Source organism: Sphaerotilus mobilis (assembly GCF_004216565.1).
Lineage (GTDB): Bacteria > Pseudomonadota > Gammaproteobacteria > Burkholderiales > Burkholderiaceae_C > Sphaerotilus > Sphaerotilus mobilis.
On record NZ_SGWV01000011.1, the window covers coordinates 395418 to 452321 of the forward strand.

The following is a 56904-nucleotide window of genomic DNA, read 5'->3' on the forward strand; positions in this document are numbered from 1 at the left end:
CAGCGGACAGCTGCAGCGCCTGGGTGCGTTCGGCATCGCTCAGGTAGCCGTTGCGCGAGGACAGCGCCAGGCCCTGTTCGCTGCGGCGGGTCTCGCCGGCGATCACCTCGATGGGCAGCGCGAACTGCTCGACCATCCGGCGCAGCACCATCAGCTGCTGGTAGTCCTTCTTGCCAAAGATCGCCAGCTGCGGCTGCACGATGGTGAAGAGCTTCATGACGATGGTGCAGACCCCCGTGAAGAAGCCGGGCCGGAAACGGCCTTCGAGCAACTCGGCCAGGGCCGGATCGGGCAGGACCTGGTAGGTCTGCGGCTGCGGGTACATCTCGCGTTCGTCAGGCGCGAAGACCAGGTCGCAGCCCACGCCAGCCAGCAACTCGGCATCGCGCGCCAGCGTGCGCGGGTAGCGGTCGAAGTCCTCGTGCGGCGCGAACTGCAGCCGGTTGACGAAGATGCTCGCGGCCACCGTGCCGGCCGCGCCGACCCGCTCGCGGGCCTGACGGACCAGCGCCAGGTGGCCGTCGTGCAAGTTGCCCATGGTGGGGACCAGCGCCACGTCGTTGGGCAGCGCCCGGGCCTTCAGGACTTGCCGCAACTCGGCGATGGTGTGGACGATCTGCATGGGGTACTTCTGGACGGATGAGGCCGGGCGCTCAGGCCGCGCTGCCGTAGGCATGGGCGACCGGATCGGGGAACTGGCCCGCCTTGACCGCCGCCACATAGGCCGCGAGGGCCACGTCGGTGGCCACCGCCGCGCCGGTCTGCTCGTCGCGGGCGAAGTTGCGCACGAAGCGGGGCAGCTTGCCGCGTGTCAGACCCAGCATGTCGTGCAGCACCAGCACCTGCCCGGCGGTGCCGGGGCCAGCGCCGATGCCGATGGTCATCATCTGCGGGTTGTCGGACTGCACCGCGCTGGCGACGTCCGAGGGCATCAGCTCCAGCACCATCATCGCGGCGCCGGCTTCGGCCAGTTCGCGGGCATGGGCCCGCAGCGTGGTGGCGCTGGCGGCGTCACGGCCCTGGATGCGGTAGCCGCCCAGCGCGTGCACGCTCTGCGGCGTCAGGCCGAGGTGGGCGCAGACCGGCACGCCGCGTTCGACCAGGAAGCGCACCGTCTCGGGCGTCCAGCCACCGCCTTCGAGCTTGACCATCTGCGCGCCGGCCTGCATCAGCGCGGCGCTGGCGGCCATGGCCTGGGCCGTGCCCTGCTGGTAGCTGGCAAACGGCAGATCGGCGATCAGCCAGGCGGCGCCACCCTGCAGGCCGCGGGCGACGCAACGCGTGTGGTAAGCCATCTCGTCGAGCGTGGTTGGCAGCGTGCTGGTGTGGCCCTGCACCACCATGCCCAGCGAATCGCCCACCAGCACGGCGTCGACGCCGGCCTCGTCGGCCAGCCGCGCATAGGTCGCGTCATAGGCCGTCAGCATGGCGATCTTCTCGCTGCGGGCCTGCATCGCGCGCAGGCTGTGCAAGGTCATCGGCTTGCGCGAACCCGCGTTGGCGGTGGGGAGGGCGTGGACGCTCATGGTGTTCTCCTGCCGGCGGTGCGGGACCGCGCGGGGGCTCCTCGGTCGGTGGGTGCCCTCTCTTGGGGCGTCGGGCGCGGCGGATTCTAGCCATCGCCCGGGTTCATGTTGCAGTGCGGAAACCCCGCCGGTCGGCGTCTGCGGCAACGCCTTCGAGACGGCCTTCAGCGACCCGCTTCGACACCCAGATCGTGCAGGAGTTCAAGCACCGTCTGCGCAGTCTCAAGCGGTTTTTCCATCGGATAGAGGTGGCTTCCCTCGATCCAGCGCAGGCGCTCGTGGACCAGCGCGCGGGTGGCGCTCAGGCCGACCTGGCGCACCTCGGTCGACTGGGTGCCGGCGATGAAGGCCGCCGGGCAGCGCAGCGGGTGGCGCCGCAGCATCGTCGCGAACTGGTGCGGCAGGGTGTCGTAGATGCGGGTCTCGACCCGCCGGTCGAAACGCAGCACGACGCCCGGTCCGTGCGGATCGCCGGCCGGCGCGGGCTCGGTGCCGGCGTCGACGTAGTCCTGCAGCACACCCGGCGCCCAGCGGGCGAAGGTGTGCTTGGCGGCGAAGTGTTCGAGGCACGCCTCGCTCGACGGCCAGTGCTGGCGCCGCCGGGCCGAGACCTTGCCTGGCGACACCCGCGAGATCAGCCGCGTTGCCTTGGCCACCTGCACGCTGTGGGCGCGCCAGCCGGTCAGCAGCGGCGAGTCCAGCAGCACCAGCGCCCGCACCAGCTCGGGCCGGCGCGAGGCCGCCATCAGGCTGACGAAGCCGCCCAGTGAATGGCCGACCAGCACGACCGGCGCGCGCTCGGCCTTGGGTCGGGCCGCCTGCAGCGCCGCGATGTGCTCGATCAGCTGATCGCGCAGGTGCGGCCAGTTGCTGGTGACCGGGTGACGCGGGTCGTGGCCGTAGCGGTCGACCGCATCGACCTGCCAGCCAGCCGCCCGCCATGGGCCGAACAAGGCGCGGTAGGTGCCTCCGGGAAAGCCGTTGCCGTGGCTGAAGACCAGCGTGTCGACCGGCGTGTCCATCTCAGACGATCTTCTCGCCCGCGTGGCCGATCTTCTTCATCGGCTCGTGGCGGTCGGAGCCAACCATCAGCGGGTGGTTGGCGTCACCACCATCCCAGACCGGGTCGTCGATGCCCTCGAACACCTCGCGCAGGCGCTGGCCCCAGGTCTCGTGGATCATCTTGAAATAGGGGTTGCGCTCGTCGATGCAGACGACCTGATCGGCCTGCAGGCTGTTGGCGCGGTAGACCAGCAGGTCCAGCGGCAGGCCCACGCTGAGGTTGGACTTGAGCGTCGAATCCATCGACACCAGCGCGCACTTGGCCGCCTCGTCCAGCGGCGTGTGCGGCGTCAGCACGCGGTCCAGGATGGGCTTGCCGTATTTGCTCTCGCCGATCTGGAAGAAGCAGGTCTCGCGCGTGGCCTCGATGAAGTTGCCGGCCGAATAGACCAGGAACAGCCGCATCGCTTCGTCGCCGATCTGGCCGCCCAGGATGAAGCTGGCCACGAAGTCGATGCCAGCTTGCTTGAGCGACGGGCCGTCCTGCTGGTAGACCCGCCGCACGGCCGAGCCGAGCACACGGGCGACGTCGAACATGCTCTTGGCGTTCCAGATGCTGATGGGCTCCTCGCCCTCGGCGCCGGGGATCTTCTCGACCTGCAGGATCTCGCGCACCGACTGCGAGATGCTCAGGTTGCCCGCCGACAGCAGGCACATGAAGCGGTCGCCCGGCTTCTCGTAGACGATCATCTTGCGGAAGGTGGAGATCGCGTCCAGGCCCGCGTTGGTGCGCGAGTCCGACAGGAAGACGAGGCCGGCGTTGAGCCGGAGTCCGATGCAATAGGTCATGGCGTCAGTGTGGCTGAGGTTCGGTGATCAGGGGTGCGTGGTGGCCCGTGCATCGGCACGCAGCTGGCGCAGCTCGTAGAGACGGGCCAGCGCCTCGCGCGGGCTCATCTGGTCGGGGTCGGTCTGGTCCAGCGCGGCCAGCAGCCGGGCCAGCGGTGGGTCCAGGGGCGGATCGGATCGGGCGGGTGCGGCATCCACGTCCTCGTCGATGTCGTCGACCTCATCGGGCGCCGCTGCGACGGGTGCGGTGAACAGGTCGATCTGGGCCTCCCCGGCCTGCTGCTGCGATTCGAGCTGCTCCAGCGCCGCGCGCGCCTGCCGCAGCACCGCGCCGGGCATGCCGGCCAGGCGCGCGACCTGCACGCCGTAGCTGCGGCTGGCCGGGCCGGCCTCGATGGCGTGCAGGAAGACGATGTCCTCGCCGCTCTCGACCGCCGAGACGTGGCAGTTCAGCGCGTGGCGGTGCCGGGTCGGGAACTCGGTCAGCTCGAAGTAGTGGGTCGCAAACAGCGTGAAGGAGCGGTTGCGGTCATGCAGGTGGCTGGCGATCGCGCCGGCCAGTGCGAGGCCGTCGAAGGTTGACGTGCCGCGGCCGATCTCGTCCATCAGCACGAGCGAGTGTTCGGTGGCGGCATGCAGGATGGCGCTGGCCTCGGTCATCTCCAGCATGAAGGTCGACTGGGCATTGGCCAGGTCGTCGGCCGCGCCGATGCGGGTGTGGATCGCATCGATCGGCCCGAGCCGGCAACGCGAGGCCGGCACATGCGAGCCGATCGCCGCGAGCAGCGCGATCACCGCGACCTGGCGCATGAAGGTGCTCTTGCCGCCCATGTTCGGGCCGGTCACGACCAGCATGCGCCGGCTGCTGTCGAGCCGGCAGTCGTTGGCGATGAAGTTGCCGCCACCGGTCTGCGCCAGCCGCGCCTCGACCACCGGATGGCGGCCTTGCGTGATCTCGATGCAAGGGTGCGTGACGAACTCCGGCGCGCACCAGCCCAGCGTCGTGGAGCGCTCGGCCAGCGCGGCCAGCACGTCCAGCGTCGCCAGCGCCCGACCCAGCTCGGACAGCGCCACCAGATGCGGCATCAGCTGATCGAGCAGTTGCTCGTAGAGCCACTTCTCGCGCGCCAGCGCCCGTTCCTGGGCCGACAGCGCCTTGTCCTCGAAGGCCTTCAGCTCGGGCGTGATGTAGCGCTCGGCGTTCTTCAGCGTCTGGCGGCGCTGGTAGCGCGTGGGCACCTTGTCGATCTGGCCTTGCGTGACCTCGATGTAGAAGCCATGCACCTTGTTGAACTGCACCCGCAGGTTGCCGATACCGGTGGCGGCGCGCTCGCGCACCTCCAGGTCGATCAGGAAGGCGTCGCAGTTGGTGCTGATGGCGCGCAGCTCGTCCAGATCGGCATCGAGGCCGGGCGCGATCACGCCCCCGTCGCGCAGCAGCACGGCAGGCTCCTCGGCGATGGCGGCGGCCAGCTGCGCGGCGATCGCCGCATCCGGTTGCAATGCCTCGTGCAGGGCGGCCAGCAGCGGAGCCCCATCGGGCACCACCGCGCGCAGGGCGGGCAGGCGCTGCAGCGTCTCGCGCAGGCCGGCGAGCTCGCGCGGGCGGATCTGGCGCAAGGCCAGCCGGGCGGCGATGCGCTGCACATCGCTGACCTCGCGCAGGGCATCGCGCAGCGGCTCGGCGGCGCGCGCCTCGATCAGCACGGCCAGCGCGGCCAGGCGCTCGCGCGCGTCGCGCCGGTCGCGCTTCGGGTGGGTCAGCCACTCGCGCAGCAGCCGGCTGCCCATGCCGGTGTGACAGCTGTCCAGCAAGGACAAGAGCGTCGGCGCGCGCTCGCCGCGCAGCGTCTCGGTCAGCTCCAGGTTGCGGTGCGTGGCCGGCGGCAGTTCCAGCAGCTCGCTGGCCCGTTCGACCACCAGCCGGTTGACGTGGGCCAGCGCGCGTCCTTGCGTGTGCTCGGCAAAGCTCAGCAGCGCGGCGGCGGCGGCGTGGGCATGGTCCAGGTCCTGCGCGTTGACACCGGCCAGGTGCGCGACCTTGAGCTGCTCGCGCAGCTTGCGCGCGCCCAGGGCCGTGTCGAACTGCCAGCCCGGCCGGCGCGTCAGCGGCACGCCCGCGTTCAGCAGCGCGGCCGGCAGCTTGCCGCCGTCGGATTCCGCGTCGCGGTCGGCGCTCACCAGCACCTCGGCCGGCCGCAGCCGCGCCAGCCAGGCGGGCAACTCGGCCGCACTGCATTCGGTCAGGCCCAGTTGCCCACTGGCGAGCGCCAGCCAGGCCAGGCCGTAGACCGCTTGTCCGCCCGTGCCCTTGGCAGGCGCCAGCGCCAGCAGCCGGTTCTCCTCGCGTTCGGCCAGCAACTCCGTGTCGGTGACGGTGCCCGGCGTGACCACCCGTACCACCTTGCGCTCGACCGGCCCCTTGGCCGCGCCGACCTCGCCAACCTGCTCGGCGATCGCCACCGACACGCCCAGCCGGATCAGCTTGGCGAGATAGCTCTCCAGCGCATGCACCGGCACACCGGCCATGACCACCGGCTCGCCATTGCTCTGCCCGCGCGTCGTCAGCGTGATGTCCAGCAGGCGGTGCGCGCTGCGGGCGTCCTCGTAGAACACCTCGTAGAAATCGCCCATCCGGTAGAGCACCAGCGTGTCCGGGAACTCGGCCTTGATGCGCAGGTACTGCGCCATCATGGGCGTGTGGCCGGAGAAGTCCGTCGTAACAGCACCCGTGGCGGGTGGGCTGACGGCAGAAGGTGGACGGGAATCGGCGGACATCGGCGGGCCGTGGCGGGGAAAGCCCGCTATTAGACAGGACCGCCTTCCTAGAATCGCCGCCCATGACGGTCACCCCCGCCCTCGACCTGTTGCGCTCGCGCCGCTCCATCCGCGCTTTCTTGCCCACCGCCGTCCCCGACGAGACCCTGCATGCCTTGCTGCGGCTGGCCCGTCAGGCGCCCAGTGGCGCCAACCTGCAGCCGGGCGAGTTCATCGCGGTGCGCGGGGCGGTGCGAGAGCGCTTGAGCGAGCGCCTGACCCAGGCTTGGCGAGACGCTGAGCCGGCGCGGGAGGACTACAGCTATTTCCCGCAGCCCATGCCCAAGGCCTTGCGCCGTCGCCAGGTTGCTGCGGCGCAGGCGCTCTATGGCGCGATCGGCGTCGGTCGTGAGGACCGGGTCGGGCGCGATGCCCAGTTCGGTCGCAACTTCCGCTTCTTCGACGCGCCGGTGGCGCTCATCGTCACGATCGAGCGCGGTCTTGGCACCGGCTGCTACATGGATCTCGGCATGGCCCTGCACGCGCTGATGCAGGCCGCGCAGGCTTACGGTCTGGCCAGCTGCGCCATCGGCGCCATGGCCTCATGGCCGGACCTGATCCGTGCCGAGCTGGACCTGCCGGCGTCCTGCGCCATCGTCTGCGGCATGGCCATCGGCCACGCCGACCCGGACGCGGCGGTGAACCGGACGGTGACGGTGCGCGAGCCGCTGGAGAGCTACTTCCGCAGCATCGGCTGAATCGGCTGAGCCGGCTCAGACCCGCTCGACCAGCGCCGCCGCGCCCAGCCCGCCCGCCGCCGCGATCACGGCCAGACCAGTCGATCCCACGCGACCGTCGCGGCGCAGGTCCGCCAGGACACGCACCAGCGCGATCGCGCCCGAGGCGCCGATGGGATGACCTCGGGCGAGGCCACCGCCGTGGCGGTTCAAGGCCAGGGGATCGAGGCCCAGCGTTTGCGCCGTGGCGATCGCTTGCACGGCGAAGGCGTCGTGCAGCTCGATGACGTCGACGTGGCCGATGTCGGCGATGCCGGCCTGCGCCAGGGCCGCGCGTGCGGCGGGCGCGGCGCTGCGCATGGGGCATTCGGGCGCGCCGCCGGTCATGACACCCGCGCGCCAGCGGGCTTGTGGGGTCAGGCCGAGGCGGGCACAGGCCGTGTCGCTCGCCAGCAGAACCAGTGCGGCGCCATCGGCCCGGGGGGCGACGCCGAGCAGGCCGGGGGCGTGTTCGAGGTCTGTGTCGGGCGTCGTGGTGGCCGCCGTGCCCAGCCCGGTGGCGCTGCGCCAGGCGGGTGGCATGCGGCCGGCGCGGGCCGCGTTGGTGGCGCGGGGGCAGGCATCGTGGGCCAGACCGGCGACGGGCACGATCTCATCGGCCAGGTCGGCGCGGCAGGCCAGGGCACGGCGGTGGCTTTCGGCGGCCCAGGCGTCCTGCCTGACGCGGTTGATGCGGGCCTCGCGTGCCCAGGCCGTGGCGGCGGCCAGCAGGTCGGGGTCGCGTTCGGGATCGGGCGCGAAGGCGGGGCGTTCGTAGGGCTGCGGTGCGGCATCCGGCCTGATCGGGCGGTGTGCGCGCATCGGCGCGCGGCTCCAGGCTTCGACGCCCCCGGTGATGACGACCTCGGCCTGACCGCTGGCGATCAGGCTGGCGCCGAGCGTGATGGCATCCAGCCCGGCGTTGCACTGGCTGTCGAGGCTGAGGGCGCCGACCCGGTCGGGCAGGCCGGCGGCCAACGCCAGCAGTCGAGCCGGGTTGCCGCCAGCACCCAGCGCGTTGCCGATCAGCACCTGGTCGATGGCAGCGGCGTCGACACCCGCCTGCGCGAGCAAGGCGCGCAGCACCGGTGCGCCGAGTTCATGGGCCGACAGCGCCGCAAAGGCGCCGCCAACCGGCGCGACGGCGCTGCGGCAGGCCGCGACGATCAGGACGTCGCGTGCAGCCACGGCGGCTCCGATCCTTCGGCCACATCGAGTGCGCGGGTCAGCGCGGCGTGGTCGGTCTTGCCGCTGCGGGTCTGCGGCCAGTGCGGCGCATCGGCGATCCACCAGCGGCGCGGTCGCTTGTAGCCTTCGAGCGTGTCGCGGCAGGCGGCGCTCAGGCGGGCGATCAGCGCGGCGCGGTCGCTCGCGCCGCGCGTCTCGTCGAGCATCAGCACGGCGACGACACGCTTGCCGCGCACGGCATCAGGCAGGCCCAGCACGGACGCGGCGGCGACGCCGGGCTGGGCCTCCAGCACGGCTTCAACCTCTTCGGGAAAGAGGTTCTTGCCTTGGGTGACGAGCATGCGGTTCTCGCGGCCGTGCAGCCAGAGTCGCCCGTGTTCATCGAGCCTGCCTTGATCGCGCACCGACAGCCAGTCGCCGCCCGCATCCGTCGTGCGCACCGCTGCAGTGACCGGATCGGGCGTGCCGACGTAGTCGCTGAACAGCATCGCGCTGCGCACATGGATGCGGCCCGGCGAGGTCGGGTCGTCAGCTTGCAGGCGGTCGCGGATCTCGATCTCGACGCCGTCGAAGGGCCGGCCGACCACGGCGGCGGGCACGGCCACATCGGCCACCTGCCAGGCGATGAAGCTGGTTTCGGAGGCGCCGTAGAACTCGATCAGGCGGGCATTTGGGAACAGCGCCTGCAAGGCCGGCGTGTGGGAACGGGCCCAGGGCGCGCCGCTGATCAGCACCATCCGGGTGGCGGTGATCGGCGCGAGGGCGCGGCGCTGCGCCAGGTTCAACAGCATCAGCAACTGGCTGGGCACGGCGACCAGCACGGTGGCCGCGCCGTCGGCCAAGGACGCCAGCGTGCGGGCCGCTGAATGGCGCTGCTGCACGAGGCTGCCGGCGCCGGTCCACAGGCCCAGCAACATGCCGAACAGGAACAGCGAATGCGAGACGCGCCCGGGCGCCAGCACGGTGCCGCAGACGTCGGGCCCGAAGGTGTCGACGCAGGCACGGAAGCTCTCGGTCCAGGACCGGTGGTGGCGCCGGAAGCCCTTGGGCTGGCCGGTGCTGCCGGAGGTGTAGCCGATGTAGAAGGGCGAGAAGGCGCCGTCCCCGGATGGCGCGGCGGGCAGGGCGGCGAGCTGTTGCACGACGGCATCGCGCACGGCGGTCGGCCAGTCCGGGTCGCCGACGGCGGCACAGCGTCCGCTGGCGATCGTGGCAAGCACGTCGACCAGCTGCTCGCGCGTCGAGGCGTCCGGGTTGATCAGGCGATGGCCGGGAGCGCCGATGGCATCGAGCATCGCGGCGCCGTCGCGGACGCGGGCCTGCAGCGTCGCGAAGTCGAGCGCACCGTGTTCATCGGCCAGCGCGAGCGCCTGCGGGCGTTGCGCGGCCCAGTGGGTCAGCGGGGCGTGGACCCGCTCGAAGGCCGGCAGTGGCGGCATGACGGCGGGTGCGCGCGCGCTTGTCAGTGCTCGCGCCGTCCCAGCTGCCAGTCCGGCAGGCCGCGTGCAACGGTGTGCACGACGCCAGCGGTCACCACCGCCTTGATCAGGTCACCCGGCACGAACAGCAGCGTGCCCAGCAGCGCCTTGGCGGCCGGCAGCTGCGCGATCAGCATGAGGCCCAGCACGCCGCACGCATGCACCATCAGCAGGCCGCCGACGACGGCGGCGCAGAAGGCGCTGACGGCGGCGCGGCGGGGCGTCGCGGTCGGCAAGGCCTGCATCACCAGCGCGGTGACCCAGGCACCCAGCGGCCAGCCGATCAGGTAGCCGGCGGAGGGCGCGAAGAACACGGCAGGACCGCCCCGGCCGCCCGAAAGCAGGGGCATGCCCAGCGCGACCGCCGCCAGCAGCAGGGCCACCGACAGAAAGGCCAGGCGCGGCCGCAACAGCGCACCGGCCAGCATCACGCCCAGGGTCTGCAGCGTGATGGGCACGCCCAGTGGCAGGTCGATCTTGGGGATCAGGCCGAAGACGGCGATCAGCGCGGCGAACAGCGAGACGGTGGCGATCTGGCGGGAGGACGTGTTCATGTGGGACAGCTTGTGTGGGGGGCGATCAACGGCTGTTCATCGACCCAGGCGGACGTGCAAAGTATCGGCCACGCGTCGCGCGGCCAGCAGCATCTGGATCGTCAGCGGGGCCAGCAGCCGCAGCCGGCCCGGCCGGCCGGTGCGCAGGCGGTGGGCCTCGTCGAGCTGTTGCCAGCGGGCGAAGAAATGTTCGGTGTAGCGCAGCATCAGGGCGATGTGCAGCGCGAAGCGGGATGGGTCCAGGCCCAGCCGGCGCAGTGGCGACAGGGCCCGCTCGATCACGTCGACCAGGTCGGCCGGCCGGGTGGTGAGTGTCAGTGCCAGGCCCAGCGCGGTGGTGCAGACCAACCGCAGCGCAGCGACCAGTCCCAGCGCGGTCGTGCCCAGCAGGGCATGCAGGCCGACCAGCAGCAGCGCGACGACCGCCGTGACCGCCATCGGCCGGCGCGCGCCGAGCCCGGCTTGGCGCAGCGACAGCAGCAGGGCCAAGGCCAGCAGCATGGCAGCGGTCAGCAGGGGCAGCGTGGTCGTCAGGGCCAGCGCGACGCCGGCCGTCGCCAGCGCCAGCAGCTTGGCGCCAGCGGGCACGCGGTGCAGCCAGCTGGGTGTGTCGGCGTAGAGGCTCAGCATGGCGGGCGATCGGCGATGCGCCGGGCCACGTCGGCCTCGTAGGCCGCGCAGACCTCGGCGCCAGCGCCGTCGGCGCGCACGGCGCCACGTTCGAGCCAGATCACCCGGTCGAAGTCGCGCAGGGGGCCGAGCAGGTGGCTGGAGACCAGCACCTGGGCCGGCGCGCGGCGGATCTCCTCGCGCAGCCAGGCTTGTCCGGGCAGGTCGAGGCTGGCGTAGGGCTCGTCGAGCAGGCGCACCCGCGGGGCGGCCAGGTCGAGCGCCAGCCAGCAGACGAACTGGCGCTGGCCGTGGCTCAGGCTGGCGATGGCGCGGGGCGCCCAGTCGGCCAGACCGCGTCGGCGCAGGGCCTCGTGGGCGGCAGCCTTCGCGTCGCGGCGGCTGGCACCGGCGGCCTGCGGGCCGAGCGCGAGCTCTTCCTCGACGGTCGGGAAGATGATCTGCTCGTCGGGGTTCTGGAACATCAGCCCGATGCGGCCAGGCGGTGGCGGCGTGCCGTCGACCACCGTGCCGTCGACCTCGACCCGTCCGCCTTGCGGTTGCTCCAGGCCGCACAACAGGCGCAGCAGGCTGCTCTTGCCGGCGCCGTTGTCGCCGATCAGGCCGACACGCGGTTCGGTCAGCGCCAGGTCCAGGCGTTCGAAGACGGTGGTCTGGCCGCGTCGCAGCGTCAGGTCGGTCAGGCGCAGGCCGGCCTTCATCGGGATGGGGGCGCAGGCCCGATCAGAACGGGGCGTCGTCGTTGCGCTTGCGGCCACGCGGCGGGCCACCGGCGCGGTTGCCGCCAGGGCCGCTGTGGCCGCCACTCGGGCCGCCGGACGATTCCGGGCTGGCGCGCATGCCCGGGCGCTTGGGCGCCGGGCCGCCGGCGCGGGCACGCGGGGCGGCGTCCGGGGCGGCCGGGGGCGGCGGCGGCAGGTCTTCCTTGCGGATGCGGGTGGCCTTGCGCACGGTCACGACCGGGGCGGGTGCATCGGTCACGGGCGTGGGTTCGAAGGCGGCGGCGAGCGCCTGGGCCGGCGACAGCTTGGGCTCGTAGGGGCGCGAGGCGGCGGTGCTGGAGGTCGCGAAGGCGTACGGCAGTTCCTCGGCGGCCGGTGCGTCGTCCGCTGCCGTGGCGTCGTCGGCCGGCGCCGCCGTTTCCGTCGTCGCATCGGCACCCTGGTAGGCGCCAGGGGGCACGCCGGCGGTGGCGATGAAGGTCTCGGTCGCGTCGGTCTCGATGCCGCCCACGCCGGTGTAGGGCTTGCCGGACGTGGCGGCGCCGACCTCGGGCTTCTCGTCGGCGATCACGCGGGTGTAGGGCTTGAGGATCTGCACCAGCTGGGCGTAGATCTTGGGCGAGCCGCAGACCAGTTCCTTCTGGTACAGGAAGTCGGCCTCACCGGTGAAGTTGCCGACCAGTCCCCCGGCCTCGGTGATGATCAGCGAGCCGGCGGCGACGTCCCAGGGGCTCAGGCCGGTCTCGAAGAAGCCGTCCAGCCAGCCGGCCGCGACGTAGCACAGGTCCAGCGCGGCAGCGCCCGGGCGGCGCAGGCCGGCGCAGGAGGTCATGACGTCCTCGAACATCCGCATGTAGCGCTTGAAGTTGTCGCCCTTGCGGAAGGGGAAGCCGGTGCCGATCAGCGCTTCCATCATGCGGATGCGCTTGGACACGCGCAGGCGCTTGTCGTTGAGGAAGGCGCCGCGGCCCTTGGTGGCGTAGAAGAGGTCGTTGCGGTTCGGGTCATAGACCACCGCCTGCTCGACCTTGCCCTTGTAGGCCAGCGCGATCGACACGGCGTACTGCGGGTAGCCGTGGATGAAGTTGGTCGTGCCGTCCAGCGGATCGATGATCCAGGTGTAGTCGCTGTGCTTGGAGCCGTGCTCGCGGCCCGATTCCTCGGCCAGGATGGCGTGGTTCGGGTAGGCCTGCAGGATGACGTCGATGACCGCTGCCTCGGCCGCCTGGTCGACCTCGGTGACGAAGTCGTTGTGCCCCTTGCTGGTGACGGTGAGCCGGTCGACGTCCTGGCTGGCCCTGCTGATCACCGCGCCTCCGGCGCGTGCCGCCTTGACGGCAATGTTGAGCATCGGGTGCAGGTTCGTTTGCGACATGGCGGCGGGCGTCTCGGGTGGGATGGCTGCCGCGGACGCAGAAAGCGTGGCGGCGGGCGACAAGGGGCTGGCGGGGACAAAGAGCGGGTGGTCTGCGGGTGGACGGCAAAGCGGCCCACCTAAGATCAAGCCCGCGATTCTAGCCAAGCGGCTAAGGGTTCGCACCCACGTCCGGTCTTCCTTGCACTTGAATCAGCCCATGTCCGTTGCCGATCCCGATCCTGTCCCCTGCGACCCGACCCGCATCGTGCTGATCCGCACCAGCCACCCAGGCAACGTGGGCGCCGCCGCGCGGGCGATGAAGGTGATGGGCCTGCGCGAGCTGGTGCTGGTGCAACCGCGTTTCCCGGATGTGCTGGTGCAGGAGGACACCGTCGCGATGGCCAGCGGCGCGGCCGATATCCTGGTGCGCGCCCGCATCGTCGACAGCCTCGACGCTGCGCTCGAGGGTGTGCACACTGCTTGCGCCACGGCGATGACGCCGCGCGACTTTGGCCCGCCGACCGCCGCGCCGCGCGAGCACCTGCCCCTGCTGGCACCCGCCGCCGCTGCGGGTCAGCGCGTCGCGTTTGTGTTCGGCAGCGAGCGTTTCGGCATGAGCAACGACGAGGTCCGGCGCTGCCAGGTCTGCCTGTCCATCCCGACCCAGCCGGACTACGGCTCGCTCAATCTTGCGCAGGCGGTCCAGCTGATCGCCTACGAATGGCGCCTCGCGCTGGGCGGCTACCCGGTGGTCGAGCGCACGAAGGCGCCGGAGCGGGCCACGCTCGACGAGGTCCATGGCGCGCTCGAGCACTGGCGCGGCGTGCTCGAACAGATCGGCTACCTCGATCCGGCCGCGCCGAAGAAGCTGATGCCGCGCCTGCAATTGCTGCTCGACCGCGCCGGGCTGACGCGCGAGGAGGTCCACATCCTGCGCGGCATCGCCCGAGCCGTCGCCGGCCGCACCCCGTCCGCTCCGATGTGACGCAGTCGCGCCGGGTGTGGGGTCGTTCTCATCCTGGCTGAAAACCGGCGGGAATCCTGACCCTACACTCGTTGACGCCCAGCAGAAGGACGCGAGACCCCCATGTTCAGCCGGCTCCGAGAAGACATCGAATGCATCCTGGAACGTGACCCAGCGGCCAAGTCGCGCTTCGAGGTCCTGACCTGCTATCCCGGCCTGCATGCGCTGTGGATGCACCACATGGCCCACGCCTGCTGGAAGCGCGGCCTGCGTTGGCTGGGGCGCTTCATCTCGCACCTGGGCCGCTGGTTCACCGGCATCGAGATCCACCCGGGCGCCACCTTCGGGCGACGCGTCTTCATCGACCACGGCATGGGCGTCGTGATCGGCGAAATGGCCGAGGTTGGTGACGACGTCACGATCTACCAGGGCGTGACCCTGGGCGGCACCTCGCTGGTCAAGGGCGCCAAGCGCCATCCGACGCTGGAGTCGGGCGTGATCGTCGGCGCGCACGCCTGCGTGCTGGGCGGCTTCACGGTCGGGCAGGGCGCGCGCATCGGCTCCGGCGCGGTCGTCACCAAGCCGGTGCCGGCCGGCGCGACGGCGGTCGGCAACCCGGCCCGCATCATCGCGGCCAGCGCCGACGCCCAACGCGAGGAAGCGGCCGCCAAGATGGGCTTCTCGGCCTATGGCGTGACCCAGGGCGATGACCCGGTGGCGCAGGCGATGAAGGGATTGATCGACAACGCCTCCGGGCAGGAGCACCAGATCGCGCTGCTGTGGCAGGCCATCGAGAAGCTGTCGAGCCGGGCCCGTGAACTGCCCGCCGAGGCCTGTGTGCCGGCGGACGCACACACGACCGAGGACTTCGACGCGGAGCGTCTGAACCGGCTGGTGCGCTGATGGGCCATGTCGCAGGTGAAGGCGCCCGGATGCGGGATCTGCCAGCCGCTGCTGCGTTGTTCGACCAGATGGCCGATGCGGTCTACCTGCTCGACCCGCAGTCATCCCACGTGGTCTGGGCCAATCGGGCCGCCTGGGAGGTCCTGGGACTGACGGCCGAGCAGGTGCTCGACCACTCGGTGCTGAGTCTGCAGATGGACGTGATCGGCATGCCGCAGTGGACCGAGATCGCCGAGGTGATCCGCCGTCAGCCACCCTACGTGTTCATCGGCCGGCACCGCCACCGCGAGGGCCATGAGGTGCCGGTGGAGGTCGTCACGACCTGCTTCATGCTCGACGGCCGCGAGTACTTCCTGTCGGTCGCCCGCGACGTGACCCTGCGGCTGTCGCTCGAACGCGAGGTGCGTGAACGCCAACACCAGCTGTCCTTCGCGCTCAACGAGGCGATCGACGGCCTGTGGGACTGGGACATGGCCAGCGGCGAGCTCTACTTCAGCCCGCAGCTCAAACGCATGCTGGGCTACGGGCCGGATGAGATGGCGCCGGTGCTGTCGACCTGGTCGGGCAACGTCCACCCGGACGACGCGGCCCAGGTCATGCGCGTGCTGACCGATCACCTCGAAGGCCGGCGGTCCCGCTACGAGGCCGAATACCGGCTTCGCAACCGCAACGGCCATTACCTGTGGGTGAGCGACCGCGGTCGGGTTTGCGAGCGCGATGTGTCGGGTGCACCGACCCGCGTCGTCGGCATGGTGCAGGACATCACCGACCAGAAGATGCTCCAGTTCAAGCTGGAGGAACTCGCTGCCAACGACACGTTGACCGGGCTGTCCAACCGCCGCCACGGTGAGGCCTTCCTCGACAGTCAGCTGGCGCTGTGTGCCCGGGTTGGCATGCCGCTGGGACTGTGCCTGGTCGACATCGATCACTTCAAGGTCGTCAACGACCTGCACGGCCACCTGCTGGGCGACCGCGTGTTGCGGGCCGTGGCGCAGGCCATGGCCGGCGAGCTGCGGCGCTCGGATCTGGCCTACCGCTGGGGCGGCGACGAGTTTGTGGTGGTCTGTCCGGACACCGGTCTGCCCGAGCTGCGGCAGGTGGCCGAGAAGGTGCGTGCCGCGCTGCTCGCCATCGACGGTGCGGCGCTGGGCTTGTCGACCATCTCGGCCAGCATCGGCGTGGCGGTCTATCCGGACCATGGCGAGGACGTGCCCACGCTGATGGCCTCGGCCGATGCGGCGCTCTACCTTGCCAAGGCGGCCGGGCGTGACCGCATCGAGGTCGCCCGGCCGATGGACAGCGCCTGAGCCGTCCCGCTCAGCCCCGCGAGGGTCGCCGGGCGGTCTTGGGTCGGAAGGCCGCGATGACCGCCTCGCGCGTTTCCAGGTAGGGCCCGCCGATCAGGTCGACGCAGTAGGGCACGGCCGCGAAGATGCCGGGGCAGGGCGGCGTCGCGCCGGGCAGGCCTTCGAGCGTCTCGGCGATCGCCTTGGGCTGACCCGGCAAGTTGATGATCAGGGCTCGGCCGCGGATCACCGCTTCCTGGCGCGACAGGATCGCGGTCGGCACAAAGCGCAGGCTGATCTGGCGCATCTGCTCGCCAAAGCCGGGCATGACCTTGTCGGCCACCGCCAGCGTCGCCTCTGGGGTGACATCACGCGGTGCCGGGCCGGTGCCGCCGGTGGTCAGCACCAGGTCGCAGCGCTCGATGTCCACCAGCTCGCGCAAGGTGGCGCTGATGCCGTCCTGCTCGTCGGGGATCAGCCGTGTGACCCAGTCGACCGGGTTGTGCAGCGCCCGTTCGAGCCAACCACGCAGGGCCGGGATGCCTTGGTCCTCGTAGACGCCGCTGCTGGCGCGGTCGCTGATCGAGACCAGGCCGATGCGCACCGGCTCGGGCGGCGGCAGGTCGGCGGTGATGGGCGCGTCAGACATCGTGGGTCGAGGCCAGGCCGTCGTCGTCGTCGCGGGCGGCCCGTTCGGCGCCGGCCAGGGCCTCGCGCACGAGCTGGAAGATGTCGCGGTAGGAGCGGCCCTTGCGTTCGACCGCGCCGTCGTGGGCCTGCGCGGCGGCGGCGGCCTGCACGTCCTTGCGGGCGCTGCGGATCAGGCTGCGCAGGGCTTGTGCGTCGGTGTCCGGATGGGCGGCCATCCAGCGGGTCAGCGCGTCGTCCGAGGCGATCAGCTGATCGCGCCAGGCTTCGGCTTCATGCAGCGCCAGCGTGTCGCGCGCCGAGGGCACGCGCTGGGCGGCGACCGCCTCGCGCAGTGGCTCCGGGTCGATGCCGCGCATCAGCTTGCCGACGTATTGCCACTGGCGCCGTTTGCCTTCGAAGGAGCGCGTGCGGGCCAGTTCGTCGAGCGCATCCCGCAGGCCTTCGGGCAGGTCTAGCGCATCGAGCTTGGCGCGGGGAAGCGCCAGCAGCGCCTCGCCCAGCTCCTGGAGGTCGTGCGACTCCTTCTTCATCTGGGTCTTGCTGGGCCGGGCCGAACGCGGCAGGCGCAGCTCGGGGTTGAGCGCGACGGCCGCGATCTGGGCCGCGTCACGGGCTTGGCGGATCGCCTCGGCCTCGATCTCCGCAGCGTTGGGCGGGCTGAACTTGAAGGGTTTGCGGGGTGCCATGGAAAGGGGCTGAAAGAGCGGCCGCTATGATAGTTCCGCGCCTTCCGAGGCCCTTCGAAGTCCCCCATAGAAGATGGATCCCATGACCGACTCCCAAGCTGCCGACGCCCGCGCCACCCACGGTTTTGCCTACACCCGCGAGCAGTTCCGTCAGCTGGTCGAGGACACCCTGCAGATGGCCCGCGACGTGGGTGCCAGCGATGCAGGGGTCGAGGTGTCCGAAGGCGCCGGCCTGTCGGTCTCGGTGCGCAAGGGCGAGATCGAGAACGTCGAGCGCAACCGCGACAAGTCGATCGGCGTGAGCGTCTACCTCGGCCAGCGGCGCGGCAATGCCAGCACCTCCGACTTCTCGCCGACCGCCTTGCGCCAGACCGTGCAGGCGGCCTACGACATCGCCCGCTTCACCGCCGAGGACGCCATGGCCGGCCTGCCCGACGAGGCCGACCTCGCACTCGGTGCCGCCGCCGAGCTGGACCTGGGCCTGTGCCACCCCTGGCCGATCGACGCCGAGACGGCGGCGGCCATCGCACTGCGTTGCGAAGGCGCGGCCCTGTCGGTCGACAAGCGCATCACCAACTCCGAAGGCGCGGCAGTGTCGGCTCAGCAGTCGCACTTCTTCGCCGGCAACAGCCGAGGCTTTCGCGGCGGCTATGCGAGCTCGCGCCACTCGATGTCGGTCTCGCCGATCGCTGGCCGGGGCCGCGACATGCAGCGCGACTCCTGGTACAGCTCCATGCGCGATGCCGCCGACCTGGCCGAGCCGGAAGCGGTGGGCCGCTACGCCGCCGAGCGGGCGCTGTCGCGGCTGAAGTCCCGCAAGATCAAGACCTGCGAGGTGCCCGTGCTGTTCGAGGCCCCGATCGCCGGTGGCCTGCTGGGGGCCTACGTGCACGCCACCAGCGGCGGCTCGCTCTACCGCAAGGCCAGCTTCCTGATGGACAGCCTGGGCCAGGCGATCTTCCCGGAGCACATCGACGTGCGCGAGGACCCGCACCTGCCCAAGGGCAAGGCCAGCGCGCCCTTTGACGACGAGGGTGTGCGCACGGCAGCCCGCACGGTGGTGTCGGCCGGCATCACGCAGGGCTACTTCCTGTCGAGCTATTCGGCCCGCAAGCTCGGCATGCGCACGACCGGCCATGCCGGCGGCCCGCAGAACATGACACTGAGCAGCCGCCTGACCCGTCGCGGGGATGACCTCGCCGCCATGGTCCGCAAGCTGCATCGCGGCCTGCTGGTGGTCGAACTGATGGGCCAGGGCGTCAACTACGTGACCGGCGACTACTCGCGCGGCGCGGCCGGTTTCTGGGTCGAGAACGGCGAGATCGCCTACCCGGTCGACGAAATCACCATCGCCGGCAACCTGCGCGACATGCTCAAGGGCATCGTCGCGGTCGGCGCCGATGTCTACAACGGCGGCAACAAGACCCTCGGATCGGTCCTGGTCGAGCGCATGACGATCGCCGGACACTGAGTCCGCAGCGGTCCACTACGCAATCTTGCGCAGGGGAAAGCCCCCGGCGATGTGGCGAGGCGGCTTCCTAGAATCCACCGACCCTTTACCCATCCCTCGACACGATCAGGAGATCCCGCATGGAACGTCGTTCCTTTGTCCGTCAAGCCGGTCTGGCCGGCATCCTGGCTGCTGGCGCCGCCCCTGCGGTGGTGAATGCCCAGGCCAACATCCGCTGGCGCTTGGCCTCGAGCTTCCCGAAGTCGCTCGACACCATCTACGGCGCGGCCGACGTCTTCGCCAAGAAGGTCGGCGAGATGTCCGGTGGCAAGTTCCAGATCTCGGTCCACTCGGCCGGTGAACTGCTGCCGGCCTTCGGCGTGGTCGACGGCGTGCAGAACGGCACCGTCGAGGTGGCCCACACGGCGCCCTACTACTTCTTCGGCAAGGACGAGACCTTCGCGCTCGGCTGTGCGATTCCCTTCGGCCTGAACAGCCGCCAGATGACGGCCTGGATGATCGAAGGCAACGGCCTGAAACTGATGCGCGAGTTCTACGCGAACTTCAACATCATCAACTTCATGGGTGGCAACACCGGTGCCCAGATGGGCGGCTGGTACCGCAAGCCGATCAACTCGATGGCCGACATGAAGGGCCTGAAGTTCCGCGTCGGCGGCTTCGCCGGCAAGGTCGTCGAACGCATGGGCGGCGTGCCCCAGAACATCCCCGGCGGCGAGATCTACCAGTCGCTGGAAAAGGGCACGATCGACGCGGCTGAATGGGTCGGTCCTTACGACGACCAGAAGCTCGGCTTCAACAAGGTCGCGCCGAACTACGCCTTCCCCGGCTGGTGGGAAGGTGGTCCGCAGCTGGACTTCTTCATCGGCACGAAGGCCTTCGCGGCCCTGACGCCCGAGTACAAGGCCATCGTCGAAGCCGCTGCCGCCGTGGCCCACGTCGACATGCAGGCCAAGTATGACGCCCGCAACCCGCTGGCGCTCAAGCAGCTGGTGGCCGGTGGCACCAAGCTGTTCCGCTTCCCCAAGGACGTCATGGAGACGGCCTTCAAGGAATCGATGGCGCTGTACGAGGACATCTCGGCCAAGAACCCGAACTGGAAGAAGGTCTACGCCGACTACGCCAAGTTCCGCGCCGACGAAACCCTGTGGTTCCGCTTCGCCGAAGCCGGCTTTGACGACTTCATGCAATCGCAGAAGTTCTGATGCTGGCGGGCTGAACCCACCGGTCTGACCCGACAAGGGCCGCCGTCGCGAGACGGCGGCCCTTTTTCCTGTGCCCTGCGCCGGGGACCTCACTGCCTAGAATCGACCGCATGCAGACGACCCCCGGCGCGCTCAGTGCCCCGCCGCTTCCCCGCCCGGTCGTGCGCCTCTGGCCAGGCCTGGCCTTCGCGTTGATCGGCTCGATCGCGTTCTCCGGCAAGGCCATCATCGTCAAGCTGGCCTACCGGCATGGCGTCGACGCGGTCACCTTGCTGATGCTGCGCATGCTGTTCGCGCTGCCGCTGTTCCTCGGTCTGGCCTGGTGGGCCGGGCGGGGCAAGCCGGCCCTCACCGCGCGCGACTGGCGCGTCGTTGTCGGCCTGGGCTTCTCGGGCTACTACCTCGCCAGTTACCTCGATTTCGCCGGACTGGCCTACATCAGCGCCAGCCTGGAGCGGCTGATCCTCTACCTCAATCCGACCCTCGTGCTGCTGCTCGGCCTGGTCCTGCACGGCAGACGCCCTAAGGGCCGCCAATGGTTGGCGCTGGCGGTCAGCTATGCCGGCGTGCTGTGTGTCTTCGGCAGCGAACTGAACCTCCAAGGCGACCATGTGGCGCTTGGCGCCGCGCTGGTCTTTGGCAGTGCGGTGAGCTATGCCTGCTACATGTTCTTCAGCGGCGAGGAAGTCCGCCGGCTCGGCCCGCTGCGGCTGACCGGTCTGGCCTCGACGGTGGCCTGCGGTCTGTGCATCGGCCAGTTCCTGCTTCTGCGACCGCTCGACAGCGTCGCCACGATCGCGCCTGAGGTCATCAGCCTGTCGCTGCTCAATGCCACCGCCTGCACCTTTGCGCCGGTCATCCTGGTGATGCTGGGCATCGAGCGGCTCGGCGCCGCCCTGGCGGCCCAGTGCGGCCTGGTCGGGCCAATGAGCACGATCCTGATGGGCATCGTGCTGCTGGGCGAACCCTTCACGCCGATGCTGGCGGTGGGCACCGTGCTGGTGCTGGTGGGTGTCTGGCTGCTGGCCCGCGCCCGCTGAAACCGCAACGACCTTCAACGATCTCTTTCGACCTTCAACGACCTTCAACGACCTTCAAGGACAACACGACGATGGATCTCGGCATCTCGGGCAAGTGGGCGCTGGTGTGCGGCGCCAGCAAGGGACTTGGACTCGGCTGCGCGCAGGCGCTGGCCGCCGAGGGCGTGCATGTGGTGATCACCGCGCGCGGCGAGGCCAACTTGCTCGCGGCGGCGGCCGAGTTGCGTGCGCGTCATCCAGGCGTCGAGGTGCGCACGGTGGTCGGCGACATCGGCACAGCCGAAGGCCGCGCGGCAGCGCTGGCGGCGGCGCCCCAGGTTGACATCCTGGTCAACAACGCGGGCGGACCGCCGACCGGCGACTTCCGTGACTGGGACCGCGAGACCTGGCTGCGCGCCATCGACGCCAACATGCTGACCCCCATCGAGCTGATGAAGGCCACCGTCGATGCCATGGCCGCGCGCGGCTACGGCCGGGTGCTCAACATCACCTCCGGTGCGGTCAAGGCGCCGATCGACATCCTGGGCCTGTCCAACGGTGCCCGCAGTGGCCTGACCGGCTTCGTCGCCGGACTGGCTCGGCAGAAGGCCTTGGCCGGACGGGGCGTGACGCTCAACAACCTGCTGCCGGGCGCCTTCGACACCGACCGGCTGCAGCTCACGCTGGCAAAGGCGGCCGCCCAAAGCGGTCGCGACGTCGAGGCCGTGGCCGGCGCCCGCCGCGCCGGCATCCCCGCCGGTCGCTTCGGCGTGCCGGCCGAGTTCGGCGCCCTGTGCGCCTTCCTGTGCAGCCCGCTGGCGGGCTACATCAACGGCCAGAACCTGCTGATCGACGGCGGCGCCTACCCGGGCACCTTCTAGTCGCCCAGGCCGGCGACGCGGGCGATCACACGCGGTGTGCCGGCGCCGTCTTGGCCCAGCAGCACGCCGTCGCCGACGTTGCTGCTCTCGCCCAGGAAGGCGCTGAAGACGAAGTTGTGGGTGACCCAGACCTCGAAGCCGCGGCCCTGCCGGACGACGTCGACCAGACCGGCGCGCAAAGCCGCGAGGGCCTGCGCCTGGGCTTGCGTGTCGCTGCCATGTGGTGAGCCGAGGGCGGGCCAGGCTTCAACTGGGTCGCTGGCCGACGCCGACCCCGCGAACGCGAGCCGGGCCGTCTCCAGGCAGCGACACCAGGGGCTGCTGCGCACCCGAGACGGCCGCAAGTCGCGGGCCGCGAACCAGGCACCGAGCTGGCGGGACTGGCGGCGTCCTTCATCGCTCAGGTTGCGTTGCGTCGAACAGTCGCCCAGACGGAAGCCGGGCGGGTCGAAGGTGCCGGGCGCCAGCGCGTGTCGCAGCATCAGCACGACCCCGGCACCGCGCTCGCCGGACATGGCGCGTCGCAAGGCGGGTTCCAGATCGTTGCCCGGAGCGGCCCTGAGCGGCAGGGCCCAGACCGCCGCAGCACCTAACAGCAGCCGGCGTCGCAGCGGGCCGATCGTTGGTGCGCCCTTCATGCTGGCGACGAACGCATGCCGTAGGCCTTGCCGGCGGCGAACAGGTACTCGACCCGCAGAATCGCCTGCCCCTTCTCTCCGGCGAAGGTGAAGCCGAGCATCGCCAGCGCGTCGCCGGCCTTGATCTCGGGCAGACCCCAGGCCTGCACCCGCGACAGCGGCGCCAGCTCGATCTCCCAGCGCCGGTCCTTGCGGGTGGGCAGCTGCGCGGCCTTGAGCAGGGCCGGGCCGTCGACCGGGGCGGACTGCGCCGGCAGGCTGCGCGTGGCGAGGTCGGCCGGCATCGTCAGGCCGTCGACCGGCAGTTCCAGCGTCAGCTCGACATGCGGGTTGCGCCAGGCGACCTGGGCGACCTTGCCCTCCAGGTAGATCGGGCGGTTCTGGTCGAAGCTGCTCCAGCCGTGGTGGGCCCCGGCGGGCAGGGCCAACAGGAGTGGCGAGGTGATGAAAAGACGTCGATGCATCGTGGGAGCCTCCGAGGATCAAAGGTAGGCGATCCATCGACCGCTGGCGATGGCGGCCAGCCATAGCCCCGTCGACAGCACGGTCTGCGCGCGGGCCAGACCGTCGCAGCGGTCGAGACTGTCCCGGCCATGGAACCAGACCGCGTTCAGCCCGGCCAGCTGCACCAGGCCCAGCTTGATCAGAAAGGCCCGGTTGGCCAACAACTCGGCGGGCTGGCTGGCAAACATCAGCAGGCCGCTGGCGACGATCAGGCCGAAGCCGGCGAGCGTGACCGGCAGGGCCAGCCGGGCCAGCGGGCACAGCGGCAGGTCGCGGGCCAGGCCCCAGACCCGCAGCTCCAGCAGCACCAGACTGCCCAGCAGCAGCGCGATGCCCACGATGTGCAGCACCTCCAGCGCCGGGTAGGCATAGGGGTGCGATGTCAGGCCTTGCACGTTGGCTCCTTCACGCGTGGCGCTCTCTTGATCGGGGAAGCTGCAGTTTGCATCGGCCTGCGCGCAGAATGGGTTCTGCGGGGCCCGCCACGACGGCCACGCACCACCTGCAGGACGACCATGAGACGCAGCTTCTGGCGAACGGTGTGCGCGCTGACGGGCGCTTGGCTCCTGACCCACGCGGCTTCGGCGCAGTGCAGCCGGGTGGTCTTTTCGGCCAACCCCGACTACCCGCCCTACCACTGGGCCGAGGGGGACCGCATCGTCGGTGCCAGCGTCGCGCTGACCGGGCGCATCTTCGACGAGCTGGGCGTGGCCTGGGAGGCCCGCCACGTCGGACCCTGGCCGCGTGTGCTGAAGTCGGCCGAACACGGCCAGATCGACCTGATCGTGAGCCTGAAGGCGACGCCCGAGCGCGAGGCCTATCTCGTCTTCACCCACGCGCCGGCCTTTCCGAACCCGATGGCGGTGTTCTCGGCCAAGGCGCGGCCGGTCCGGTTCGACAGCCCGCAGGACCTGGTCGGCAAGCTCGGCGGGCGCACCGCCGGTGACCGCTTCGGCGATGCCTTCGACCGCTATGCCGAACAGTCGCTGACGCTCGAAGACGCCGACAGCCTGAGCGTCAACTTCGTCAAGCTCGCCGCCGGCCGCATCGACTACGTCGTTACCGGGCTGTACACCGGCCGGGCCCAGCTGCTGCGCATGGGCATGTCCGACCGCATCGTGCCGCTGCCACGACCGGTCAACGAGGGCGACATCCACCATGGCTTCTCGCGCCGCAGTCCGTGTGCGGCGCTGGTCGAGGCCGTCAACCAGCGGCTGGCAACGGCGCAGCGCGATGGCCTGCAACGCCGCCTGCTCGAAGAGGCCTTGCAGCAGTGGCAGCGCAGCCAGGCGGGCGCCCAGCGACCATGAGCGCAGCCATCCAGGGTGCGAACGCGAACGACCGTCGCGGCATCGGCCGGCTGGCGATCCGGCATGCGCTGCTGGCGGGGCTGCTCGGCGTGGTCCTCGGGGCGGTCTTCAGCCTGCTGCAGGTGGGTGCGGACTACCGCGAGTCGGTCGAATCCGAGCGGCGCGAGATCCTGCAGATGATGGCGGTCATGCGCGACCCCGCTGCGCAGGCTTGCTACAACCTCAACGAGGCGGCGGCCAAGGTCGTGGTGCAGGGGGCGCTGTCCTACATGCCGGTGCAACAGGCCATGCTGGTCAGCGACTTCGGCGAGACGCTGGCCCGGGGTGTCAATGACAAGATCCTGGCCGACGCCAACGGCGCCTGGTGGACCCGCCTGATCGCGCCGACGCAGGACTACAGCCTGCCGCTGACGTTCGGGCCGGCGCGCCAGCGGGTGGGCGAGCTGAAGGTGGTGACAGCCCAGGCGCCACGCGTCGAGCGCTTCTTCCGCGCCGCCTGGCAGGACATGGGACTGAACGTGCTGCGCAGCGTCACGGTCGCGCTGGCGCTGGGTGTGCTGTCCTTCATCACCCTGACCCGACCGCTGACGGCGATCGCGCGGCGCATCGGTCACGGGCCGTCGACGCAGGCCGGCCTGGAGCCGCTGGTCGAATCGTTCCGCAGTGACGAGATCGGCGAGATCGCCACCGCCTTCGAGCGTTATGAACGCGAGGCCGGCGAACGCGCCCGCAGCCTGGAGTCGGCCGCCCGTGCGCTGGCCGCCAGCGAGGTGCGCTACCGCCGCATCGTCGAGACCGCCGGCGAAGGCGTCTGGCAGGTCGACGAGGCCGGCCGCACCACGCTGGCCAACGAGGCCATGGCACGCATGCTCGGTGCCGCGCCCGAACTGCTGGTCGGCCGCTCGATGTTCGATTTTGTCGACCCGTCCGACCGACCGGCCGTGCAGGCGATGCTGCGCGCTCGGGCGGGGCAGGAGAGCGAACGCAGCGAGATCCGCTTTCTGCGCGTCGACGGCCATGACGTCTGGACCGAGGTCGCGTCCTGCCCGATCGCCGATGCCGACGGCCGGCCGATCGGCACGCTGGCCATGGTCACCAATGCCACCGAGCGACGCCGCCGCGACGAGGAGCTGCGTGCCACCAACGGTCGGCTGATCTCGATGGTGGCGGACCTGGAACGGCACAAGTCCGACATGGCGCGCATCGCCGAGCTCAACGAACTGCTGCAGTCCGCTCGCACCGAGTCCGAGGCCTTCGACGTCGTCCGTGCCGCGGCCGCCGTGCTGTTCGCCGACTGCGACGGCGGCTTTGCCGTGGCGGGGCCGGGCGAGGAGATGCGGATCGTCGGCAACTGGGGCGAGCCCGGCAGCCTGCCCGCCAGCTACCCGCGCACGGCCTGCTGGGCGATCCGCCGGGGTGGCCCGCACCTGCAGGCCGGGCAGGAGGGCATCCGTTGTCGCCATCGATCGCACGGGTCGATGGGCGCCATGCTGTGCACGCCCCTGTATGTCGAGGGCGAGCTGATCGGCGTGCTGCACCTGCAGGGTCATGAGGCGGATCACAAGCGCGAGGCCTTCGGCAGCGTGGTTCAGCAGCGCCTGGAGGTCTTCGGCGAGGTGGTCAAGCTCGGCCTGTCCAACCTGCGTCTGCGCGACAGCCTGCGCGAGCAGGCCTTGCGCGACGTGTTGACCGGCCTGCCCAACCGCCGCTTGTTCGACGAGGCCCTGCCCCGCGAACTGACCCGCTGCCTGCGTGCCGGCCAGCCACTCACCCTGGCGATGGTCGATGTGGACCACTTCAAGCGCTTCAACGACCGCTACGGCCACGATGCCGGCGACCGCGTGCTGTGCCTGGTCGCCCGCACACTGGCCGGCTGCATCCGGGCCGACGACATGGCCTGCCGCTACGGTGGCGACGAGTTCATCTGCCTGCTGCCCGGCATGAGCGCCGCCGACGCCGCCGCGCGCTTCGAGCTGGCCCTGAGCCGCATCGCCGAAGAGGCCGGCAGCGCCGGGCTTCCGCACGAGACCATCACCTTCACCGTCGGACTGGCCAGCGCCCCGGACTGCGGCGATGACGTCGCCACGCTGACCCGCGCGGCCGATGCAGCCCTCTACGTGGCCAAGGAGAAGGGCCGCAACCGCGTCGAACTGGCCAGGCCGGTGGTGGACACCGCGCCGGGCGTGATCGCCTGAAGACCTGCCCGCCGCCGCGCGCGTGGATGCACACGCGCGTCGCTAAGCTGGCGGGCCAAACGCGTTGCGATCCATGCGGCCAACCACGCAGCCACCCTCCGAATCACCCACTCCTGCGCACCATGATTGAAGCGAACTGGCTCCTGTTCTTCGTCTCCTCCCTCGTCGTCATCGCCACGCCGGGGCAGGACATGATCCTGGTCATGTCCAAGGCACTCAGCCAGGGCACACGTGCCGGCGTGACGACGGCCGCCGGCGTGAGCGTCGGGCTGCTGGGTCACACGCTGCTGGCGACCTTGGGCCTGGGGGCGCTCCTGCGAACGTCGGAATGGCTCTTTGTCGCATTGAAGTTCGTGGGTGCGGCCTACCTGATCCACCTCGGCATTCAGCTCGTGCTGACACGCAGCACCGCGCTCACGGCTGCCGCCTCTGCCCGGTACTCGCCACGGCAGTTGTTCATGACGGGCGCCACGTCCAACATCAGCAACCCCAAGATCGCCGTCTTCTTCTTTGCCTTCCTGCCGCAGTTTGTCGCGCCGGAGGCGACCCATCCCACGGTCACGATCTTCGTTCTGGGGGCGCTGTTTGCCTTGCTCACCTTCCTGGTCAAGGGGCCGGTGGCCGTGTTCGCAGGGCGCTTGTCATCCTGGTTCCAGGCCCGCCCGCAGGCGCTGCTGTGGCTCTACCGCTCCAGCGGCATGGTCATGCTCGGCCTGGCCGCGAAACTGGTCTTCTCGCGCCGCGAAGGCTGAGCAAGGGGACGCCAGCGCCGGGTCGGCAGCGCGGGCAAACAGGCTGCGCTACAAATGCGCCATGCCCGATCTGCCTCGCCTGCTTGCGTGCCTGCTGCTCGCACCCGCCCTGGTCCTCGCCGCGAAGCCTGCGGGCCCGCCGCCCGGCATCGATTGGGTGCGTGTCGGCCCCATCGAGATTGCCCGGACCGAGACCACCATCGGCCAGTTCCGCCGCTACGTCCAGGCCACCGGCGCCGTCACGCAGGCCGAGCGTGCGGGCGGTGGCGAGGTCTACGAACTCGGCTGGGTGCGCAAGCCCGGCTGGACGTGGGCGACGCCCTTCGGTCCGGGGACGACGTCATCCGACGACGAGCCGGCCGTGCATGTCTCCTTTGTCGACGCGCAGTCCTTTTGCCGCTGGGCGGGCGCGCGCTTGCCGACCGACGCCGAATGGGTGTCGGCGGCCTATCTCGAACAACGCGAACAGCCCCCGGCGCCTTTCCGGCGCGGCGAACGCTATCCCTATCCCAGCGGCGCGAGCCCGCAGGGCGCGCAATGCCTGGGCGATTGCGGTGACGTCCCACACGAGCGCGCCATCGCGCACGGCGCCCGGCTGCTCCGAGGTCACGGCCACGCCCGAGCGGGCAGCACGCCAGCCGGCGTCAACGGCCTGCACGACATGGCCGCCAACGCCTGGGAATGGGTCGACGACCCCCCCAGCGCCGCCGACCACACAGAACGCCGCACCCGCGGCGGCTCGTGGTGGTACGGCGCTGCGCAGATGCGCGAGGACCACCTGCAGAGCAAGCCACCGGACACCGCCGTGCTCTACATCGGCTTTCGCTGCGTACGCGGCGGCTGAGCAGGTGGCCGACGCAGTCCGCGACCCCGTTCAGCATCCGTGACGCCGGGCCGGCCGCTACCGAGCCGAAGGAGGCTCTGGTCTGAGGACCTGCACCCTTGGCTTACCGTTGCCCCGCCCAGCAAGCCGCCTCGAAGCGCCAAGGGCCTGCGGCACAATATCGGCGCAGGCTCCGTGGTTCAATGGATAGAACAGCCCCCTCCTAAGGGGCAGATCCAGGTTCGATTCCTGGCGGGGCCACCATGCCAAGGCTGGAGGCCAGGTCCGCATCACGCGTCAGCGCTTGCTGATGCCAGGACCTCGGCAAGTCGCTCGACGGTGAGCCTTGTGCCTGACCTGTTCCCCACGATCCAACGCAAGGACTCGGCACGTCCGAACCCAGGCCCCTGAACAACGGCGCTTGGGTGTCAGGGCGTGGGGCTGGAGGTCGCGCCTGTGGCGGGGTCCGGGTTGGCGTCGGTGGGGGACTGGCGGCGGCCTGCGCGGGTGGGCAGGAGGGTGGTCGGCAGCTCGGTGATGTCGGGCGGCAGGACGGCGTCGCCCCACTTCCAGGTCCAGATCAGGTCGAGCGCGTTTTCGTTGCCCGACAGGGCGCGCAGCGTGAAGCGCTGGGCGGCGCGGTAGATCAGCTGCCAGTTGCCGGCCGCTGCGTTGAGGCTGCGTTCGTAGCCGACGAACCAGCGGCGGCTGAGTTGCTTGCCGAGGGTGACGACGGTCTCGCGGGTGTCGCCGGCCTCGGCCTGGCGGACCGAGAGTTCGTCCAGGCCGATGCGTTCGATCAGCGAGGGCGAGTCCTGCTCGCCCGTCAGCAGCGCGAAGGCGGCGCGTTGCAGCAGGGCCAGGTCGGTGCGGCCCAGGCCGTCCGAGGCACGACCCAGCAGCAGCCAGGAGAGCTTGTCGGTGTCGGTCATCGTCGGGCTGCTGAACAGGCGCACGCGCGGGGCCTGGGCGGTGCCGGTGATCAGCACGCCCACGCGTACGTCTTCCAGGTCTGACCGGGTGGCCTCGATGTCCAGCCGCGGGTTCTCGGGTGCGCCGATGAAGGTGATGACGCCGCGGTCGACGCTGAGCTTCTGGCCGTAGGCGGCGTAGGTGCCTTCATCGGTGCGGATGACGCCGGTCAGGGCCTGCTTGTTGCCCGGGCTGGTCAGGCGCAGGTCGCCGGACAGGCGGGTGTTCAGGCCCCGGCCCTTGAGCATGAAGGACGGCCCGAGGTCGAGCTTCAGGTCGATCTGGTTCAGGCGCGGGTCGCGCTGCTGGGCGGCGGCGCGGGCGGCTGCTTCTTCGGGGCGCTGGACGTCGACGTCTTCGGCCAAGCTGGGCGCGTCTTCGTTGCTGAAGTCGATGCGGCCCTCGTCGGCGCGCAGGCTGCCGGTCAGCGCGGTGCTGCGGGCGTCGAGCTTGAGCAGCGCGTCGCCGCTGACGACCAGGCGGCGGTCGACCCGCTGCAGCGCGGCGAACTTCTCGGCCTTGGCCTGCAAGGTCAGGCGCGGCGACTCGCCCAGCGTCAGCTCGCCGGTGGCCGTCGCGCGGCCTTCGCCAGCGCGCAGGCTGAGGGTGTCGATGCGGGCGCGGGAGCCGTCGAAGCGGACCTGCATCTGCGCGTCGTTCCAGTCCACGCCCTGCAGCAGGTTGCGCACGGCGATGCGCTGGCCGACCAGCTCGCCGCTCAGTTCGGGCTGACCGAGCCGGCCGCCGATGCGGGCATTGCCGCCCAGCCGGCCAGACAGTCGCCAGCCCGCCGGCAGCCAGCGGCCCCAGTTGCCGAGCTGGGCGATCTGCAGGTCCATGCGGCCGTCGATGAAGGCCTGCCGATCGGGCCACCAGGCGGTGCTGCGGGTCTGCAGGCTCTGTTCGCCGTCCAGCCGGCCGAGGTTGCCGCCGCTGATGCGCTGGGTCAGCCGCCAGCGGCCTTCCTGAGCGCTCAGGGCCAGGCGCAGGTCGGCCAGGCCCAGGCGCTGCGGGTTCTTGGGGTTGTCGGGATCGGTCACGCGCAGGTCGCCGGACTCGCGGTGCACGCTGGCGTCCAGGCTGAAACGTTCGGGCGCGGCCTGCAGGTCGATGTGGCCTCCGATGCGCAGGTCGCCGCCCCAGCCAAAGCCGGGCTGCATGCGCTGCAGGATGGGCGCGACCTCGATCGCGTCGAGCTGGCTGCGCAGGCTCAGGCGTTCGACCGGCTGCGGCCCGCTGCGGTCTTGTTGCCAGGCGAACTGGCGCAGCGCCAGGTGGATGTCGCCCAGGTGCGCACGGGTCTCGCCCAGCGTCAGCTCGGTGCGCTCGGGCGACTGGTCCAGCGTGATGCGGGTCGGGTCGAGCGTGAGCCGCAGCGGGCGCGGCAGCAGGCCGCTGTTGCCGGTCAGGCTGGCGGCACTGGCGCTGCGCGGCGCCTCGCGTTCGCGCAGCTCGTAGCGTTCGATGCGGCCCTGCCAGACCAGACGGGCGCTGCGCAGGTCGATCAGCCAGCCGCCGGCGGTGTCCAGTTCGGTGGCCAGGGCGGTGAGGCCGTTGGTAGGCAGGGCCGCGTTCCCGCTCCCGTTCCCGTTCCCGTTGGACGGGGCACCCGGCTCGGTCACCAGCCTCCGGGTCAGCTCGTCGATGCCGGCGCGCAGCTGGTGGGCCTCGCCGCGGCCTGTGGTCTTGAGGGTGGCCCGGCGCAGTCGCCAGCCGGCGAGCTCGGCCTCGTCGATGCCGCCGTCGATCTCGACCGGGTCGTCGGCGCCGGTGCCGACCTGCCACTGGCCCTTCAGACCGTTCAGCCGGCCGATGCCGCTGCCCGACAGCTCTGGCACCTGCACCCGGCCGCGGCTGCTCAGTTGCGGCCAGCGGCCGTCCAGGCTCAGGTCGACGTCGCCACGACCGGCCAGCACGAGGGCCCGGGCCGGGTCGAGCAGGCGCAGCCAGGGGTTGAAGACGGCAAGGTCGCTGCTGTCGGTCGTGAACTGCCAGTGGTCACGGGTGCCGACCGGGTCGATGTCGCCGCTGAGCGCCAGCCGGGTGGCGTGTTCCGGGGCGCCGAGTTCGAGGTTCAGGCGCATGTGCGCCTGCGACAGCGCCGAGGCGGCCTGCGGCGTTCCGTCGAGTTCGAGCGCGCCGGCCAGCGGCACGCCGGCCCATAGGCTGGGTTGCAGCGTCAGCCGGGCCTGACCGCGCAGCTGGCCCAGCCCGGCCAGATCGCGTCCGGCCCGTGTTGGCAGGGCGAGGTCGGCGTCCAGCGTGCCGTTGAGCCGGTGCGGGCCGGCGGCGACCAGGCGGTCGACCGCGTCGACCGGGTTGCGCAGCGCCGAACGGGGCCACCACAGCGCAGGGTCGAAGTCGTGCAGGGTGCTGCGCCACTGCAGCGCGACCTGGGCGGGCCGACGCGCGAGCGTGCCGCTGGCGGTCAGGCGGGCGCCGCCGGCATCGGCCTGCAGGCTGTCGATGCGCAGCTGCTGGTCGTTGGCGTCGGCCTCCAGCGCCAGGGTGACGGCCGGCAGGCCGGCTGCGGTCTGCTCCCCGGTCAACTGGCCGGTCAGGCGGGTCTGCACATGGGCCTGGAAGCCGCGTGGCGCGGCGCCCTCGGTGGGCCAGGGCAGGCCAAGCTGCAGGGCCAGCGGGCCGCCGATCTGCAGGGCCGGGCTGGCGGGCGCCAGTCGCTGCGGCTGCAGGTTGGCGAGCGTGGCTTCGAGTTCAAGGTCGATGCGGCGCTCGCGGCCCTGACCGATCAGCGCCCAGCGGCCGGTGGCCGACAGCGTGCCGGCGGGCGCCTTCGGGGTGCCCAGGCCCAGTTGCAGCGCGCTGACGCGGCCCTGGTCGACCTGACGAAGGTCACCACGGGCGTCCAGCAGCAGGCGGTGGATGGGCAGGCGGCGCTCGTTCCAGTCGCCGGCCTGGGGGTTGTCGAGCCGGGCTTGCAGGTGGAGCGGCTCGCTGGCGCGGCCGGCGGGGTCGGGATCGAGCTGCAGGTCGATGCGACCGCTCAGCGCGGTGCGTGGCAGGGCGCTGGCCAGCGCGCCGAGATCCAGCCCGGCGAGGTCGGCGCTGAGCTGGGTCAGCGGCAGGGGCAGGGTGGGCTGGATGCGGGCGTGGGCGTCCAGCGACTGCCCGGCCGCGCGCAGCTGGGCCGTGATGCGGAAGTCGGCCAGCGGGCCGTCGGCGCTGGCCTGCAGCTGCCAGTCGGACAAGGCCGGCGTGACGACCGGCGCAGATGCCGCGCCGCTGGCATCCGCAGGCGCCGGGCGCAGGTCCACATGGGCGCTGAGCGTCATCGGCGCGTCGGCCTGCAGGGCCAGGCTGGCGTCGTCGAGCTGCAGTCGGTCCCAGCGGGCCTGCAGCCGGTCGGCCCGGTGCACGGCCTGACGCCCGGGCGCCAAATGAAGTCGGCCGGAGAGCGCGCTCAGCGACGGGCTCAGGTGGTCGGGCAGGGCGAGTTCGGCGAGGTCGACCCGTTCGATGTCGAGCGCGAAGGGCAGCACCAGGCTGATGGGCAGCGTGAGGGGTTCGGGACGGCGCGGGCGGCTGTCGCGCAGCGTCGCGCGCTGGGCCGACACCCGTTCTGCCCGCAGCGCGACGTGGCCGGCCAGACCTTGCTCGCGCGGTTGCCAGCGCCAGCGCAGGCCCTGCCAGCGCGGCTGTTCGAGGTCGAGCGTCAGGCCGGGCTGCAGCTCGATGACGAGGCGCTCGAGCGCGAAGTCCGGGTCCATCAGGGCACCGTCGGGCGCCTCGGCCTGCAGGCCCAGCACCGGGGCGACCCAGGTCAGCAACCAGCGTGTGCCGGCCGTGCCATAGGGCAGGCTGACGAGCAGCGCGACGACGGCCACCCCGAGGGCCAGCAGCGCGCCGATCAGCTGGTGGCTGCGGCCCCACCAGCGGCGCGCGGGCAAGGGCCGGGTCCGCGCGGGCGGGGGCTCTGGGTGCTCGGGGCTGGGATCTTGGATCGGCATGGACGGAGAACGGCCGGTCAGAACGTCACGCCGACGTTGAAGTGCAGGCGCCAGCGTTGGCTCTGGTCGCCCCAGGCGAGGTCGATGCGCAGCGGGCCGACGGGGCTGCGCCAGCGCACACCGATGCCCGCGCCGTAGGCGTTCTTGAAGTCCGACCAGCGCTCGGCGGCGTTGCCGGCGTCGACGAAGACGGCCCCCCACCAGGCCGGTGTGCTGGCCGAGAACGGCCGCGCCAGCTCGATGCTGCCGGCACCCAGCACACGACCGCCGACCGCGCTGCCGTTGGCATCGGTCGGGCCGAGGGTCTGGTAGCTGTAGCCGCGCACCGAATCGTCGCCACCGGCGCGGAACAGCAGCGTGAAGGGCACGGCGACGGCGTCGCGTGCAAACACCTGGCCCAGCTGCACGCGGCCCTGGCCATACCAGGACGCGCCGAGGGGCCAGTAGCCGGTCAGGCGCCCGGTCAGGCGGCCGAAGAAGCCGCTGTTGTCGGTGCTGGCGTAGGACCGGCCGGCGGCGGTTTCGGCCGACAGGCTGAAGCCGCGGGTGGGCAGGATGGGGTGGTCCAGGTCGCGCCAGACCCAGTGGTAGTTGACGGTCGCGGCCTTGGTGTCATCGGTCATCAGGCCCGAGTCCAGGTCGCGCGTCATCGCGCGCTGCCATTCGACGAAGTAGAGCCGTTCGATGCGTTCGGTGTCCTGCGTGCGGCCCAGCCGCAGGCGTTCGTTGGTGACGCGCAGCCCGCTGGCGTCGGTGCGGGTGAGCGCCGCGCCCATCAGGTTGCGGTAGGGGCCGGGTTGTGGGTGCGAGGTCAGGTCCAGCGACAGCGACTGGGCGCTGCGGCCGAGCTGCAGCCGGGTCTTGGCCTGCCAGCCATAGCCGGCGATGCGCTGGTGCAGGTGTTCCAGCGTGATGCGCGGGCCGCTCAGGTCCGAGGCACCGACGCCGAAGGTGGCCTGCTGCAGCGACTGTTCGCTGACCCGCACCGTCACCGGCATCGCGTCGGCCTGTTCGGGGTCGGGCTCGTAGAGCACGCTGACGTTGTCGAACAGGCCGGATTTGACCAAGCGGTCCTGGAAGTCGAGCAGGGTCTGTTCCTTGAGCGGCTCACCGGCCTCGAAGTTGACCAGCGCCTGCACGGCGTCCGGGCGGACATGGTCCAGACCTTCGTAGCGCAGCTCGCCAAAGCGGAAGCGCGGGCCGCTGTCGAGCACCACGAACAGGTCGGCGCGTTCGCCCGCCGTGTCGATCTGGGCGACGCTGCCGCTGATCTGGATCGCGGCATAGGCCTGCGTGCGGCCGGTCGCGATCAGGCCAGCCTTGGCATCGGCCCAGGCGCGCTGGGTGTAGGCGCCGTCGCGCGGCAGTGACCAGCTCTGTCGCAGGCGCTCGACCAGATCGCGGGCCTCGGCATCCCCGGCCTCGGCGGCCACGGCCAGCGGGCCCTGCACCTCCAGCCGGAACTCGCCGACCCGGGTGCGCGGGCCGGGCTCGATGTCGATCACGACCTGCAGCGCCAGCGGCTGGTTCGGCGCGGTGACGTTGACCGGCGCGGCCGCCGGTTGTGCCGGTTCGACGACCTGGGTGCTGATGCGGGCGTTGAAGTGACCTTCGGTCTCCAGCAGCTTGCGGGCCTGAGCGGGCGCGGCGGCCATCAGGCGGGTCAGCTCGATGCGGGTGATGCGCTCGGCCTCGGCCAGCTCCTCGTAGCGGGCCAGGTCCAGGTGACGGCGCAGCAGCGCACGCAGGCCGGCGTCGACGCCGCGGATGTCGAGCTGCCAGGTGACGTAGCGCTGCTCCTGGGCCCGCTGCTCGGCACCGAGCGTGTCCTCGACGGTGGGATCGGTCTCGTCGGCCTGTGCCGGATCGGCAGGGTCGGCCGGGCCGGGATCGGTCTCGACCGCGGACTCCTGGGCCCTCGCCGCTGCAGGCAGCAGGAAGGCGGGCAACAGGAGCGGCAAACCGACTGGCAACGCAGCCGACAACGCGGCTGGCAGGACCGCCAGCAGCAGGGACAGGGGCGAGGGACGGCGACGGATCGGAAGACTCACTTCGACAACTGGCGCATCGCCTGTTCGAGGCCGGCCAGCGTCAGCGGGTACATGCGCTGGCGGACCAGTTGCTGCACGATCGAGATGCTCTGGCGGTAGTCCCAGACACCCTGCGGCTCCGGGTTGATCCAGGCATGGTTCGGGAAGGCATGTGTCAGGCGCTGCAGCCACTCGGCGCCGGGCTCGGGGTTGTGGTATTCGACGCTTCCGCCGACCTGCAGGATCTCGTAGGGGCTCATGGTGGCGTCGCCGACGAAGACCAGCTTCCAGTCCTTGTTGAACTTGCGGATCACGTCCCAGGTGGGCGTCTTCTCGGCGTGTCGACGCCGGTTGTTGCGCCACAGGTGGTCGTAGACGCAGTTGTGGAAGTAGAAGAGTTCGAGGTGCTTGAACTCGCTCTTGGCGGCCGAGAACAGCTCCTCGACACGCTGGATGTGGTCGTCCATCGTGCCGCCGACGTCCATCAGCAGCAGCACCTTGATGCGGTTGTGGCGCTCGGGAACCATCTGGATGTCCAGCATCCCGGCGTTGGCGGCGGTCTTGTGGATGGTGCCGTCCAGGTCCAGCTCGGTGGCCTCGCCCTCGCGGGCGAAGCGGCGCAGGCGGCGCAGCGCGACCTTGATGTTGCGGGTGCCCAGCTCGACCGTGTCGTCGTAGTCGCGGTAAGCGCGCTGTTCCCAGACCTTGACGGAGCTGCGCTTGCCGCCCGGCCCGCCGATGCGGATGCCCTGCGGGTTGGTGCCGCCGTGGCCAAACGGGCTGGTGCCGCCGGTCCCGATCCACTTGCTGCCGCCCTCGTGGCGGCCCTGCTGTTCCTCGAAGCGCTGCTTGAGCGTGGCCATCAGCTCGTCCCAGCCGAGGGTCTGGATCTTGGCGCGCTCCTCGGGGCTCAGCTCGCGCTCCAGCGTCTGGCGCAGCCAGTCCAGCGGGATCTCGGCTCGGAAGTCGGTCAGCATCTCGACGCCCTTGAAGTAGGCGCCGAAGGCCCGGTCGAACTTGTCGAACTGGGTCTCGTCCTTGACCAGCACGGTGCGGGCGAGGTGATAGAACTGGTCCACCGTCGGCCCGCCGTCGTCATCGAGCACGCCGGCTTGCAGGGCTTCGAGCAGCGCCAGGAACTCGGTCACCGAGACCTTCAGCTTCGCGCTGCGCAGCGTGTAGAAGAAGTCGATCAGCATGGGTGGAAGGATACGACGGGCCGCGCGATCGCCCACCCAGGCAGGGCCTTGCGCCGGCTGTCAGCGTGCTTGACGGAAGCCGGCGATGCGCTCGGCGTGGTCCGGGTGGCTGGACAGCAGGCCGGCGTCGGCCCGCCCGGCGGCGCTGGCCGGGCCGTGCAGCCGTTCGAGCAGGACGGCCATCGGCTCGCCGCTCAGGCCGTGGGCGCGCAGCTGGGCCAGCGCGTCGAGATCGGCCTCGCGTTCGGCCTCGCGCGACCAGGCCAGCTGGCCCAGCAGCAAGGGTGCGCTGGCCAGCAGCCCGCTGGCGTCGCCAAACACCAGCGTGCCGAAGGCGGTGGTCAGGCTGGCCTGCACCAGCATCGTCAGACCATGGCGCCGGTGGACGTGGCCCAGCTCATGGCCGAGCAGGCCGACCAGCATCGCGTCGACATCCGCCGGGGCGGTGTCCTGGAGGATCAACGCCACCATCGCGTCCGACACCACGATGCTGCCGTCCGGCAAGGCCCAGGCATTGGCCTCGCGGCCGGCGTCGCGCAGCAGCAGCCGGCCGGCGGGCGCATCAGCTGAGGCGCGACCTGGCGGCAGGCGGGCCAGCACCTCGGCCATGACCCGTTGGAGGCGGGCCTGCGCGGCGGCGTCGACCCGGCTGGGCTGGAACATCTGGCCGTCCAGCGCGGCCAGCGTGCGTTCGCCCAGCGTGCGGTCGATCGATGGCGGCAGCAGCGCGGTGATGCCGCTGGCCGCCGCCGGCACGCCCCAGCGCTGCAGGCCGGCGACGGCCAGCAGCACCAGCAAGAGCGCCACACAGGTGCCACGCCAGCTCTGTTGCAGCCGCACGACCCGGCTGTCGCGCTGGCCGGCCTGCCGCGCCAGCGCGTCCCAGGCCTGCGGGTCGACGGACTGCAGGCTGGCGCCGTCGGGCAGGTCCATCTGGCGCGGACCGTGGCGCTGACGCTCCGGCCAGCGCAAGCCGGCGAGCGGCCAATTGAGCGACGGGGTGTCGTGCGCGTCGATGGCGTCGGCGGCTTCGGCATGCAGCCGGTCACCATCGATGCGCAGCCGCACCGCACGGGCGCGCGGGCTGCGGCCGTCGTAGAGCAGCGCGGGGGCTTGGTCCATGGTCCGCTGGTTCAAAGGCCGAGGTCGAAACCCGCCAGGTCGGCCGCCGCGTCGCCACGGGCATCGTCGACCGCCCGCACCGGCTCGGCCATGGCCTGTTCGAAGTCCGGTCCGAACGACACGCTGACCGCTGACAGCCGCAGCCGCGCGGTGGCGATCGCGGCGAAGGGCCAGTACAGGCCGAGCGTGAAGACCATGCCGATGGCGTTGGCGGCATAGCGCAGCGCCAGTTGCTCGCTGGCCAATCGGCTGTGCAGTTCGACCTGTGGCAGCCGTGTGTTCGACCAGACCACGTTCTGGATGCCGGCTTGCCAGATCGCCATGCTCAGCAGCCAGGTGACGAGGCCCAGCGGCACCAACAGCCAGGGTGACGATGTTGCCAGCGTCAGCATGCCGACCACCAGGCTCAGGACCAGGGCCTTGAAGATGGGCGCATAGAAGGGCAGCAACGGTGCCGAAAAGCTGCTGCGTTCACCGGCATGGCGGATGTGGCCTTGCCGGTAAGCCAGCAGCTTGCGGTGGGCCAGCGGCAGCAGGGGCAGCAGGCACAGCACCGCGATGTCGAGGCCGACGGACAGCATCACGAGGGGGGGCCACGGCGAACCCGTGGCCCACAGCTTCAGCAAGGGATTGGCCATGATGGCGCCGCCGAACAGCAGCATCAGCGCCGCCGCCCGCCAGGCCTCGCGCAGCGTGCCGTCGAACGAGAAGCGCAGCCCGCGCCAGCGGGTCTGCGTCATGCGGAACTGCAGCGACAGCCGCAGCAGCATCGGCGCGGCCGCCACCAGCAGCAGGGTCGCCAAGAGGCCGACCGCCGGTGACAACTCGCCGCTGAACGACACCGCCAGCAGCAGCACGGCCATCACGATGAAGCCGCGCACCATCGAACGGCCTTCGCCATGGAAGCTGAAGGCGTGCTCGCCGATGCGGGTGTTGGCATGGAAGTAGCGCAGCCGCCGGGCCTTGGCCCATGGGTAGTAGATGCCCGCCGTCACCAGCATCAGCAGCAGGTTGACGATCCAGATGCGGAAGTACTCGCTGCCCGTCCCGGTGAAGGTGATCGGCACCGGCTCGGTCCAGCCGGGACGCGTGGCCGGCACGGCATCGGACGGGTCGAGAAGACCGCTCGGGGTCTTCGGAGTGTCCGGGTCCACCGGGTCATTCGAGCGGCTGGCGTCCATCATGGGGTGAGGCTGGGTCATGTCTCTTGGGGCGCACGTTGGAGCGCGCCAGTGTCGGCTTGCCGCGTGTGCGCGTCGTCAGTCCGATGAGGGATGGCGCGCCAGCCAGTCCAGCACCTCGCGATACCAGAGCCGGCTGTTGCGCGGGCCGTCGATCCAGTGGTGCTCGGTAGGGAACCACAGCAGCCGGGCTGGCACGCCGCGGGCCTTGAGGGTGTTGTAGTGGGCGAGGCCCTGGGCGTCGGGCACGCGGGCGTCGCGGGCGCCGTGCGAGACCAGCGTGGGCACCTGCATCTGGCCGGCCAGGCTGGAGGGGCTCTGCCGGGCGATCAGCTCGGCGTTGTCCCAGTAGTCCGCGCCCAGCTCGCGGGCGTGGGTGTCGTAGGCGTCGTCCGCGTACATCGCCTGCCAGTCCCAGCAGCCGGCATGGCAGACCAGTGCGGCGTAGCGGCCCGGCTCGGCCCTGCCGTTCAGCCAGGCAGCCAGACAGCCGCCGTAGCTGCCGCCGGCCGCGTGCAGGCGCCGGCGGTCGGCCCAGGGCTGGGCCAGCAGCCAGTCGCTGGCGGCCTCGATGTCGTCAACCTCCAGCTGACCCCAGCGGTGGGTGATGCTGTCAAGGAAGGCGTAGCCCCAGCCGCTGGACCCGTGGTAGTTGACGCAGGCGACGACGTGGCCGGCGGCGGCGAAGACGTGAGCATTCCAGCGCCAGTGCCAGTTGTCGCCGTAGACCGAATGCGGCCCGCCGTGCAGCAGGTGCAGCACCGGCCAGGGCCGTGCCCGTGTCGGGTCGAAGTCGGGCGGGTAGAACAGGCGCACCGAGACCGGATCGCCGAGCGCGCCGGTCACGCTCACGACCTCGCTGCGCGCCAGCCGGTGGCGGCGCAGCAGCTCGTCGTTGAGGCGCTCGATCCGGCGCAGCGGCTGGCCCGGCAACTGGGCCCAGAGCTGCGGTGGCTGGCTGGCGCCTTCGAGCGCCACGGCCAGCGTGCCGGCCTTCTTGTCCCAGCCGGCGACCCAGCCCGAGGCGACCAGTCGTTCGGCCCGGCGGTCGGCCAGGTCGAAGCGCCAAAGCGGCTGCTCGCCGCGGTCCTGGGCGGTCAGCAGGACCGACAGGCCGTCCTCGTCCCACTGCAGCGGGGCGTTGACCGCGTGGTCCCACTGGCCGGACTCGACCTGCCAGCGGCTGTCGTGGGCCTGCCAGACCGCCAGCTGGGCCGGCATCGTGTGCTTCAGGCCGCGGTGGCTGGCCAGGAAGGCGATGCGCTGGCCGTCCGGGCTGTGACGTGGCGCGTCCAGGTGCCAGTCGGGGTTCTGGGCGATCTCTTGCACCGCGCCGCTGGCGACGTCGACGCGGGCCAGCGCGAGCGGGTGGCCGTGGTGCTTGTGCGGCGCCGGGTCATGCACGTACACGATGTGGCGACCGTCGGGCGAGATGTCGAAGGCGTTCTCGTTGAGGTCGAAACGTGGCAGCTCGCGGGCCGTACCCTCGAACAGGTCACGCAGCCGGCCGCTGGCGAGGTCCAGCACCAGCAGGTGGGGCACCCGGCCCATCGGCAGGTTGCGGTCCCACCAGCGGTAGAGCGATTCCTCGGTCACCAGCGCCGAGGGGCCTTGTTCGCGGCGGGCCTGCATGCGCTGCGCCTGGGCCTTGCTGCCGGCGAGGTCCGGCCAGACCCAGGAAACCAGCGCGATCCGGCGGCCGTCCGGGAACCAGCGCAAGGCCACCACGCCGGTCGGCACCTGCACCGCGCGGCGGGCCTCGCCGCCGTCGGGGGCGATCAGGTAGAGCTGCGGCTCGTCGTCGCGCAGGCCCTGTTGCTCGCGCCGGGCGATGAAGGCGATCAGGTCGCCGCGCGGGCTCCAGGCCGGTCGGCTGTCGCCATCGCCACACTGGGTCAGGGCGCGGGGCTGGGCGGTGGTGGCGCCCGATGGGTCGTTGCGGCTCGCGATCGGGAACAGCCACAGGCTGGAGGCCAGGTGGTCATGCGCCATGTCGGGCCGGGCGACGGCGGCGACCGCGCAGCGGCCGTCCGGGCTCAGGCTGGGCGTGCCCAGACGCTGCAGTTGCCAGAGCGTGTCGACCGTGTAGGGGGCGTTGCGGGCCATGCGGATCTCCGGTCGTGGCGCCGCGCTGGCGAGGGTCAGGCGCGGGGCTCAGGCCGTTCGCGGGCGTTCCATCAGCCAGCGCAGGTGCGTGTCGATGGTCGGCCACTCGGGCGCGACGATGCTGTAGACGCAGGTGTCGCGCAGCAGGCCATCGGCGCTGCGCTGGTGGTGGCGCAGGATGCCGTCGAGCTGGGCACCCAGGCGCTCGATGGCGCGGCGGCTCTGCTGGTTGAGCCGGTGGGTGCGGAACTCGACGGCGATGCAGCCGAGCGTCTCGAAGGCATGCCGCAGCATCAGCCACTTGGCCTCGGTGTTCAGGCCGCTGCGCTGCACCCGGGGCGCCAGCCAGGTCGACCCGATCTCGACCCGGCGCTGCACTGCGTCGATGTTCATGTAGGTGCTCATGCCGGCCGGGCGGCCATCGGCGTCCAGCACGGTGTAGGGCCGCATCGAGCCGCTGGCTTGCAGGCCAAGCCGGCGCGTGATCTCGCGGTCCATGGTCTCGGCCGAGGGCACGACCGTGTACCAGAGCCGCTCCAGCCCGGCAGCGCGGACCTCGTCGGCCAGTGCCGGGCCATGGTCAAGCGACAGCGGCACCAGCGAGACACGCTGGCCGCGCAGGGCGGTGTGCTCGGGCCAGGCCGGCGTCGTCGACGGCAGGGTGCTCATGGGGATGCGATCCGCTGTTCAGCGCTTGCCGGTCTTGCCCGCCTTGGCGGACTTGGCGGACGCCTTGCTGGCCGGTGCGGCCGCGTCAGCCACCGTCTCGCGCTTGAGCAGCTTGCGCGCCGCCGCCTTGCCCAGTCCGGCGCCCAGGCCGACCAGCGCGATGCCGCCCATGGCCTTGGCGTCCCAGGTCGTGTTGGTCAGGAAGTCGAAGCCCAGCCAGCGGGCCAGCAGGCCGCCGGCCAGAGCGCCGCCGACGAAGCCCAGCGCATCGACCAGGCCTTCACCCAATGCGTTCTTGATCTGTGTGTCCATCGTGTTGTTCTCGGCTCTTGGTTCTTGGTTCTTGGTTCGGGTGTTCGGGTGTTCGGGTCAGCGGTTGCGGCTTTGCATGAACACGAGCTTCTCGAACAGCGTCAGGTCCTGTTCGTTCTTCAGCAGCGCGCCCACCAGCGGCGGAATCTGGACCTTGTCGTCGCCGCTGTGCAGCGCAGCGGCGGGGATGTCCTCGGCGACCAGCAGCTTGAGCCAGTCGATCAGCTCGCTGGTGCTGGGCTTCTTCTTCAGGCCGGGCAGGTTGCGCACGTCGTAAAAGTTCTTCAGCGCGGCGGCCAGCAGGTCCTGCTTGAGGGTCGGGAAATGCACGTCGACGATGCGGCGCATCGTGTCGGCTTCCGGGAACTTGATGTAGTGGAAGAAGCAGCGGCGCAGGAAGGCGTCGGGCAGTTCCTTCTCGTTGTTGCTGGTGATGAACAGCAGCGGCCGGTGCTTGGCCTTGATCAGCTCGCGGGTCTCGTAGACATGGAACTCCATGCGGTCGAGTTCGCGCAGCAGGTCGTTGGGGAACTCGATGTCGGCCTTGTCGATCTCGTCGATCAGCAGGGCCACCGGGCGCTCGGCCGCGAAGGCCTGCCAGAGCGTGCCCTTGACGATGTAGTTGCGGATGTCCTTGACCCGCTCCGAATCGCTGCCCTGGGCCAGCTGCGAGTCGCGCAGGCGGCTCACCGCGTCGTATTCATAGAGGCCCTGCTGGGCCTTGGTGGTGCTCTTGATGTGCCACTGCAGCAGCGGCATGTCCAGGGCCCGGGCGACCTCCTCGGCCAGCATGGTCTTGCCGGTGCCGGGCTCGCCCTTGATCAGCAGCGGACGCTGCAGCGTGATCGCGGCGTTGACCGCGAGCATCAGGTCGGGCGTGGCGACGTACTGGTCCGAACCGGTGAACTTGGGGACGGTCATGGGGCTTCCGCGAGGGTCGTTCGGTGGGGCGCTGCAGGGCCTGTGCAGGCGTGCTGCAGAGGCGGCGGGCCAGTATATCGACGGGGTCCGGCGGCCTGGATGCGTCGCCCGGGCCGGGCCACAGCCCTTGCACAAGCCCCTACACAAACCCCTACACAAACCCCTACACAAGCCGATCAGGCCATCGGGGTGGCCGTCTGTCCCAGCCGGTCGACGAGCGCCTCGAACTCGGGCATCGGCACCGGGCGGCCGATCAGGTAGCCCTGGAAGCGCGAACAGCCGGCGGCCGTCAGCAGGCTGCGCTGCAAGGTCGTCTCGACGCCTTCGGCGATCACGTCCAGGTTCATGGTGTGGGCCATGGCGATGATCGTGCGCACGATGGCCTGATCGTTGTGGTCGCTGGCCAGGTCACGCACGAAGGAGCGGTCGATCTTGAGCTGCGACAGCGGCAGGCGCTTGAGGTATTGCAGCGACGAGTAGCCGGTGCCGAAGTCGTCCATCGAGAAGCGCACGCCCGACAGGCCGAGCGACTGCATCAGCGCGACGACCTGATCCACGTCATCGAGCACCGCGCTCTCGGTGATCTCCAGCTTGAGCAGCGCCGGATCGATGCCGTGATCGGCGACGATCTGCCGGACCATCTCGACAAAGCCGGGTTCGTGCAACTGGCGCGGGCTCACGTTGACGGCCAGCGACAGCCGTCCCAGCACGGGCCGGCCCTGCCAGGACCGGAGCTGCGCGGCGGCGCGTTCGAGCACCCAGCGGCCGATGGGCACGATCAGGCCGACATCCTCGGCCAGGCCGATGAACTCGGCCGGTCCCACCAATCCCCGTTCGGGGTGGTGCCAGCGCAGCAGGACCTCGGCGCCGATCGGCCGGTCCTGGGTGTCGACCTGGATCTGGGCGTGCAGGTCGAACTCATGGCGCTGCAGGGCCAGGCGCAGGCCCGACTCGGTCTGGCTGCGGTGCTGCAGGGCAGCCTCCATCGCCGGATCGAAGAAACGCACCGTGTTGCGTCCGGCGGTCTTGGCCGCGTACATCGCCGTGTCGGCGTGCTTGAGCAGGTCCTCGACCCGTGCGCCGTGTTCGAACACGCGGATGCCGACGCTGCAGGTCGCCACATGCACGACGTCGCGCAGGGCGTGAGGCTGGGCGACCGCCGCGCCGATCTTCTCGCCGACGCCGCGAGCAGCGGCAGCGGCGTTGTCGCCCGAGGGCTCCAGATCCTCGATCAGCACGACGAACTCGTCGCCGCCCAGGCGCGCGACGGTGTCGATCTCGCGCACGATGCCCGTCAGCCGCCGCGCCACCTCGACCAGCAGCAGGTCGCCGACGTCATGGCCTTGGGTGTCGTTGAGGCTCTTGAAGTTGTCCAGGTCGATGAACAGCAAGGCCGCGCGCCGGTGGTTGCGGGCGCAGGCCGACAGCGCATGGTGCAGGCGGTCGGTCAGCAAGCGGCGATTGGGCAGGCCGGTCAGCGGGTCGTGGAAGGCCAGCCGCTCGATCTCCTGCTCGACCTGCTGGCGGTGGGTCACGTCGCGCGACATCAGCACAAAGCGCGGGGCGACCGGGTCGTCGTTGACGGCCGCCGACAGCTCGAAATGGGACTCGCCATGAGGCAGCGTCAGCGTGATCCGCCGACCCCGCGCGCTGCCGGACGCCTTCGCCTCGGCCAAGGTCAGCATCACCTGGGTGACCGCTTCGGGCGGCAGCATCTGGTCCACGGTGCGGCCGATCAGGTCCTCGCGCCGGAACGCCAGCAGGTCGGCATCCCGGCCCGGCCAGATGTCGAGGTAGCGGCCGTCGCTGTCCATCTCGAACATCAGGTCGGGGATGGTCTGCAGCACGGTCTGCAGACGCAGGTTGGCGGCATTCAAGCGGGCATCGGATTCGGCCCGGCGCTGCGCCTGGCGTGTCAGGTTGAAGGCCAGCAGACCGGCCATGGCGCACATCAGCACGCCGACCAGACGCAGCCGCTGGACGCTGGCCGGCAGCCCTTCGTCGCGCGGGTAGGCGGCGATCTGCCACGCGCCGCCCGGCAGCACGATCTCCTGCTGCGCCAGCGCCTGGTCGAAGGTTGACGGCAGGCCCATGAAGACATCGCCCCGAGCGCCCTGGCCGTCGCGACCGCGCAGCGCCACCACGAACTCTTCTTCCAACTCGGGCAGGCCCGATTCGGCAAAGACCTTCTCGGCGTCGAGCGGGATGCTGATCGCGCCGAGGAAGTCGCCCAGGCCGGGTGTGTCGGGCGGACCGAGGCGGTGAACGGGGATGCGCACGATGATCCCGGTGCCGCCCTGCACCAGCGCCACCGGGCCCGCAATGATGGTGGCCCGCGTGGCCATCATGCGCTGGAAGGCCGGCCACATCGACGGTGTCTTGCGGATGTCCAGGCCGATCGCTTTTTCACTGCCGGGCAGCGGATGCACATGGCGCAGCACCGTGCCGCGGATCAGGCCGATGTTGACCAGGCTGGTCCGGCCCTCCGAGGCGACCCGCGCCATGGCCACGAACTCGTCCTCGCTGAAGTCGGGCCGGGTGGCATAGACCAGCGCCAGGCTGCGCGCCGAGGCGATGACCTCGTTGAGATGGCTCTCCAGCCGGACCCGCACCAGCGACAGGCGCTCCAGCACCATGGCGCGTTGATCGTGTTCCAGGTGGGCGCGTTCGGTGCGGTCGACCATCGCCAGCAACAGGCCGACTGCCAGCGTGGCCAGCAGCGCCGACAGCCAGGGACGCCAGGCGGCCGGCACCCAGCGGGCCGGGGACAAGGTCGTGGCGGGAGGCACGGTGGGCGGGGTGTCGAGGGTTTGTCGGGTGAGCGAGGCGTTGGACACGTTGCAGATTGAACGCTGATGACTCGCGGGAAGGCTCGCGGCACGGCTCGGCAAGATCCGCCAAGCGAAGGCGCGATGGTGCCTGCTTGCCGGCCCTTGCGAACTTGATCTGCGTCCAGGAACACCCTGAGCCGTGCGTCTTTCTCGACCCGCTCAGGGGAACTGGCCGCGACCGCTGACGGACAGGCCGCCCTGCGGCGCCGGCAGCGTGTCCTGCAGCGTCGAGCCGTCGCTGGCGGTGACGCGCACCTCCAGCGCGCCGTCCGGCACCGTCTGCGCATGCACGAAGTAGTTGTAGTCGGTGCGGCCGACCGTCACCCAGCCGGTTGAGCCGACCGGGCGGATCTCCAGCTTCGCGATCGGCAGGCGGTGGTTGCGCACCTGGATCGCCGTCCAGAAGCGGCTGCTGCCTTCCTTGTAGCGGTAGCTGACCGGGCCGGCGACGCTGGCCGGTTCGGCCTGCCAGCTCACGTCCACGCGCCCGTCGATCGGGGCGGCGATGCGTTCGAAGGCCTCGGCGCTCAGGTCGACGTCGCCCGGGGCGCATTCGGGACACTTGTCGACGACCCGCACGGTGACCGAACCGTTCGGGCCGCGCACCACCAGTTGGGCCCCGCAGGCCGCGCTGCCGGCGTAGTCCGCAGCGTTCATCGCCGCAATCATCCGGTCGTTGACGGCGCCCAGGCTGCAGGCGCCGGCGGTGTCGGGGTTGGCAACCGCGCCGGCGCTGTAGTCGTAGAAGGTGCCGTCGCCTTGGAACGTGACGCTGAGCGGGAATGCTGCGCCATCACCAGCGCCACCGTCGCCACCGCCGACGCCGCTGCCACCGCCACTGCCTCCTCCGCCCCCTCCGTTGTTGCCGCCACAGGCGACCAACGCCAGGGCACACAACAGACCTGCACCACGGGCGGCGAGGAAGGGCAGGGCGATCACGGTCGGACTCGGCAGAAGGTGTGGGACGGGCTTGTTCATTTTGGGCGTGGCCGCGCGGCCGGTGCAGACGGTTGCGGCATCTTGGCAACGCCCGCCAGCGCAGGCGTTCACGGCTGTATCGGGCTGCGGTGCGGAACTGGGCCCACAAGGCCGCGCTGTTCCGGCGTTGGCGCTGCGGGTCCCCTTCCTACGATCCTGATCAGCGACCTGCTCACGTCGCCGGATGCCGGGTCGGCGCCACGTCGATCCTCGCAACACTTACATACCGGACACGAACCGTGAAACGCACCAACCTCCGACTGTCGACGCGACTGTTCCTTGCCTTCGGCACGATCGTGCTGATGTCGATCGTGGCCAGCGCCCTGGCGCTCTTCCAACTGCGGGCGATCCAGGCCAACCTCGACGACATCGTCAAGGACAACAACGTCAAGCTGTCGCTGAACGCCCAGATGACCGAAGCGGTCGGCGTGGTCGACCGTGGCATGCGTTCGATGATGTTGCTCTACGACCCGTTCAAGCGCGGTCTGGAACGCCAGAAGATCCACGCCGCCCGGGCGCGCTATGACCAGGCCCACGACGCGCTGGCGGCCATGCCGGCGTCCGCGGAAGGCGTGGCCAAGCGCCAGGCGATCGACGATGCCCGCGCCGTCGCCCGCCCGCTCAACGACAAGATCATCGACCTGGCCATCAAGGCGGATGTGGGCGAGGCCATCAACCTGCTGCTCAACGAGGGTGGCAAGTCGACCCAGCGCTGGCAGGAGGCGATTTCCGAGAACCTCGCTTTCCAGGAAGCGCGCAACCAGGAGCAATACGCCGAGGCGCTCGCCGCCTATGCCTTCGCCCGCAACCTGCTGATCGGCGCCGCGCTGGTGTCGCTGCTGACGGCCGGCGTGCTGGCCACGCTGGTGGTGCGCGGTGTCGTCGACGAACTGGGCGCCGAGCCGGCCGAGGTGGCCGATGCGCTGCATGCCGTGGCCAACTCGGACCTCAGCCGCAGCATCCGCGTCCGTGCGGGCGACCAGCACAGCGTGATGGCCGGTCTGGCGCGCATGCAGGCCTCGCTCAGCGGCGTCGTCGCCACCGTGCGGGGCAATGCCGAAAGCGTGGCCACCGCCAGCTCGCAGATCGCCCAGGGCAATGCCGACCTGAGCCAGCGCACCGAGCAACAGGCCAGCGCGCTGCAGCAGACCGCAGCCACCATGGAAGAACTTGGCACGACGGTGCGCAGCAACGCCGACAACGCCCGTCAGGCCAACCAGCTGGCGCAGGGCGCTTCCGATGTCGCCGGCCGGGGCGGCGAGGTGGTCGGTCGGGTGGTCGACACGATGAAGTCGATCAACGACAGCTCCAAGAAGATCGCCGACATCATCTCGGTCATCGACGGCATCGCCTTCCAGACCAACATCCTGGCGCTCAATGCGGCGGTGGAAGCCGCCCGCGCGGGCGAGCAGGGCCGTGGCTTTGCCGTCGTGGCCGCCGAGGTCCGCACGCTGGCTCAGCGCAGCGCCGGTGCGGCGCGCGAGATCAAGTCGCTGATCACCGCCAGCGTCGAACAGGTCGAGCAGGGCACCTCACTGGTCGACCAGGCCGGTCAGACCATGGACGAGATCGTCGGCGCGATCCGCCGCGTCACCGACATCGTGGCCGAGATCAGCGCTGCCTCCAGCGAGCAGAGCAGCGGTGTCAGCCAGGTTGGCCAGGCCGTCACGCAGATGGACCAGGTCACGCAGCAGAACGCCGCGCTGGTCGAGGAAAGCGCGGCAGCGGCCGAGAGCCTGAAGTCCCAGGCCCAGGCGCTGGTGCAGACGGTGTCGGTGTTCCAGCTCGGCGGCCATGGCGCAGGGGCGGAACATGTGACCGCGTCGGCACACGCGTCAGCACCTGCGTCGGCAGCCGCGAAGGCCCATGCGACGCCGGTCTTGCGGCCGGCCGTCAAGTCACCCGCCAGATCACCCGCGCCCGCCAAGGCTGCGGCAGCGCGCAAGGCCCCGGCGGTCGAGTCGACCCCGCCAGCGCCAGCGCCGGCCGCGGCCACCGCATCGGCCGGTGTCGACGACAGCTGGGAAACCTTCTGACGGCGTTGAGCTGCTGAGGCGATGCGGTCGTTGCGGTGACGACGACAAGGACGGCGTTGTCGTGTTGCTCGCCGGGGTCGTCGCTCAGGCCGGACCGGCCGGTGCGGTGATCGAGCCGTCGATCTGACCCCGTTCCAGCGCATGGCGACGTGTGTCGGCATCGACCGCCGCGCGGATGCGCTCGATCAGCGGATGCCCGCGGGTGACCTTGGCACCGTAGACCAGGTTGAAGGCGTAGTCGAACGAGGCCGGATTGGCGCCCTGGTTGTGCTGCAGGATGGTCTCGAGCTTGTCCAGCGCCTTGACCACCCGGGCCTCGGGCGTGCGGGCGTGTTCATAGTCTTCCCAAAGCGCCAGGTAGCGCTCGCGCACGTCCTCGGGCAGCGGCGCCATCAGCGTCAGCAGGTCAGCCCGCTCGCGCGCGGACTTGTCGGGCACCTGCGCTTGCTCGACCGCCGGGATGTCGCCGGAGATCGCCTCGCCCAGGTCGTGGATCACACACAGCTGCAGCACCCGCGCCAGGTCCAGCGGCGGCTCGCCTTCGGCATGCAGATGGGGCGCGAACACCATCGCCATCAGGCACAGGCGCCAGGTGTGCTCGGCCGTGCTCTCGTGCCGCCCGGTGGAGGTGTGCGCGCTGCGCAGCACGCTCTTGAGGCGCTCGGCCTCGCGGATGAAGGCCAGGCAGCCTTGCAGATCGGTGTCGTTCATCATCTCGTGCGGTTCTGGCGTGGGCGGTTCAGCATTCGACGATGTTGACCGCGAGCCCGCCACGGGCGGTTTCCTTGTACTTGCTCATCATGTCTGCGCCGGTTTCGCGCATGGTCTTGATGACCTTGTCGAGGCTGACGTGGTGGGTGCCATCGCCGCGCAGCGCCATGCGCGCGGCATTGATCGCCTGCACCGAGGCGATCGCGTTGCGCTCGATGCAAGGGATCTGCACCAGCCCGCCGACCGGGTCGCAGGTCAGGCCGAGGTGGTGCTCCATGCCGATCTCGGCGGCGTTTTCGACCTGCTCGGGCGTGCCGCCCATCACCGCGCACAAGGCGGCTGCGGCCATCGAGCAGGCCACGCCGACCTCCCCCTGACAGCCGACCTCGGCGCCGCTGATGCTGGCGTTTTCCTTGTAGAGGATGCCGATCGCGGCGGCGGTCAGCAGGAAGTCGATCACGCTGGCGTCACTGGCGCCGTGCGTGCCCGGCATGAAGCGCACGTGGTAGTGCAGGACGGCCGGCACGATGCCGGCCGCGCCGTTCGTCGGCGCGGTCACGACCCGGCCGCCCGCAGCGTTTTCCTCGTTGACCGCCAGCGCGTAGAGGTTGACCCAGTCCAGCACCTGCAGCGGGTCACGCAGGGCGGCTTCCGGGTGGGCCAGCAGCTTGCGGTGCCATTCGGCGGCACGGCGTCTGACCTTGAAGCCGCCGGGCAGCACGCCTTCGGTGGCGCAGCCGCGCTGCACGCAGGCCTGCATGACCTGCCAGATCTGCAGCAGGCCGGCGTCGATCGCGGCGTCATCGCGCCAGTGGCGCTCGTTGCGGCGCATCAGTGCGGCGATCGACAGGCCGTGGGTGCGGCACTGCGCCAGCAACTCGGCGCCGCTGTGGAAGGGCAGTGGCAGCACGGTGGTGTCGGGTGCGATGGTGGCGTGGCGTTCGCCATCGGCCGCCAGCGTGTCGCTGACCACAAAGCCACCCCCGACCGAGTAGTAGACGCGGCTGGCCAGCGCCGAGCCCTGGGCGTCCCACGCGCTCAGGCGCATGCCGTTGGTGTGCAGCGGCAGCTGCTCGCGGCGCAGGAACAGCAGGTCGGCGGCCTCGTCGAAGGCGATGGTGTGGCCGCCCGCCAGGCTCAACTGGCCGGCGCTGCGGACCTGGGCCAGCCGGGCCGGGATGGTGTCGATCTCGACCTGCTCGGGCCGCTCGCCCATCAGGCCCAGCAGGACGGCCTTGTCGCTGCCGTGGCCCTTGCCGGTGGCACCCAGCGAGCCGTAGAGCCGGCACTCGATGCGGGCGACCGCCACCAGCAGGCCGTCGGCGGCAAGCCGCTCGACGAACATCCGCGCGGCCCGCATCGGCCCGACGGTGTGGGAGCTGCTCGGCCCGATGCCGATCTTGAAGAGGTCGAAGACGCTGATGGCCATGGTCCGATGATCGCTGGGGTGGGCCCGCCTTGCTGGCATGTCGGCAGGGCGCCTGCGTTGCAGCCGTTTGAACGCTGCGGCAAAGGTCGCAGCGCTGACGCCGGCCTGCGGAACGTGTAGCGTGTGCACCCGTCGCACGCGACCGAGCCTTCTGCGGTCCGGTCCGTGCGTCGTCGTTGTCGTCAAGAACCCCTCAGGAGATCCTGCATGAAGCTCTATTACAGCCCCGGTGCCTGCTCGCTGTCGCCCCACATCGCCCTGCACGAAGCCGGCCTGTCCTTCGAGGCCGTGCTGGCCAGCACCAAGACCAAGAAGCTCGCCGATGGCAGCGACTTCCTGGCGATCAACCCCAAGGGTCAGGTGCCCGTGCTGGAACTCGACAACGGCGCGCGACTGACCGAAGGCCCGGCCATCGTCCAGTACATCGCCGACCTGGCCCCGGCCGCCCAGCTGGCCCCGGCGGCCGGCACCTTCGAGCGCTACCAGCTGATGGAGTGGCTGAACTTCATCACCAGCGAACTGCACAAGGGTTTTTCGCCGCTGTTCACGCCGGGCACGCCCGACGAGTTCAAGACCATGGCGCGTGCGCGCCTGTCCGATCGCCTCGCCTGGGTCGACCAGCAGCTGGCCGGCCGTGACTACCTCATGGCCTCGGGCTACAGCGTGGCCGACATCTACCTGTTCGTGGTGTCGGGCTGGGGCCAGTACGTCGGCGTCGACATCTCGGGTCTGGCCAACCTTGGCGCGCTGCGTGCGCGCATGGCCGCCCGGCCGGCGGTGCAGGCGGCCCTCAAGGCCGAAGGCCTGCTGAAGTAAGCCGATGCCGCCCGTTCAGGCCGCCGCCAGTGCGGTGGCCGGACGGGTGGCCCGCTGGCGCAGTTCCTCCGACCAGTCGATGATCTCCAGCCGGCCGTCGGCGTGTTCGACCAGCGCCGTCAGGCTCTCGACCCAGTCGCCGTCGTTGGCGTAGACCACGCCGTCGATCTCGCGCAGCTCGGCATGGTGGATGTGGCCGCAGATCACGCCGTCGACACCGCGCCTGCGGGCCTCGCGGGCGACCGCGGTCTCGAAGTCGCCGATGAAGCTCACCGCGCGCTTGACCTTGAGCTTGAGGTAGCGCGACAGCGACCAGTAGGGCAGCCCCATGCGCGCCCGCAGCGAGTTGAGGTGGCGGTTGAGCTTGAGGGCGGCCTCGTAGAGCCGATCGCCGACCAGCGCCAGCCAGCGCGCGCACTGCACCACGCCGTCGAACAGGTCACCGTGCGTGACCCAGAACTGGCGGCCGTCGGCGGTGCGGTGGATGCAGTCCTCGACCACCTCGATGCCACCGAAGTGATGACCGATGTAGCGCCGCGCGAACTCGTCGTGGTTGCCCGGCACGAAGATCACCTGTGAGCCCTTGCGGACCCGCCGCAGCAGCTTCTGCACCACGTCGTTGTGGGCCTGCGGCCAGTACCAGCGCCGCCGCAGCTGCCAGCCGTCGACGATGTCGCCGACCAGGTAGAGCCGCTCGCACTGCACGCACCGCAGGAAGTCCAGCAGCGCATCGGCCTGGCAGCCGGGCGTGCCCAGGTGAACGTCCGAGATGAAGACGCTGCGCACCTTCAGGCGGCGTGCGCGCTCGGGCAGTCCGTCCGACCCGTCCGTGCCGTCGTGGCCGGCGGGTTCATCCGGGGGCAGGAAACCGCCCCAGCCTGCCGGATGACCTGCGGGCAGGGTGCCCCCGGTCAGGGCCGTGGGCAGTGACGTGCGCATCAGGGGGGTGTGGGTCGGCGTCATGCGGGACATCCTCGGCCGCGCGCGTGACGCCGGCTTGATGTCGCGGTGACGGTTTGATGACGTGGCAGGGGGGCGACGCTGTGCCCGCAAGACCGGCCAGCACGACAATCCCGGCCATGCTGCCCCTGCCCGAAGCCTCCGGCCTGAACCCCGCCGCCGACGATGCCGGCCTGATCTGCGCTTACCGCTTCCAACCCGGTCCGGCCGATGACGAGGACTGGCAGGGTGCGGCCGGCGTGCCCATCGACGCCCGCGAGGCGGCGCACTGGCTGAGCGCGACCGCAACGCTCGATGACGACGCGCCGTCGCCCGGTCTGCTCTGGCTGCACTTCAACTTCGCCCACAACCAGGCCCAGCCCTGGCTCGTGGCACATGCCGGTCTGCCCGATGCCTTCTACGACAGCCTGCGTGGCGGCCTGAACTCGACCCGCCTTGAACGTGTCGACGATGTGCTGCTGGCGGTCGTCAACGACCTGCAGTTCGACTTCGGCTTCGAGCCCTCGGACACCGCCACGCTGCTGATCTGCCTGGAACGCCGGCTGATCGTCACCGGCCGGCGCAAGCCGCTGCGCTCGATCGATCAGCTGCGCCGCGCCGTGCGGGGCGGCGAGCCGGTGCGATCCAGCCCCGACCTGCTGGCCCAGTTGCTGCGCCATCAGGCCGACATGCTGGTCGATCTGGTGCGCCAGATCACCGCCCGGGTCGACGACATCGAGGACCGCTTCCTGGCCGGCCGGCTTGACCACAAGCGCGCCCGTCTTGGCGCGCTGCGGCGCCTGCTGGTGCGGCTGCAACGCCTGCTGCTGCCCGAACCGGCGGCGCTGTTCCGCCTGCTGCAGCACCCGCCGACCTGGATGGACGGGCGCGACACGCAGGACCTGCGCGACGCCACCGAGGAGTTCTCGGTCGTGCTGCGCGACATGGTGGCGCTGCAAGAACGCGTCAAGCTGCTGCAGGAAGAGGTCGCCGCGCGCATCAGCGAGGAAACCAGCCGCAGCCTGTTCGTGCTGACCATCGTGACCGTGCTGGCACTGCCCATCAACATCATCGCCGGCCTGCTGGGCATGAACGTCGGGGGCATCCCGCTGGCCGGCAACGACCACGGCTTCTGGGTCATCGTCGGCCTGATCCTCGGCCTGACCGTGCTGGCCGGCCTCATCACCGTCATCCGGCGTCGCGACGACGACCGTTGACGGGGTCTCCATCGAACGGAATATACTGTTTATACGGTTTATACCGTTCCTTGGAGATCGACATGAGCAACACCCCCGCCGCAGCCCCGGACGCCAAGATCGCCCTGGTGCGCGACAGCTACACCATGCCCGAGCAGGAATACGCCCAGCTCGACGCGCTCAAGCGCCGCGCGCTGGCGCTGGGCCATCCGGTCAAGAAGAGCGAGCTGCTGCGAGCCGGCGTCGCCGCGCTTGTGGCCATGGCCGACGACGTGCTGCTGGCCGCCGTGCAGGCCGTGCCGCCGCTGAAGACCGGTCGGCCCAAGGGCAGCAAGGCCGAGGTTGACGCACCGGTCGCCGAGGTCGCCAAGCCGGCCAAGGCGCCGAAGGTCGCGAAAGTGGACAAGGTCTTGAAGGCCGAGAAAGTCGAGAAGGTCGCCAAGCCCGAGAAGGCGGTGAAGGCTGTGAAGGCCGAATCAGCCGAAAAGCCCGCCAAGTCCGCCAAGCCGGTCAAGGCCAAGGTGGCCGCCGAGGTCAAGGCCGAGGTGAAGGCCGAGTTGAAGCCCGAGGTCAAGGCCGAGGCAGTGGTGCCCCAGGCCGTGGTCCGGGTCGGCAAGAAGGCCGCCGGCCAAGTCGTCAAGCAGGCGGTGCCGGCCAAGCCGGCCGCGCGTCGTGTGGCGGCCCCGAAGGCCTGATCGACGCCAGCAGCGCCTCGATCAACCAGGCCGGGTCGTCCAGCGCCAGGTCGTGGCCAGCGTCCGGGTGACGCAGCAGCGGCGCTCCGGCCGCATCGGCCAGGCGCCGCGAACTGCGTGGGTCGACCAGCGCGTCGGCCGCGCTGCAGATCACCTGCAGCGGCACACGCGAGGCGCTCAAGTCTGCCGTCTCGCCCAGCCGAAAGCGTGCCGCCGCGATCAGCTGTCGCAGCACGTTGGCGCGGCTGACGGGTTCCGCGCGGCGCAGCGTGATCCAGGCGTTGACCGCAGACGTGCGCAGCGCCGGTCGTTGGCTGGTCAGCGTGAAGAGTGCCTCTTCGCAAGCCCGGTCGCTCGCCGGCAGCGCCAGCAGTCGGATCAGCGTCGGCCAGGCCGATGGCCGCATGCGCCAGTGCAGCGGCGCCAGGCCGCCCAGGCTGCTGTTGACCAGCACGATGCGGCTCAGCTCGTCAGGCCAGCGACGCGCCCAGGCCAGCGCCACCATGCCGCCCATCGACAACGCCAGCAGGTGCAGCGCCACATCGGCCAACGGCTGACCGGCGTCGTCGTGCAAGGTCGGCCTCAGTGCCTGCCACTGCTGGCGCAGGTCATCGGCCAGGGCCTCGACGCGGACGGGGCTGCGCTCGCGCCAGCGCCGGCCGTTGCCGGGCAGGTCCAGACAGACCACGCGGGCCTGCGGATGCACCGCGCGCCGCAACGCGGCCTGCCAGGTCATCGGCAGCTCGCCCCAGTGCGCCGCCGAGCGGCTCAGGCCACGCAGCAGCAGCCAGACGGGGACGGCGCTCACCGGCCAGCGGCGTCAAACCAGCGTGTCCGCGCACGCTGCTGCAAGGCCGCACGTTCGGCCTCGCCGACGGGTATCCAGTGCTGCCAGCTCGCGGCCGCGCGGGTCATGAAGTCCAGGCCGACCAGGTGACGCCGCAACACCCGTTCGCGGCGGTGTTCCAGCAGCGGGTTGAACAGGCCGTCACGGCGCAGCAGCTGGCGCGGGTTCTTGCGCACCCAGCGCCAGGAGCCCATCTCCAGCGTCAGCGGCAGGAAGACCCCGCCACCCGGACGTTGCACGGCGCGCTGCGCCAGGTGGTCCCACAGGTCGCCATGGGTCAGGTACTGGCGACTCTGCGGCTCGAAGTGGTAGCGGTGGTGCAGCAGGCTCTGGTCGAGGATGTCGCCCAGCGCCTGCAGCTCGGCCAGGTGCGGATAGGGCTGGCGGCTGCCGGCCCAGGGGAACCACAGCCGGTCGTCCAGGCCGAAGCCGGAATGACAGTCCAGTGACAGCACGAAGGGCCGGCCCAGCAGTTCCTGCTCGACCAGCGTGCACAGCGCGGCGCTCTCGACCGGCATCGGCGCGTCGGCCTTGCCGCGGTACCAGGGCAGGAAACTGCCAAGCCGGTGGCCGCCGACCAGCGGCGCGACCGGGTCGATCGCCTCGACCGGCGCGCTGCGCATCAGGTCGATGCCCTCGGGGTTGCAGCGGCTGCCCAGCCACAGGCCACCGGGATTGACGATGGGCATGAAGACCAGCCGCAGGCCTTCGAGCTGGCGCTGCAGGGCCTCGTCCCAGCGCAGCCGCATCAGCAGGCTGCGCAGGTGCGCCAGCACGACCTGGGCACCGATGCGTTCGAGCCCGTGCACGCCGCCGAAGAAGGCCACCGCCGGTGCGTCGGGCCGCTCGCAGCCCAGGCTGAGTGCCAGCAGCGGCAGGCGCTGAGTCCCGGCGGCCGGCATGGACGGGTCATCGAAGCAGACCTCGCCCAGCGTGTGGGTGGTGAGCCGCTCGCCACCCAGCGCGATCAGGGCCTCCAGTTCACGCCATTCCGCCGGCGCTTGCGGCAGGCCGCCGCCACCGTCCGCCAACAAGGCCGGCCTTGGCCAGCCCCCGGGGGAGGTCCAGCGCTTCCAGGTCGAATGCCACGAACTTGTCATCGTTGCTCGCTACCGTCGGCCTTGGGCCGGATGGCTGTTGGCCTCGGGTCGTGAGACGATGCCATCGTCGCGGCCGAAGGGCCTGTCAAAAACCGTATGCATCGTATTCCATGAAGCGATCGATAGCCATCGCGGTCCGCGTGACCGATGTCGCCGCCCGCCACCGTGCCGAGGTGGCCCATGCCTGAGGTGATCCCCGACGTCCGTCCGGCCGAGACCGAGCGCAGCGCGCCAGCCCATGGCCAGCAGTGGCGCGGCGTGCTTGCTGCGATCGACATGGGCTCCAACAGCTTCCGGCTCGAACTGGCCCAGATCCGCGATGGCGGCTACCGCCGCATCGCCTACCTCAAGGAAACCGTGCGACTGGGCGGTGGCCTGGGTGCCGATGGCCGGCTGGCGCGTGATGCGGTCGAACGTGCGCTCGCCTGCCTGGCGCGCTTTCGCCAGCGACTGGGCGGCCTGCCGGCGGTGCAGTTGCGCGCGGTCGCCACGCAGACGCTGCGCGAGGCCAGCAACCGCGACGAGTTCCTGTTCCAGGCCGAGCAGGTGCTGGGCTACCCGATCGAGGTCATCTCCGGCCGCGAGGAGGCCCGCCTGATCTACACCGGCGTGTCGCGCCTGGAGCCGGCCACCCACGCCCGGCTGGTGATCGACATCGGCGGGCGTTCGACCGAGCTGATCGTCGGCGAGGGCGAAGCCGCGCGGCTGGCCGAGTCCTTCCA

At 70.7% G+C, this 56904-nt stretch carries 48 protein-coding genes, 1 tRNA gene and 1 pseudogene (2 of these 50 running past the window's edge); 18 read left to right on the forward strand and 32 right to left on the reverse strand.

Annotated features, from left to right (window positions below; genetic code table 11):
* The 5 genes from panC to mutS form a co-directional block, all read right to left on the reverse strand.
* On the reverse strand, positions 1 to 622 hold the 5' portion of the coding sequence (gene panC, locus EV685_RS17035; protein ID WP_130483228.1) for a pantoate--beta-alanine ligase. The gene continues 242 nt to the left of window position 1, outside the view; 622 of the gene's 864 nt are visible here — the first part of the coding sequence; the start codon lies at positions 620 to 622; its stop codon lies beyond the left edge, outside the window.
* 31 nt (positions 623 to 653) lie between these two features.
* Positions 654 to 1526, reverse strand: a complete 873-nt coding sequence (gene panB, locus EV685_RS17040; protein WP_130483229.1) for a 3-methyl-2-oxobutanoate hydroxymethyltransferase — start codon at positions 1524 to 1526, stop codon at positions 654 to 656.
* Between the two features lie 164 nt (positions 1527 to 1690).
* Positions 1691 to 2548 (reverse strand): alpha/beta fold hydrolase, encoded by an 858-nt coding sequence (locus tag EV685_RS17045; RefSeq protein WP_130483230.1) that lies wholly within the window; start codon positions 2546 to 2548, stop codon positions 1691 to 1693.
* Between the two features lies 1 nt (position 2549).
* On the reverse strand, positions 2550 to 3377 hold the full coding sequence (locus EV685_RS17050) for a proteasome-type protease (RefSeq protein WP_130483231.1): 828 nt from the start codon (positions 3375 to 3377) through the stop codon (positions 2550 to 2552).
* 27 nt (positions 3378 to 3404) lie between these two features.
* Entirely contained in the window at positions 3405 to 6071 is a 2667-nt protein-coding gene (gene mutS / locus EV685_RS17055) for a DNA mismatch repair protein MutS (RefSeq protein ID WP_130483232.1), read from the reverse strand.
* Positions 6072 to 6217: 146 nt separating this feature from the next.
* On the opposite strand from mutS, the gene EV685_RS17060 reads away from it, so the two are divergent.
* Complete coding sequence (locus EV685_RS17060; protein WP_130483233.1) at positions 6218 to 6892, forward strand: nitroreductase; 675 nt, start codon at positions 6218 to 6220, stop codon at positions 6890 to 6892.
* 15 nt (positions 6893 to 6907) lie between these two features.
* Here EV685_RS17060 and EV685_RS17065 read toward each other — a convergent pair whose 3' ends face one another.
* The 6 genes and pseudogenes from EV685_RS17065 to EV685_RS21060 form a co-directional block, all read right to left on the reverse strand.
* The gene (locus tag EV685_RS17065) at positions 6908 to 8098 is read right to left on the reverse strand and encodes a thiolase family protein (RefSeq protein ID WP_130483234.1); all 1191 of its coding nucleotides are present in this window, start codon (positions 8096 to 8098) and stop codon (positions 6908 to 6910) included.
* On the reverse strand, positions 8077 to 9537 hold the full coding sequence (locus EV685_RS17070; RefSeq protein ID WP_130483235.1) for an AMP-binding protein: 1461 nt from the start codon (positions 9535 to 9537) through the stop codon (positions 8077 to 8079). The genes EV685_RS17065 and EV685_RS17070 overlap by 22 nt, the downstream gene beginning before the upstream one ends.
* Positions 9538 to 9560: 23 nt before the next feature.
* A complete protein-coding gene (locus EV685_RS17075) occupies positions 9561 to 10130 on the reverse strand; it encodes a biotin transporter BioY (RefSeq protein WP_130483236.1) in 570 nt (189 codons plus the stop codon).
* Between the two features lie 36 nt (positions 10131 to 10166).
* Complete coding sequence (locus EV685_RS17080; protein ID WP_130483237.1) at positions 10167 to 10760, reverse strand: CbiQ family ECF transporter T component; 594 nt, start codon at positions 10758 to 10760, stop codon at positions 10167 to 10169.
* On the reverse strand, positions 10754 to 11461 hold the full coding sequence (locus EV685_RS17085) for an energy-coupling factor ABC transporter ATP-binding protein (protein WP_130483238.1): 708 nt from the start codon (positions 11459 to 11461) through the stop codon (positions 10754 to 10756). The genes EV685_RS17080 and EV685_RS17085 overlap by 7 nt, the downstream gene beginning before the upstream one ends.
* Positions 11462 to 11855: 394 nt before the next feature.
* Positions 11856 to 12857: pseudogene (locus EV685_RS21060) on the reverse strand (inositol monophosphatase family protein); the annotation flags it as partial.
* Positions 12858 to 13056: 199 nt separating this feature from the next.
* Between EV685_RS21060 and EV685_RS17095 the strand changes: the two are divergent.
* The 3 genes from EV685_RS17095 (at position 13057) to EV685_RS17105 (ending at position 16013) form a co-directional block, all read left to right on the forward strand.
* The gene (locus tag EV685_RS17095) at positions 13057 to 13824 is read left to right on the forward strand and encodes an RNA methyltransferase (RefSeq protein WP_130483240.1); all 768 of its coding nucleotides are present in this window, start codon (positions 13057 to 13059) and stop codon (positions 13822 to 13824) included.
* A gap of 102 nt (positions 13825 to 13926) precedes the next feature.
* The gene (gene cysE, locus EV685_RS17100) at positions 13927 to 14706 is read left to right on the forward strand and encodes a serine O-acetyltransferase (RefSeq protein ID WP_130483241.1); all 780 of its coding nucleotides are present in this window, start codon (positions 13927 to 13929) and stop codon (positions 14704 to 14706) included.
* 29 nt (positions 14707 to 14735) lie between these two features.
* Complete coding sequence (locus EV685_RS17105) at positions 14736 to 16013, forward strand: sensor domain-containing diguanylate cyclase (protein WP_130483242.1); 1278 nt, start codon at positions 14736 to 14738, stop codon at positions 16011 to 16013.
* A gap of 10 nt (positions 16014 to 16023) precedes the next feature.
* On the opposite strand, the gene mog is transcribed toward EV685_RS17105, so the two are convergent.
* Together mog and yjgA are read right to left on the reverse strand one after the other, a co-directional pair.
* A complete protein-coding gene (gene mog, locus EV685_RS17110; RefSeq protein ID WP_130483243.1) occupies positions 16024 to 16641 on the reverse strand; it encodes a molybdopterin adenylyltransferase in 618 nt (205 codons plus the stop codon).
* Complete coding sequence (yjgA, locus tag EV685_RS17115; RefSeq protein WP_130483244.1) at positions 16634 to 17329, reverse strand: ribosome biogenesis factor YjgA; 696 nt, start codon at positions 17327 to 17329, stop codon at positions 16634 to 16636. Before yjgA ends, mog begins: the two co-directional genes overlap by 8 nt.
* 82 nt (positions 17330 to 17411) lie before the next feature.
* On the opposite strand from yjgA, the gene pmbA reads away from it, so the two are divergent.
* From pmbA to EV685_RS17135, 4 genes are all read left to right on the forward strand, one after another.
* Positions 17412 to 18800: a metalloprotease PmbA gene (pmbA, locus tag EV685_RS17120; RefSeq protein ID WP_130483245.1), complete on the forward strand. Its 1389-nt coding sequence runs from the start codon at positions 17412 to 17414 to the stop codon at positions 18798 to 18800.
* 119 nt (positions 18801 to 18919) lie between these two features.
* A complete protein-coding gene (locus EV685_RS17125; RefSeq protein WP_130483246.1) occupies positions 18920 to 20002 on the forward strand; it encodes a TRAP transporter substrate-binding protein in 1083 nt (360 codons plus the stop codon).
* Positions 20003 to 20112: 110 nt separating this feature from the next.
* A complete protein-coding gene (locus tag EV685_RS17130; protein WP_130483247.1) occupies positions 20113 to 21042 on the forward strand; it encodes a DMT family transporter in 930 nt (309 codons plus the stop codon).
* 71 nt (positions 21043 to 21113) lie between these two features.
* On the forward strand, positions 21114 to 21902 hold the full coding sequence (locus EV685_RS17135; protein ID WP_130483248.1) for an SDR family oxidoreductase: 789 nt from the start codon (positions 21114 to 21116) through the stop codon (positions 21900 to 21902).
* Here the strand turns inward: EV685_RS17135 and EV685_RS17140 are convergent.
* Genes EV685_RS17140 through EV685_RS17150 form a run of 3 tightly spaced genes read right to left on the reverse strand, consistent with a single transcriptional unit; the run spans position 21899 to position 23439 of the window.
* Positions 21899 to 22540, reverse strand: a complete 642-nt coding sequence (locus tag EV685_RS17140; protein ID WP_130483249.1) for a histidine phosphatase family protein — start codon at positions 22538 to 22540, stop codon at positions 21899 to 21901. The genes EV685_RS17135 and EV685_RS17140 overlap by 4 nt on opposite strands.
* Complete coding sequence (locus EV685_RS17145) at positions 22537 to 23004, reverse strand: DUF6152 family protein (RefSeq protein ID WP_130483250.1); 468 nt, start codon at positions 23002 to 23004, stop codon at positions 22537 to 22539. The genes EV685_RS17140 and EV685_RS17145 overlap by 4 nt, the downstream gene beginning before the upstream one ends.
* Positions 23005 to 23022: 18 nt before the next feature.
* Positions 23023 to 23439 carry a hypothetical protein gene (locus EV685_RS17150; RefSeq protein WP_130483251.1) on the reverse strand — a complete coding sequence of 139 codons (417 nt, stop codon included), beginning with the start codon at positions 23437 to 23439 and terminating at the stop codon, positions 23023 to 23025.
* A 120-nt stretch (positions 23440 to 23559) separates the two neighbouring features.
* Here EV685_RS17150 and EV685_RS17155 point away from each other — a divergent pair, with 120 nt between their 5' ends.
* The 5 genes from EV685_RS17155 to EV685_RS17175 all read left to right on the forward strand — a co-directional run bounded on the left by EV685_RS17155 (position 23560) and on the right by EV685_RS17175 (position 28388).
* Positions 23560 to 24354: a substrate-binding periplasmic protein gene (locus tag EV685_RS17155; protein WP_130483252.1), complete on the forward strand. Its 795-nt coding sequence runs from the start codon at positions 23560 to 23562 to the stop codon at positions 24352 to 24354.
* Positions 24351 to 26549, forward strand: a complete 2199-nt coding sequence (locus EV685_RS17160; RefSeq protein WP_130483253.1) for a sensor domain-containing diguanylate cyclase — start codon at positions 24351 to 24353, stop codon at positions 26547 to 26549. The genes EV685_RS17155 and EV685_RS17160 overlap by 4 nt, the downstream gene beginning before the upstream one ends.
* 122 nt (positions 26550 to 26671) lie before the next feature.
* A complete protein-coding gene (locus EV685_RS17165; RefSeq protein WP_130483254.1) occupies positions 26672 to 27301 on the forward strand; it encodes a LysE family translocator in 630 nt (209 codons plus the stop codon).
* A gap of 61 nt (positions 27302 to 27362) precedes the next feature.
* Positions 27363 to 28145 (forward strand): formylglycine-generating enzyme family protein, encoded by a 783-nt coding sequence (locus EV685_RS17170; protein WP_130483255.1) that lies wholly within the window; start codon positions 27363 to 27365, stop codon positions 28143 to 28145.
* Positions 28146 to 28313: 168 nt separating this feature from the next.
* Positions 28314 to 28388: transfer RNA gene (locus tag EV685_RS17175), tRNA-Arg, on the forward strand.
* 164 nt (positions 28389 to 28552) lie between these two features.
* On the opposite strand, the gene EV685_RS17180 is transcribed toward EV685_RS17175, so the two are convergent.
* From EV685_RS17180 to EV685_RS17230, 11 genes are all read right to left on the reverse strand, one after another.
* The gene (locus tag EV685_RS17180; RefSeq protein WP_165396836.1) at positions 28553 to 33004 is read right to left on the reverse strand and encodes a translocation/assembly module TamB domain-containing protein; all 4452 of its coding nucleotides are present in this window, start codon (positions 33002 to 33004) and stop codon (positions 28553 to 28555) included.
* A gap of 77 nt (positions 33005 to 33081) precedes the next feature.
* Positions 33082 to 35013, reverse strand: a complete 1932-nt coding sequence (locus EV685_RS17185) for an autotransporter assembly complex protein TamA (RefSeq protein WP_242615639.1) — start codon at positions 35011 to 35013, stop codon at positions 33082 to 33084.
* A gap of 98 nt (positions 35014 to 35111) precedes the next feature.
* On the reverse strand, positions 35112 to 36293 hold the full coding sequence (locus EV685_RS17190) for a vWA domain-containing protein (RefSeq protein WP_130483257.1): 1182 nt from the start codon (positions 36291 to 36293) through the stop codon (positions 35112 to 35114).
* Between the two features lie 60 nt (positions 36294 to 36353).
* Positions 36354 to 37415, reverse strand: a complete 1062-nt coding sequence (locus EV685_RS17195) for a M48 family metallopeptidase (protein WP_130483258.1) — start codon at positions 37413 to 37415, stop codon at positions 36354 to 36356.
* A gap of 11 nt (positions 37416 to 37426) precedes the next feature.
* The gene (locus EV685_RS17200) at positions 37427 to 38617 is read right to left on the reverse strand and encodes a YjgN family protein (protein WP_130483259.1); all 1191 of its coding nucleotides are present in this window, start codon (positions 38615 to 38617) and stop codon (positions 37427 to 37429) included.
* A 57-nt stretch (positions 38618 to 38674) separates the two neighbouring features.
* On the reverse strand, positions 38675 to 40702 hold the full coding sequence (locus tag EV685_RS17205) for a S9 family peptidase (protein WP_130483260.1): 2028 nt from the start codon (positions 40700 to 40702) through the stop codon (positions 38675 to 38677).
* Between the two features lie 48 nt (positions 40703 to 40750).
* Positions 40751 to 41371: a GNAT family N-acetyltransferase gene (locus EV685_RS17210; RefSeq protein ID WP_130483261.1), complete on the reverse strand. Its 621-nt coding sequence runs from the start codon at positions 41369 to 41371 to the stop codon at positions 40751 to 40753.
* Positions 41372 to 41389: 18 nt separating this feature from the next.
* A complete protein-coding gene (locus EV685_RS20820; protein ID WP_207224857.1) occupies positions 41390 to 41683 on the reverse strand; it encodes a hypothetical protein in 294 nt (97 codons plus the stop codon).
* A 57-nt stretch (positions 41684 to 41740) separates the two neighbouring features.
* Positions 41741 to 42604, reverse strand: coding sequence for an AAA family ATPase (locus EV685_RS17220; protein WP_130483262.1), 864 nt, complete (start codon positions 42602 to 42604; stop codon positions 41741 to 41743).
* Positions 42605 to 42780: 176 nt separating this feature from the next.
* A complete protein-coding gene (locus EV685_RS21220; protein WP_130483263.1) occupies positions 42781 to 45393 on the reverse strand; it encodes a bifunctional diguanylate cyclase/phosphodiesterase in 2613 nt (870 codons plus the stop codon).
* A 201-nt stretch (positions 45394 to 45594) separates the two neighbouring features.
* Positions 45595 to 46374: an expansin EXLX1 family cellulose-binding protein gene (locus tag EV685_RS17230; protein ID WP_242615640.1), complete on the reverse strand. Its 780-nt coding sequence runs from the start codon at positions 46372 to 46374 to the stop codon at positions 45595 to 45597.
* 278 nt (positions 46375 to 46652) lie between these two features.
* Between EV685_RS17230 and EV685_RS21225 the strand changes: the two genes are divergently transcribed.
* On the forward strand, positions 46653 to 48449 hold the full coding sequence (locus EV685_RS21225) for a methyl-accepting chemotaxis protein (protein ID WP_130483265.1): 1797 nt from the start codon (positions 46653 to 46655) through the stop codon (positions 48447 to 48449).
* Positions 48450 to 48533: 84 nt separating this feature from the next.
* On the opposite strand, the gene EV685_RS17240 is transcribed toward EV685_RS21225, so the two are convergent.
* Both EV685_RS17240 and EV685_RS17245 read right to left on the reverse strand, forming a co-directional pair.
* Positions 48534 to 49160, reverse strand: a complete 627-nt coding sequence (locus EV685_RS17240) for an HD domain-containing protein (protein ID WP_130483266.1) — start codon at positions 49158 to 49160, stop codon at positions 48534 to 48536.
* 28 nt (positions 49161 to 49188) lie between these two features.
* On the reverse strand, positions 49189 to 50589 hold the full coding sequence (locus EV685_RS17245; protein ID WP_130483267.1) for an L-serine ammonia-lyase: 1401 nt from the start codon (positions 50587 to 50589) through the stop codon (positions 49189 to 49191).
* A gap of 207 nt (positions 50590 to 50796) precedes the next feature.
* Between EV685_RS17245 and gstA the strand changes: the two genes are divergently transcribed.
* Entirely contained in the window at positions 50797 to 51405 is a 609-nt protein-coding gene (gene gstA / locus EV685_RS17250) for a glutathione transferase GstA (protein ID WP_130483268.1), read from the forward strand.
* Positions 51406 to 51420: 15 nt separating this feature from the next.
* On the opposite strand, the gene EV685_RS17255 is transcribed toward gstA, so the two are convergent.
* Complete coding sequence (locus tag EV685_RS17255) at positions 51421 to 52368, reverse strand: UDP-2,3-diacylglucosamine diphosphatase (RefSeq protein WP_242615641.1); 948 nt, start codon at positions 52366 to 52368, stop codon at positions 51421 to 51423.
* 116 nt (positions 52369 to 52484) lie between these two features.
* On the opposite strand from EV685_RS17255, the gene EV685_RS17260 reads away from it, so the two are divergent.
* Positions 52485 to 53561, forward strand: a complete 1077-nt coding sequence (locus tag EV685_RS17260) for a transporter (protein ID WP_130483269.1) — start codon at positions 52485 to 52487, stop codon at positions 53559 to 53561.
* A 62-nt stretch (positions 53562 to 53623) separates the two neighbouring features.
* Positions 53624 to 54235: a hypothetical protein gene (locus EV685_RS21265; RefSeq protein ID WP_207224858.1), complete on the forward strand. Its 612-nt coding sequence runs from the start codon at positions 53624 to 53626 to the stop codon at positions 54233 to 54235.
* Here EV685_RS21265 and EV685_RS17270 read toward each other — a convergent pair.
* Positions 54177 to 55043 (reverse strand): alpha/beta fold hydrolase, encoded by an 867-nt coding sequence (locus EV685_RS17270; protein WP_130483270.1) that lies wholly within the window; start codon positions 55041 to 55043, stop codon positions 54177 to 54179. The two genes, EV685_RS21265 and EV685_RS17270, sit on opposite strands and share 59 nt — an antisense overlap.
* Positions 55040 to 56182 carry a M14 family zinc carboxypeptidase gene (locus tag EV685_RS17275; RefSeq protein WP_242615642.1) on the reverse strand — a complete coding sequence of 381 codons (1143 nt, stop codon included), beginning with the start codon at positions 56180 to 56182 and terminating at the stop codon, positions 55040 to 55042. Before EV685_RS17275 ends, EV685_RS17270 begins: the two co-directional genes overlap by 4 nt.
* Before the next feature lie 180 nt (positions 56183 to 56362).
* Between EV685_RS17275 and EV685_RS17280 the strand changes: the two genes are divergently transcribed.
* Positions 56363 to 56904 carry the start of a Ppx/GppA phosphatase family protein gene (locus EV685_RS17280; protein WP_130483271.1) on the forward strand. 1012 nt of this gene lie beyond the right edge of the window, so 542 of the gene's 1554 nt are visible here — the first part of the coding sequence; its start codon is at positions 56363 to 56365; its stop codon lies beyond the right edge, outside the window.

Excerpts from the sequence above, each read along its gene's own strand:
- EV685_RS17210 (WP_130483261.1), bottom strand. The coding sequence starts at position 41,371 with ATGAGCACCCTGCCGTCGACGACGCCGGCCTGGCCCGAGCACACCGCC.
- EV685_RS17045 (WP_130483230.1), bottom strand. The coding sequence starts at position 2,548 with ATGGACACGCCGGTCGACACGCTGGTCTTCAGCCACGGCAACGGCTTT.
- EV685_RS17060 (WP_130483233.1), top strand. The coding sequence starts at position 6,218 with ATGACGGTCACCCCCGCCCTCGACCTGTTGCGCTCGCGCCGCTCCATC.
- EV685_RS17240 (WP_130483266.1), bottom strand. The coding sequence starts at position 49,160 with ATGAACGACACCGATCTGCAAGGCTGCCTGGCCTTCATCCGCGAGGCC.
- EV685_RS20820 (WP_207224857.1), bottom strand. The coding sequence starts at position 41,683 with ATGGACACACAGATCAAGAACGCATTGGGTGAAGGCCTGGTCGATGCG.
- EV685_RS17070 (WP_130483235.1), bottom strand. The coding sequence starts at position 9,537 with ATGCCGCCACTGCCGGCCTTCGAGCGGGTCCACGCCCCGCTGACCCAC.
- EV685_RS17075 (WP_130483236.1), bottom strand. The coding sequence starts at position 10,130 with ATGAACACGTCCTCCCGCCAGATCGCCACCGTCTCGCTGTTCGCCGCG.
- EV685_RS17155 (WP_130483252.1), top strand. The coding sequence starts at position 23,560 with ATGAGACGCAGCTTCTGGCGAACGGTGTGCGCGCTGACGGGCGCTTGG.
- EV685_RS17135 (WP_130483248.1), top strand. The coding sequence starts at position 21,114 with ATGGATCTCGGCATCTCGGGCAAGTGGGCGCTGGTGTGCGGCGCCAGC.
- EV685_RS17255 (WP_242615641.1), bottom strand. The coding sequence starts at position 52,368 with ATGACGCCGACCCACACCCCCCTGATGCGCACGTCACTGCCCACGGCC.
- mutS (WP_130483232.1), bottom strand. The coding sequence starts at position 6,071 with ATGATGGCGCAGTACCTGCGCATCAAGGCCGAGTTCCCGGACACGCTG.
- gstA (WP_130483268.1), top strand. The coding sequence starts at position 50,797 with ATGAAGCTCTATTACAGCCCCGGTGCCTGCTCGCTGTCGCCCCACATC.
- EV685_RS17095 (WP_130483240.1), top strand. The coding sequence starts at position 13,057 with ATGTCCGTTGCCGATCCCGATCCTGTCCCCTGCGACCCGACCCGCATC.
- EV685_RS17220 (WP_130483262.1), bottom strand. The coding sequence starts at position 42,604 with ATGACCGTCCCCAAGTTCACCGGTTCGGACCAGTACGTCGCCACGCCC.
- EV685_RS17145 (WP_130483250.1), bottom strand. The coding sequence starts at position 23,004 with ATGCATCGACGTCTTTTCATCACCTCGCCACTCCTGTTGGCCCTGCCC.
- EV685_RS17195 (WP_130483258.1), bottom strand. The coding sequence starts at position 37,415 with ATGGACCAAGCCCCCGCGCTGCTCTACGACGGCCGCAGCCCGCGCGCC.
- EV685_RS17165 (WP_130483254.1), top strand. The coding sequence starts at position 26,672 with ATGATTGAAGCGAACTGGCTCCTGTTCTTCGTCTCCTCCCTCGTCGTC.
- EV685_RS17275 (WP_242615642.1), bottom strand. The coding sequence starts at position 56,182 with ATGACAAGTTCGTGGCATTCGACCTGGAAGCGCTGGACCTCCCCCGGG.
- EV685_RS17170 (WP_130483255.1), top strand. The coding sequence starts at position 27,363 with ATGCCCGATCTGCCTCGCCTGCTTGCGTGCCTGCTGCTCGCACCCGCC.
- EV685_RS17260 (WP_130483269.1), top strand. The coding sequence starts at position 52,485 with ATGCTGCCCCTGCCCGAAGCCTCCGGCCTGAACCCCGCCGCCGACGAT.
- EV685_RS17085 (WP_130483238.1), bottom strand. The coding sequence starts at position 11,461 with ATGAAGGCCGGCCTGCGCCTGACCGACCTGACGCTGCGACGCGGCCAG.
- EV685_RS17080 (WP_130483237.1), bottom strand. The coding sequence starts at position 10,760 with ATGCTGAGCCTCTACGCCGACACACCCAGCTGGCTGCACCGCGTGCCC.
- EV685_RS17205 (WP_130483260.1), bottom strand. The coding sequence starts at position 40,702 with ATGGCCCGCAACGCCCCCTACACGGTCGACACGCTCTGGCAACTGCAG.
- pmbA (WP_130483245.1), top strand. The coding sequence starts at position 17,412 with ATGACCGACTCCCAAGCTGCCGACGCCCGCGCCACCCACGGTTTTGCC.
- EV685_RS17130 (WP_130483247.1), top strand. The coding sequence starts at position 20,113 with ATGCAGACGACCCCCGGCGCGCTCAGTGCCCCGCCGCTTCCCCGCCCG.
- yjgA (WP_130483244.1), bottom strand. The coding sequence starts at position 17,329 with ATGGCACCCCGCAAACCCTTCAAGTTCAGCCCGCCCAACGCTGCGGAG.
- cysE (WP_130483241.1), top strand. The coding sequence starts at position 13,927 with ATGTTCAGCCGGCTCCGAGAAGACATCGAATGCATCCTGGAACGTGAC.
- EV685_RS17050 (WP_130483231.1), bottom strand. The coding sequence starts at position 3,377 with ATGACCTATTGCATCGGACTCCGGCTCAACGCCGGCCTCGTCTTCCTG.
- EV685_RS17160 (WP_130483253.1), top strand. The coding sequence starts at position 24,351 with ATGAGCGCAGCCATCCAGGGTGCGAACGCGAACGACCGTCGCGGCATC.
- EV685_RS17140 (WP_130483249.1), bottom strand. The coding sequence starts at position 22,540 with ATGAAGGGCGCACCAACGATCGGCCCGCTGCGACGCCGGCTGCTGTTA.
- EV685_RS17190 (WP_130483257.1), bottom strand. The coding sequence starts at position 36,293 with ATGCTGATCGACTTCTTCTACACGCTGCGCAGCGCGAAGCTGAAGGTC.
- EV685_RS17105 (WP_130483242.1), top strand. The coding sequence starts at position 14,736 with ATGCGGGATCTGCCAGCCGCTGCTGCGTTGTTCGACCAGATGGCCGAT.
- EV685_RS17245 (WP_130483267.1), bottom strand. The coding sequence starts at position 50,589 with ATGGCCATCAGCGTCTTCGACCTCTTCAAGATCGGCATCGGGCCGAGC.
- EV685_RS17200 (WP_130483259.1), bottom strand. The coding sequence starts at position 38,617 with ATGACCCAGCCTCACCCCATGATGGACGCCAGCCGCTCGAATGACCCG.
- EV685_RS21265 (WP_207224858.1), top strand. The coding sequence starts at position 53,624 with ATGAGCAACACCCCCGCCGCAGCCCCGGACGCCAAGATCGCCCTGGTG.
- panB (WP_130483229.1), bottom strand. The coding sequence starts at position 1,526 with ATGAGCGTCCACGCCCTCCCCACCGCCAACGCGGGTTCGCGCAAGCCG.
- EV685_RS17125 (WP_130483246.1), top strand. The coding sequence starts at position 18,920 with ATGGAACGTCGTTCCTTTGTCCGTCAAGCCGGTCTGGCCGGCATCCTG.
- mog (WP_130483243.1), bottom strand. The coding sequence starts at position 16,641 with ATGTCTGACGCGCCCATCACCGCCGACCTGCCGCCGCCCGAGCCGGTG.